The sequence below is a fragment of the Streptomyces sp. NWU339 genome, assembly GCF_003143855.1.
Classification (GTDB): Bacteria; Actinomycetota; Actinomycetes; order Streptomycetales; family Streptomycetaceae; genus Streptomyces.
Window position 1 is genome coordinate 1 of sequence record NZ_QFRK01000036.1, and the last position, 57,671, is coordinate 57,671.

Annotated in this window: 41 protein-coding genes and 2 pseudogenes (1 of these 43 running past the window's edge); 26 read left to right on the forward strand and 17 right to left on the reverse strand. The window is 71.7% G+C overall.

Annotated elements, in window-relative coordinates; translation table 11 throughout:
- A pseudogene (locus DIZ27_RS31310) lies at positions 1-232 on the forward strand (NADPH-dependent F420 reductase); the annotation flags it as partial.
- 56 nt (positions 233-288) lie between these two features.
- Complete coding sequence (locus DIZ27_RS31315; RefSeq protein ID WP_109381799.1) at positions 289-507, forward strand: hypothetical protein; 219 nt, start codon at positions 289-291, stop codon at positions 505-507.
- A gap of 38 nt (positions 508-545) precedes the next feature.
- Here the strand turns inward: DIZ27_RS31315 and DIZ27_RS31320 are convergent, their stop codons facing one another.
- Entirely contained in the window at positions 546-1,346 is an 801-nt protein-coding gene (locus tag DIZ27_RS31320) for a site-2 protease family protein (protein ID WP_109381800.1), read from the reverse strand.
- Between the two features lie 215 nt (positions 1,347-1,561).
- Here DIZ27_RS31320 and DIZ27_RS31325 point away from each other — a divergent pair, with 215 nt between their 5' ends.
- Entirely contained in the window at positions 1,562-4,843 is a 3,282-nt protein-coding gene (locus DIZ27_RS31325) for a BTAD domain-containing putative transcriptional regulator (protein WP_109381801.1), read from the forward strand.
- Between the two features lie 55 nt (positions 4,844-4,898).
- On the opposite strand, the gene DIZ27_RS31330 is transcribed toward DIZ27_RS31325, so the two are convergent.
- From DIZ27_RS31330 to panB, 3 genes are all read right to left on the reverse strand, one after another.
- Positions 4,899-5,783: an ABC transporter permease gene (locus DIZ27_RS31330; protein ID WP_258308623.1), complete on the reverse strand. Its 885-nt coding sequence runs from the start codon at positions 5,781-5,783 to the stop codon at positions 4,899-4,901.
- The gene (locus tag DIZ27_RS31335; RefSeq protein ID WP_181383769.1) at positions 5,780-6,814 is read right to left on the reverse strand and encodes an ATP-binding cassette domain-containing protein; all 1,035 of its coding nucleotides are present in this window, start codon (positions 6,812-6,814) and stop codon (positions 5,780-5,782) included. Before DIZ27_RS31335 ends, DIZ27_RS31330 begins: the two co-directional genes overlap by 4 nt.
- Before the next feature lie 247 nt (positions 6,815-7,061).
- Complete coding sequence (gene panB / locus DIZ27_RS31340) at positions 7,062-7,937, reverse strand: 3-methyl-2-oxobutanoate hydroxymethyltransferase (protein ID WP_109381803.1); 876 nt, start codon at positions 7,935-7,937, stop codon at positions 7,062-7,064.
- Between the two features lie 242 nt (positions 7,938-8,179).
- On the opposite strand from panB, the gene DIZ27_RS31345 reads away from it, so the two are divergent.
- From DIZ27_RS31345 to DIZ27_RS31360, 4 genes are all read left to right on the forward strand, one after another.
- A complete protein-coding gene (locus tag DIZ27_RS31345; RefSeq protein WP_109381804.1) occupies positions 8,180-9,769 on the forward strand; it encodes a DHA2 family efflux MFS transporter permease subunit in 1,590 nt (529 codons plus the stop codon).
- A gap of 90 nt (positions 9,770-9,859) precedes the next feature.
- Entirely contained in the window at positions 9,860-10,501 is a 642-nt protein-coding gene (locus DIZ27_RS31350) for a TetR/AcrR family transcriptional regulator (protein ID WP_109381805.1), read from the forward strand.
- 351 nt (positions 10,502-10,852) lie between these two features.
- The gene (locus DIZ27_RS31355) at positions 10,853-11,815 is read left to right on the forward strand and encodes an endonuclease/exonuclease/phosphatase family protein (protein WP_375232022.1); all 963 of its coding nucleotides are present in this window, start codon (positions 10,853-10,855) and stop codon (positions 11,813-11,815) included.
- Between the two features lie 141 nt (positions 11,816-11,956).
- Positions 11,957-13,231 carry an MFS transporter gene (locus DIZ27_RS31360; protein WP_109381807.1) on the forward strand — a complete coding sequence of 425 codons (1,275 nt, stop codon included), beginning with the start codon at positions 11,957-11,959 and terminating at the stop codon, positions 13,229-13,231.
- Here the strand turns inward: DIZ27_RS31360 and DIZ27_RS31365 are convergent.
- Positions 13,209-14,963 (reverse strand): NAD+ synthase, encoded by a 1,755-nt coding sequence (locus tag DIZ27_RS31365; protein WP_109381808.1) that lies wholly within the window; start codon positions 14,961-14,963, stop codon positions 13,209-13,211. The genes DIZ27_RS31360 and DIZ27_RS31365 overlap by 23 nt on opposite strands.
- 140 nt (positions 14,964-15,103) lie before the next feature.
- On the opposite strand from DIZ27_RS31365, the gene DIZ27_RS31370 reads away from it, so the two are divergent.
- Entirely contained in the window at positions 15,104-15,547 is a 444-nt protein-coding gene (locus tag DIZ27_RS31370; RefSeq protein ID WP_109381809.1) for an Rrf2 family transcriptional regulator, read from the forward strand.
- On the opposite strand, the gene DIZ27_RS31375 is transcribed toward DIZ27_RS31370, so the two are convergent.
- Complete coding sequence (locus DIZ27_RS31375) at positions 15,544-16,734, reverse strand: globin domain-containing protein (RefSeq protein ID WP_109381810.1); 1,191 nt, start codon at positions 16,732-16,734, stop codon at positions 15,544-15,546. The genes DIZ27_RS31370 and DIZ27_RS31375 overlap by 4 nt on opposite strands.
- Before the next feature lie 370 nt (positions 16,735-17,104).
- On the opposite strand from DIZ27_RS31375, the gene DIZ27_RS31380 reads away from it, so the two are divergent.
- Positions 17,105-18,466, forward strand: coding sequence for a glutamine synthetase family protein (locus DIZ27_RS31380; protein WP_109381859.1), 1,362 nt, complete (start codon positions 17,105-17,107; stop codon positions 18,464-18,466).
- A gap of 39 nt (positions 18,467-18,505) precedes the next feature.
- Here DIZ27_RS31380 and DIZ27_RS31385 read toward each other — a convergent pair whose 3' ends face one another.
- Positions 18,506-18,724, reverse strand: coding sequence for a DUF397 domain-containing protein (locus DIZ27_RS31385; protein WP_109381811.1), 219 nt, complete (start codon positions 18,722-18,724; stop codon positions 18,506-18,508).
- The gene (locus tag DIZ27_RS31390) at positions 18,721-19,596 is read right to left on the reverse strand and encodes a helix-turn-helix transcriptional regulator (RefSeq protein WP_109381812.1); all 876 of its coding nucleotides are present in this window, start codon (positions 19,594-19,596) and stop codon (positions 18,721-18,723) included. The genes DIZ27_RS31385 and DIZ27_RS31390 overlap by 4 nt, the downstream gene beginning before the upstream one ends.
- Before the next feature lie 118 nt (positions 19,597-19,714).
- Here DIZ27_RS31390 and DIZ27_RS47595 point away from each other — a divergent pair, with 118 nt between their 5' ends.
- From DIZ27_RS47595 to DIZ27_RS48865, 4 genes and pseudogenes are all read left to right on the forward strand, one after another.
- Positions 19,715-19,837, forward strand: a complete 123-nt coding sequence (locus DIZ27_RS47595; protein WP_258308624.1) for a hypothetical protein — start codon at positions 19,715-19,717, stop codon at positions 19,835-19,837.
- Between the two features lie 75 nt (positions 19,838-19,912).
- Positions 19,913-20,311 carry a type II toxin-antitoxin system RelE/ParE family toxin gene (locus DIZ27_RS31395; protein ID WP_375232021.1) on the forward strand — a complete coding sequence of 133 codons (399 nt, stop codon included), beginning with the start codon at positions 19,913-19,915 and terminating at the stop codon, positions 20,309-20,311.
- Positions 20,308-20,676: a helix-turn-helix domain-containing protein gene (locus tag DIZ27_RS31400; RefSeq protein WP_109381814.1), complete on the forward strand. Its 369-nt coding sequence runs from the start codon at positions 20,308-20,310 to the stop codon at positions 20,674-20,676. Before DIZ27_RS31395 ends, DIZ27_RS31400 begins: the two co-directional genes overlap by 4 nt.
- A gap of 37 nt (positions 20,677-20,713) precedes the next feature.
- A pseudogene (locus tag DIZ27_RS48865) lies at positions 20,714-20,938 on the forward strand (hypothetical protein); the annotation flags it as partial.
- Here the strand turns inward: DIZ27_RS48865 and DIZ27_RS31405 are convergent.
- On the reverse strand, positions 20,878-21,816 hold the full coding sequence (locus DIZ27_RS31405; protein ID WP_109381815.1) for a TauD/TfdA family dioxygenase: 939 nt from the start codon (positions 21,814-21,816) through the stop codon (positions 20,878-20,880). The pseudogene DIZ27_RS48865 and the gene DIZ27_RS31405 sit on opposite strands and share 61 nt — an antisense overlap.
- An 868-nt stretch (positions 21,817-22,684) precedes the next feature.
- Here DIZ27_RS31405 and DIZ27_RS31410 point away from each other — a divergent pair.
- Positions 22,685-23,410, forward strand: a complete 726-nt coding sequence (locus tag DIZ27_RS31410) for a LuxR C-terminal-related transcriptional regulator (protein ID WP_109381816.1) — start codon at positions 22,685-22,687, stop codon at positions 23,408-23,410.
- 4 nt (positions 23,411-23,414) lie between these two features.
- On the opposite strand, the gene DIZ27_RS31415 is transcribed toward DIZ27_RS31410, so the two are convergent.
- The gene (locus DIZ27_RS31415; RefSeq protein ID WP_109381817.1) at positions 23,415-25,997 is read right to left on the reverse strand and encodes a helix-turn-helix transcriptional regulator; all 2,583 of its coding nucleotides are present in this window, start codon (positions 25,995-25,997) and stop codon (positions 23,415-23,417) included.
- Positions 25,994-28,477, reverse strand: coding sequence for a LuxR C-terminal-related transcriptional regulator (locus DIZ27_RS31420; RefSeq protein WP_146229024.1), 2,484 nt, complete (start codon positions 28,475-28,477; stop codon positions 25,994-25,996). The genes DIZ27_RS31415 and DIZ27_RS31420 overlap by 4 nt, the downstream gene beginning before the upstream one ends.
- A 359-nt stretch (positions 28,478-28,836) precedes the next feature.
- Here DIZ27_RS31420 and DIZ27_RS31425 point away from each other — a divergent pair, with 359 nt between their 5' ends.
- The 4 genes from DIZ27_RS31425 (at position 28,837) to DIZ27_RS31440 (ending at position 37,045) form a co-directional block, all read left to right on the forward strand.
- Positions 28,837-31,626 (forward strand): LuxR C-terminal-related transcriptional regulator, encoded by a 2,790-nt coding sequence (locus DIZ27_RS31425; protein ID WP_146229025.1) that lies wholly within the window; start codon positions 28,837-28,839, stop codon positions 31,624-31,626.
- Positions 31,627-31,995: 369 nt separating this feature from the next.
- Positions 31,996-32,844 carry a PAS domain-containing protein gene (locus DIZ27_RS31430; RefSeq protein WP_109381820.1) on the forward strand — a complete coding sequence of 283 codons (849 nt, stop codon included), beginning with the start codon at positions 31,996-31,998 and terminating at the stop codon, positions 32,842-32,844.
- A gap of 48 nt (positions 32,845-32,892) precedes the next feature.
- The gene (locus DIZ27_RS31435; RefSeq protein WP_109381821.1) at positions 32,893-33,645 is read left to right on the forward strand and encodes a response regulator transcription factor; all 753 of its coding nucleotides are present in this window, start codon (positions 32,893-32,895) and stop codon (positions 33,643-33,645) included.
- 388 nt (positions 33,646-34,033) lie between these two features.
- Positions 34,034-37,045 carry a bifunctional [glutamine synthetase] adenylyltransferase/[glutamine synthetase]-adenylyl-L-tyrosine phosphorylase gene (locus DIZ27_RS31440; protein ID WP_109381822.1) on the forward strand — a complete coding sequence of 1,004 codons (3,012 nt, stop codon included), beginning with the start codon at positions 34,034-34,036 and terminating at the stop codon, positions 37,043-37,045.
- On the opposite strand, the gene DIZ27_RS31445 is transcribed toward DIZ27_RS31440, so the two are convergent.
- A complete protein-coding gene (locus DIZ27_RS31445; protein ID WP_109381823.1) occupies positions 37,042-38,058 on the reverse strand; it encodes a phosphatase PAP2 family protein in 1,017 nt (338 codons plus the stop codon). The genes DIZ27_RS31440 and DIZ27_RS31445 overlap by 4 nt on opposite strands.
- Before the next feature lie 129 nt (positions 38,059-38,187).
- Positions 38,188-39,222: a LacI family DNA-binding transcriptional regulator gene (locus DIZ27_RS31450; protein WP_109381824.1), complete on the reverse strand. Its 1,035-nt coding sequence runs from the start codon at positions 39,220-39,222 to the stop codon at positions 38,188-38,190.
- 469 nt (positions 39,223-39,691) lie between these two features.
- Here DIZ27_RS31450 and DIZ27_RS31455 point away from each other — a divergent pair, with 469 nt between their 5' ends.
- The 7 genes from DIZ27_RS31455 (at position 39,692) to DIZ27_RS31485 (ending at position 52,432) form a co-directional block, all read left to right on the forward strand.
- The gene (locus tag DIZ27_RS31455; protein ID WP_109381825.1) at positions 39,692-40,963 is read left to right on the forward strand and encodes an extracellular solute-binding protein; all 1,272 of its coding nucleotides are present in this window, start codon (positions 39,692-39,694) and stop codon (positions 40,961-40,963) included.
- A gap of 96 nt (positions 40,964-41,059) precedes the next feature.
- Entirely contained in the window at positions 41,060-42,064 is a 1,005-nt protein-coding gene (locus DIZ27_RS31460; RefSeq protein WP_109381826.1) for a carbohydrate ABC transporter permease, read from the forward strand.
- 13 nt (positions 42,065-42,077) lie between these two features.
- Positions 42,078-42,989 (forward strand): sugar ABC transporter permease, encoded by a 912-nt coding sequence (locus DIZ27_RS31465; protein ID WP_109381827.1) that lies wholly within the window; start codon positions 42,078-42,080, stop codon positions 42,987-42,989.
- Between the two features lie 148 nt (positions 42,990-43,137).
- The gene (locus DIZ27_RS31470) at positions 43,138-44,844 is read left to right on the forward strand and encodes a glycoside hydrolase family 13 protein (RefSeq protein ID WP_109381828.1); all 1,707 of its coding nucleotides are present in this window, start codon (positions 43,138-43,140) and stop codon (positions 44,842-44,844) included.
- Positions 44,845-45,021: 177 nt separating this feature from the next.
- Positions 45,022-46,395 (forward strand): alpha-amylase family protein, encoded by a 1,374-nt coding sequence (locus tag DIZ27_RS31475; protein ID WP_109381829.1) that lies wholly within the window; start codon positions 45,022-45,024, stop codon positions 46,393-46,395.
- Positions 46,396-46,598: 203 nt separating this feature from the next.
- Positions 46,599-52,016 carry a pullulanase-type alpha-1,6-glucosidase gene (gene pulA, locus DIZ27_RS31480; protein WP_109381830.1) on the forward strand — a complete coding sequence of 1,806 codons (5,418 nt, stop codon included), beginning with the start codon at positions 46,599-46,601 and terminating at the stop codon, positions 52,014-52,016.
- Positions 52,017-52,069: 53 nt separating this feature from the next.
- A complete protein-coding gene (locus DIZ27_RS31485; protein WP_109381831.1) occupies positions 52,070-52,432 on the forward strand; it encodes a 5-carboxymethyl-2-hydroxymuconate Delta-isomerase in 363 nt (120 codons plus the stop codon).
- Positions 52,433-52,471: 39 nt separating this feature from the next.
- On the opposite strand, the gene DIZ27_RS31490 is transcribed toward DIZ27_RS31485, so the two are convergent.
- Together DIZ27_RS31490 and DIZ27_RS31495 are read right to left on the reverse strand one after the other, a co-directional pair.
- Positions 52,472-53,167 (reverse strand): TetR/AcrR family transcriptional regulator, encoded by a 696-nt coding sequence (locus DIZ27_RS31490; protein WP_109381832.1) that lies wholly within the window; start codon positions 53,165-53,167, stop codon positions 52,472-52,474.
- A 64-nt stretch (positions 53,168-53,231) separates the two neighbouring features.
- Positions 53,232-55,181 carry a hypothetical protein gene (locus DIZ27_RS31495; RefSeq protein WP_109381833.1) on the reverse strand — a complete coding sequence of 650 codons (1,950 nt, stop codon included), beginning with the start codon at positions 55,179-55,181 and terminating at the stop codon, positions 53,232-53,234.
- Between the two features lie 169 nt (positions 55,182-55,350).
- On the opposite strand from DIZ27_RS31495, the gene DIZ27_RS31500 reads away from it, so the two are divergent.
- Positions 55,351-55,794 (forward strand): hypothetical protein, encoded by a 444-nt coding sequence (locus tag DIZ27_RS31500; RefSeq protein ID WP_109381860.1) that lies wholly within the window; start codon positions 55,351-55,353, stop codon positions 55,792-55,794.
- A 95-nt stretch (positions 55,795-55,889) separates the two neighbouring features.
- Here DIZ27_RS31500 and DIZ27_RS31505 read toward each other — a convergent pair whose 3' ends face one another.
- A complete protein-coding gene (locus DIZ27_RS31505) occupies positions 55,890-57,440 on the reverse strand; it encodes a DUF1996 domain-containing protein (protein WP_109381834.1) in 1,551 nt (516 codons plus the stop codon).
- Positions 57,441-57,655: 215 nt separating this feature from the next.
- Positions 57,656-57,671 carry the end of an SDR family oxidoreductase gene (locus tag DIZ27_RS31510; RefSeq protein WP_109381835.1) on the reverse strand. 1,001 nt of this gene lie beyond the right edge of the window, so 16 of the gene's 1,017 nt are visible here — the last part of the coding sequence; its start codon lies off the right edge, out of view — the gene reads right to left on this strand; the stop codon is at positions 57,656-57,658.

The following is a 57,671-nucleotide window of genomic DNA, read 5'->3' on the forward strand; positions in this document are numbered from 1 at the left end:
GCTGCTCCAGGACCCGGAGATCGACCGGATCGACACCGATGTGATGGTGCTCGGCGAGGTCCGCGCCGACGTGGAGATCGTGCAGGCGCTGGCCGGGCGCATTCCGGGCATGCGGGGCGTCTATGCCGGGCGGCTGCGCAACGCCCACCAGGTGGAGGCGCTGGTCGCCAACCTGATCTCCGTCAACCGCCGCTACAAGGCACACGCCGGGCTCCGCGTCACGGACGTATGAGGCGATGGGGGACACTGGTCGACGAAGCAGTGTCCCCCGACAGGAGCCCAGCCGCCATGCCCCGCCTCGCTCTCTACGCCCTCACCGTTTGCCTCCTCGCCGTCGCCGCGGCCGCCGTGTCCTTCGCCCGGGGCAGCTGGTTTCTGGGCGTCGTCTGGATCCTGCTCGTGGGCCTGTCGTCCAACATGACCTGGTACTACGTGCGGCGCGCCCGGGCGCAGAAGGAACTGCGGGCGGCACAGGCCGCCCAGGCGGACCACTCCGCCACGTGCTGACGGCCGGCTCCGGCATCAGTTGCTGACGGCCGGTTCCGTCACGCGACGACCGAGCAGCGCCCGTTCGTGTCCTGCCAGAAGCGGAACAGCTCCAGGCCGCAGTACGTCTCGAACTCGTGGATGCCCAGGGCCGACAGGATCGAGTGGACCACGTCGAAGAACACACCGTTCACCGCGGGCAGCCACAGCAGCGCGAACACGATCAGCAGGCCGAACGGCGCGAGCGGCTCCACCTGCCGCCGGAACCCGTGCGACAGCCAGGGCTCGAGCACGCCGTAGCCGTCCAGTCCCGGCACCGGCAGGAAGTTCAGGATCGCGGCCGTCACCTGGAGCAGCGCGAGGAACGCCAGCGCGTACCGGAAGTGGACCGGTACGCCGTCCAGCGCGTCCAGCCAGAACGGTGCCGTGCACACCGCCGCGAACAGGACGTTCGTCAGGGGACCCGCCGCCGAGATCAGACTGTGCCGCCAGCGCCCCCGGATCCGGCCCCGCTCGATGAACACCGCCCCGCCCGGCAGACCGATGCCACCCATGATCACGAACACCACGGGGAGCACGATGCTCAGCAGGGCATGGGTGTACTTCAGCGGGTTCAGCGTGAGGTAGCCCTTCGCGCCGATCGAGATGTCGCCGCTGTGCAGCGCGGTGCGCGCGTGCGCGTACTCGTGCAGGCACAGCGAGACGATCCAGGCGGCGGTCACGAACAGGAACACGGCGAAGCCGGGCTGGTCCGCGAACCCGGTCCAGGTGGCCCATCCCGTGACCGCCGTGACGGCCAGGATCCCCAGGAACACGGGGCTGACCCTCCGGTCGCTGCGGCGGGTGGCGGCGGTGGTCATGGGGCTCCCTGGACTGCTCGGCGGGCGCACGGCGGCACGCGGGGCGGACTGCCCGACCGTACCGGGCGCACCCGGAAAACGTCTCGCGCCGACCACCGGTTCCGGAGAGGGTGGGACGAGGGCGCCCGGACCCCACCGGCCCCGACCCGCCACCGCCCCGGCTCCGATCGGGCCGCCGCCCCCGACCTGTGATCGCCCCCGCACCACCGGAGACAATGGGCCTCGTGCGTTATCGCGTTCTCGGCACCACACAGGCACTCCGCCCCGACGGCACCGCCGTCCCGGTCGGCGGGGCGCGGCTGCGTGCGCTGCTGACCGTGCTCGCGCTGCGGGCGGGCCGTACGGTGCCGGTGCGGCTGCTCGTCGACGAGGTGTGGGACGGAGACCCGCCGGCCGACGCGACGGGGGCGCTGCAAGCACTGGTGGGGCGGCTGCGGCGGGCGCTCGGCGCGGACGCGGTGGCCTCCGACGACGGCGGCTACCGGCTCACGGCCGCGCCCGACGACATCGACCTGCACCGTTTCGAGCGGCTGGCCACAGAGGGCCTGCGCGCGCTGTCCGACGGGGACCCGGCCAAGGCGGGCGCCGTGCTCGACGACGCCCTCGCCCTGTGGCACGGTCCCGCCCTCGCCGACCTGCCCGACCGCACCGCCGAGGCGGCCCGGCTCGACACCCGGCGCCTGGACGCCCTGCGCGCCCGGCACGGCGCGGCCCTCGCCCTCGGCCGGGCCGAGCAGGCGCTGCCCGAGCTGACCGCCCTGTGCGACAGCCATCCGCTCGACGAGCCCTTTCAGGCGCTGCGGCTGCGGGCCCTGCGCGACGCGGGCCGCAGCGCCGAGGCGCTGGCCGCGTACGAGGACGTGCGGCGGCTGCTCGCGGACCGCCTCGGCTCCGATCCCGGCGGCGAACTGCGCGCCCTGCACGCCGAGTTGCTGAGCCCGGACACGCTTGCACCGGAGCCGCCGTCCGGGTCCCCCCGGCCGCCCGGCAACCTGCGGGCCCGGTTGACCTCCTTCGTCGGCCGGGAGGCCGACATCGAGGCGATCCGCCGCGATCTCGCCGCCGCCCGGCTGGTCACCCTGCTCGGGCCGGGCGGGGCCGGCAAGACCAGGCTGTCGCAGGAGGCCGCCGAGGCCGTCCGGCAGCACAGTCCGGACGGAGTGTGGCTGGCCGAACTCGCCCCGGTCGACGACCCCGCCGACGTCCCCGAGGCGGTGGTCACCGCCGTCGGTGCCCGCGAGACCGTGCTGTACGGCGCCGGCGTCGAGAGCATGCGGGCGGCAGGAGCCGACCGCGGTGACGACCCCCTGGACCGGCTCGCCGAACACTGCGGCAGGCGCCGCATGCTGCTCGTCCTGGACAACTGCGAGCACGTCGTGGAGGCCGCCGCCCGGCTGGCCCAGGCACTGCTGGAACGCTGCCCCGGCCTCACCGTGCTCGCCACCAGCCGCGAACCCCTGGGCGTACCGGGGGAGTTGCTGCGTCCGGTGGAGCCGCTGCCGGAGCCGGTCGCGCTGCGACTGCTCGCCGACCGCGGGGCCGCCGCCCACCCCGGCTTCCGCGTCGACGACGATCCGGAAGCGTGCGCGGAGATCTGCCGCCGGCTCGACGGGCTGCCCCTCGCCATCGAACTCGCCGCCGCCCGGCTGCGGATGCTGACCCCGCGCCAGATCGCCGACCGCCTCGACGACCGCTTCCGACTGCTCACCTCCGGCAGCCGCACCGCGCGGCACCGTCAGCAGACCCTGCGGGCCGTCGTCGACTGGTCCTGGGACCTGCTCGACGCGGACGAACGGGACGTGCTGCGGCGGCTGTCCGTCTTCGCCGGCGGCTGTGACCTCGCCGCCGCCGAGGCCGTCTGCGGGCCGGTGGCCCTGGACGCACTCGGGTCGCTCGTGGACAAGTCCCTGGTGGTGGCGGCCCCTTCGGGTGACGCCGGGATGCGCTACCGGCTGCTGGAGACGGTCGCCGAGTACGCGGCCGAACGTCTCGACGAGGCCGGGCAGCGGGCCGGGGCCGAACGTGCGCATCTGACGTACTACCGCGAACTCGCACGCGCCACCGATCCGTTGCTGCGTGGGCCGGAGCAACTCGGAGCCATCCAGCGGCTGGAGCGTGAGTACGAGAATCTGCGCACCGCGCTGCGGCGCGCCGTCGCCGCGCGCGACGAGCACGAGGCGCTATGCTTGACGCTGTCGCTGGTCTGGTACTGGCAGATGCGCGACCAACGGATCGAGCTCCGCAACTGGTGCCGTGAGGTCATGGCGCTCGGCCCGGACCCGTTCACCGAACCGGTGCGCCCCGCAGCCGCGTTGTGGCAGCGCTGCACCGACGCCCCGCCGCCGCTGGCCGGTGAGGTGCTCGCCGAGGCCCGGCGTGGCGTTCATCTGGCCCACATGGCCTGCATGGACACGGAGTTGGACGACTGGCAGACCCCGCAGGCACAGCACAGACTGCGCCTCATCGCCGCGGCCTACGAGCCCGGCCTGCCGCAGACCTGCCGCCCGCCCGGCACGTTCTGGGCGTTCGCCCTGATACTGACCGGCGACATGAGCACGCTGCGCACCGCCGCCGACGCCGGTGTGCGCACCTGCCGGCAAACGCCCGGCTTCGAGTGGGAGCTGGCCTCCACCCTGCAGACGCGGGCCAACCTCCTCGCCAACCGCAGCGACCGGGCGGGTGACGCGCGGCGCGACGCCGACGAGGCCCTGGAGATCTACCGGCGTCTCGGGGACGCCTGGGGCACCGCCGAGGCGCTCTCCGCGCGCGGAGAGGCACGCGAACGCGGCGGGGAGTACCGGCTCGCCGCCGCGGACTACGAGGCGGCGATCGAGTACGCCGAACGCCTCGGGGCCCGCACCCAGGTGGCGGTGCTCACCACCCGGCTGGGCAGCGCGCTGCTGGAGGCAGGTGACGAAGAGGAAGAGGAACGCGGCGAACGGCTGTTGCGCGAGGTCATCGACCTGCCGGGCGACGGGCACAACGAGGCGATGCCCGCCGCCCGGCTCTTCTTGACCGGCTGGCTCGGCATGACCGGCCGGACCGCCGAGGCGCGGGCCCAACTGCGAGCGCTGCGCGAGGAGTTCCGTATCGCGCACTACGTCGTCTTCGACGCGCTCATCCTCGGGGCCGAGGGCTGGCTGGACATCGTCGACGGGCACGACGAACAGGCGCTGGTCACCGTCCGCGCGGCGCTCGCGCGGTCCGGCGATCCGCTGACCGTGGCCATCGCCTCTCACATGCGCGCGGCGTATCTGACCATGGGCGCCACGGTACTGGCCGTGGTGGACGGCGGGCGGCGCGCCCGGGACGCGGCCCGCTGCCTCGGTGCCGCCGACGCCCTGCTGCCCCCCGGCCATGTCGCCGCCCGCATGGAGCGCGAGGTGCGCGTCCTGGCCGAGCGGCGGACCCGGGCGGCCCTCGGCGACCCGGCCTACGAGGCCGCGTACACCGAGGGCACCGCCCTCTCCCCGGAGAAGGCCGCCGCCCTGGTCTGAGCCGGCCCACCGCCCGGCCCGGCGGGGTGCCCGCCGGGCCGGGCGGTGCCGGGTGTCAGCTCTTGGTGCGGAACTTGTGGATCGCGATGGGTGCCATCACCGCGGTGATCCCCACCGACCAGGCAAGCGTCATCCACAGGTCGTGCGCGACCGGACCGCCCACCATCAGCCCGCGCGCGGCGTCCGCCAGTGAGGACAGCGGGTTGTACTCGGTGAAGCTCTGCAGCCAGCCCGGCATCGACCCGGTCGGCGCGAAGATCGACGAACCGAACTGCAGCGGCATCAGCACCAGGAAGCCCATCGCCTGCACCGACTGCGCGTTCTTCATCGTCACGCCCAGCGTGATGAAGATCCACATGAGGGCGGAACCGAACACCACGGACAGCCCCACGGCGGCGAACAGTCCGGGCCAGCGGGTGATGTCGAAGCCGACCAGGACACCGACGACCAGGAGGATCGTGGTGGCGATCAGCATCCGCAGTATCTCGACCGCGATCTTGGCGAAGAGTACCGAGCCGCGGCCGATGGGCAGCGACCGGAAACGGTCCATGACACCCGTGTTGAAGTCCTGGTTGAAGCCGGTACCCACCCCCATGGCCATGTTCATGCCCATCATGGCCATCAGGCCGGGCACGATGTACTGGACGTACGCCTCCTGCCCGCCGCCCAGCGCCTGCCCGATCGAGCCGCCGAAGACGTACACGAACAGCAGCGTGAAGACGATCGGGAACAGCACGGCGTCGAACATGGACTCCGGGTCCTGCCGGATCCACAGCAGGTTGCGGCGGACCAGCGCGCCGGTGTGGCGCAGATGGGAACGGAGCGGGATACGGCCGTCCGCGCTGATCACGGGAGCCGCTTCGGATCCGTCGGTCGATCCGGACCCGCTGGTCGATCCGGGCGCGTCGCCGGAAGTGGTCACGGTCGTCGCGGAGCTCATGCGGCGGCCTCCTCGTGGGTATCGGCGGTCTCGGCGGACACAGTGTCCTGCGGGGCACTGGCGCGGTGGCCGGTGAGGGACAGGAACACCTCGTCCAGGCTGGGCAGTTCGGTGGTGATGGAGGCGAGGGTGAGGCCGCGCGCGGTGACGGCGCCGACCACCGCGGTCAGCTGCTCGTCGCTGAGGACCGGGACCAGTACGGCACCCCGCTCGGTGTCCACGGCCGCGCTCGCGAGCCCGGTGATGCCCAGGCCGTCGAGAGCGTCGGCGAGCGGGCGCAACTGGAGCGGATCGGCCGGACGGATGCGCAGGGTACGGCCGCCGACCCTGGCCTTCAGCTCCTCGATGCCGCCGCTCGCGATGACCTTGCCGCGGTCCACGACGGTCAGTCCGGAGGCGAGCTGCTCGGCCTCCTCCATGTACTGGGTGGTCAGCAGCACCGTCACCCCGTCCCCGACCAGCCGCTTGACCTCGACCCACACCTCGTTGCGGGTGCGCGGGTCCAGTCCGGTGGTCGGCTCGTCCAGGAACAGCACGGTCGGCCGGCCGATCATCGAGGCGGCCAGGTCCAGCCGGCGCCGCATGCCGCCGGAGTAGGTGGCCGCCGGGCGCCGGGCCGCCTCGGCGAGCGAGAACCGCTCCAGCATCCCGTCGGCGCGGGCGCGGGCCTCCTTGCGGGGCAGGTCGAGCAGCCGGCCGATCATGTAGAGGTTCTCCCAGCCGGAGAGCTTCTCGTCCACGGAGGCGTACTGCCCGGTCAGCCCGATCACCCGGCGCAGCTGCCGGGGCTGGCGGACCACGTCGTAACCGGCGACGGTGGCCCGGCCGGCGGTCGGGGCGAGCAGGGTGGACAGGATCCGTACGAGGGTCGTCTTGCCGGCCCCGTTCGGTCCGAGCACCCCCATCACGGTGCCCTCGCGGACATCCAGGTCGACACCGTCCAGCGCCTTGGTCTCGCCGTAGTGCTTGACCAGCCCCCGCACGGTGACGGCACTGCCCGCGCCCCCGGAGTCGTTGTCGTTTCGCGTCATGCCCCCGAGACTGTCACCCCCCACTGACAAACCCCCGACAGACTTCCGACAGGGACGGGAACTTTGTCGGCGAGGCCGGGTCATCAGCCCGTCCGGCGCTTGAGGACGAGGCCGTCCAGGCCGAAGGGGGGTCTGGGGGCGCACCCCCCAGAAGGACATCAGCTCCCTACGGGGCGACGGCCCGCCGACGGGGGAAGATCGGCGGGCCGTCGTGGTGCGGCGTTGGCTCAGCGGCAGCGCCCAGCGCTCAGTGGACGGAGTGCTCCTCCTGCGGGAACGTTCCGCCGACGACGTCCTCGGCGAAGGCCTTCGCCGCGCCGCCCATGACCTCCCGCAGGTTCACGTACTGCTTGACGAACTTCGGCACCCGGCCGCCGGTCAGCCCGAGCATGTCGGTCCACACCAGCACCTGCGCGTCGGTCCCGGCTCCCGCGCCGATCCCGACGGTGGGGATGTGCAGGGTCCGGGTCACCTCGGCGGCCAGCTCCGCAGGCACCAGTTCCAGTACGACGGCGAAGGCGCCCGCGTCCTGCACGGACTTGGCGTCCCGCAGCAGCTGCTGCGCGGCCTCCTCGCCGCGCCCCTGGACGCGGTAGCCCATGGCGTTCACGGACTGCGGGGTCAGGCCGATGTGCGCCATCACCGGGATGCCGGACTCGACCAGCAGCTCGATCTGCCGGTGCGAGCGCTCACCGCCCTCCAGCTTGACGGCGCCGACACCGGCCTCCTTCACCAGCCGGGTCGCCGAGCGCAGCGCCTGCACCGGCCCCTCCTGGTACGAGCCGAAGGGCAGGTCGGCGACGATCAGGGCGCGCTGGGTGCCGCGGACCACGGCGGCGGACAGCATGGTCATCTCGTCGAGGGTGACGGGCACGGTGGTCTCGTACCCGAGGTGGCAGTTGCCCGCCGAGTCGCCGACGAGCATGACCGGGATGCCGGCCTCGTCGAAGACGGAAGCGGTCGTCGCGTCGTAGGCGGTGAGCATGGGCCACTTCTCGCCGCGTTCCTTGGCGAGGGCGATGTCGCGGACGGTGATACGGCGGGTGCCCTTGCCTCCGTACAGCGTCTTGCTGCCGTCGGAGGGGACTGCCTTGCCAGTCTGGGCAGCCGAAAGCTGCGTCATTGCAACGGCTCCTAACAGGTCATCTCGAGGCGCCCTGACGGCGTCCCCGGATCCCCTCCATGGTGGCATTCCGAGCGGGCCGGTGCCTAGGGGAGGTCCGAGGGTTCCGCCCGGCCGCCGTCCCGGCCTCCCGGTCGAACGCGCAAAGCCCCGCGAAAGGCGGCGCAATGCCCCGGCAAGGTCTCGGCAAAAGGGTTTCGATACGAGACGGTCTCGTATCGAAATGGTCCTACGGTGGCCGCATGACTTCTCCCACCGCCCCGGCCCGCCGGATACCGGAACACGTGCACCGGCGCCGCTGGGTGATCCTCGGCGTGCTCATCCTGAGCCTGCTGATCGTCGTCCTGGACAACTCGATCCTGAACGTCGCCATCAAGACGATCTCCACGCCCGCTCCCACCGGCCTGGGCGCCACGCAGAGCGAGCTGGAGTGGGCGATCAACGCCTACACGCTCGTCTTCGCGGGCCTGCTGTTCACGGCGGGCCTGCTCGGCGACCGGATCGGCCGCAAGAAAGTGCTGCTCGGGGGCCTCGCGGTGTTCGGCCTCGGCTCGGCACTCGCCGCGTTCTCCGGCACCCCGGCGGAGCTGATCGGCTTCCGCGCGGTGATGGGACTGGGCGCCGCGTTCGTGATGCCGGCGACGCTGGCCGTGCTGATGAACGTCTTCGAACGCGAGGAGCAGCCGAAGGCCATCGGCATCTGGGCGGGCGGGGTGGGTCTCGCCATCGCGATCGGCCCGGTCACCGGCGGACTGCTCCTGGAGCACTTCTGGTGGGGCTCGGTCTTCCTGGTCAACGTGCCGATCGTGCTGACCGCCCTCGTCCTGATGCTGTGGCTGGTGCCGGACTCCCGCGACCCGGACCCCGGCCGGATCGATCCCGTCGGCGTCTCCCTGTCCGTGGTCGGTCTGGTCCTGCTGGTCTACGGCATCATCAAGGGCGGTCAGCTCGCCGACTTCACCGATGCCACCGTGCTGGCGACCATCGGCGCCGGCCTCGCCGTGCTCGCCGCGTTCGTGGTGTTCGAGAAGCGCAGCACGCACCCGTCCATCGACATGGCGTACTTCAGGAACAAGGTCTTCTCGGCCGCGATCGTCGCGATCGCGCTGGTCTTCTTCGCGCTGTTGGGCGTGATGTTCTTCGCGGTGTTCTACACGCAGAGCGTGCGCGGGTACACGCCACTGGAGACCGGTCTGCTGATGCTGCCGCTGGCCGCCGCGCAGATGATCTTCGCGCCGCGGGCCCGGCTGCTGGTGAACCGCTTCGGCAACAGGGCGACCACCACCGGCGGCATGCTGCTCCTCGCGGCGATGCTGGCCGGGTTCTGCCTGCTGGACGGGGACACGCCGATCTGGGTCCTCGAGGTGATCTTCTTCCTGATGGGTGCCGCCATGGCGAACATCATGACGCCGGTCAGCGTCGTGATCATGCAGACGCTGCCGCGGGAGAAGGCGGGTTCGGCCTCCGCGCTCAGCAACACCTTCCGCCAGCTCGGCGGCGCCCTGGGCATCGCCGTCCTCGGTTCGGTGCTGTCCACCGCGTACCGCTCGCACATCGAGGACAAGCTGGTCCTGCTGCCGCCGGGTCTGCGGGAGTCCGCCGGCGAGTCCATCGAGGCCACCCTGGGCGTCGCGGCCAGGCTCGGCCCGCGCGGTGACGCCCTGATCGGACCGGCGAACGACGCGTTCCTGCACGCCATGCACGTCACGGCGCTGGGGGGAGCGGGTGTCGCGGTGATCGGCGCGATCGTCGTCGGGCTGTTCCTGCCGGGCCGGACGCCGGTGCCCGAAGGGGACGAGAAGGAAGAGGAGTTGGTGTCGACGAGGGACTGACGGCCGAAGGGGTGGTGGGCCGACCCGCCGGACACCGGGGAGAATCGTCCCGGCCGATCGCCCCCGGCCCCACGGAAAGGACGCAGCGACGTGAGCCTCGCCGACACCGACACCGGTGCAGACGCCGATCCCCGGCCGGACGGGCCCGCACGGGGCCGCCCCCGCAGCGAGGCGGTGGAACGCGCCATCATCGAGGGCGCGATGAAGCTCCTGGAGGACGGGGTGCCCCTCGCGGAGCTGTCCATCGAGCGGATCGCCCGCACCGCCGGCGTCGGCAAGGCCACCATCTACCGCCGCTGGAGCGGCAAGGAGGAACTCTTCGTCGACGTCCTGCGGGCAGCCGAACCGGTCGACCCCGAACTTCCCGGCACCTCCATGCGCGACGACCTCGTCGTCCTGCTGGAGTCCCTGCGCCGGCGCGGCCTCGCCAGCAGGGCCTCGGTGATCCTGCACAACGTGCACACCCAGATGAAGAGCAGCCCGAAGATCTGGGCCGCCTACCACAACACCGTCATCCTGCCGCGCCGCCGGCTCGGCCTGGAGGTGCTGCGCCGCGGCCGGGAGAACGGTGAACTCCGCGCCGACGTCGACCTCGAACTGCTGAACGACATCGTCATCGGCCCCCTGCTCGTCCGCACCCTCCTGCGCCCCGACGCCGGACTGCCGGACGGCCTCGCCGAACAGGTCGTCGACACGCTGCTCCAGGGCCTGCGCCCCGTCAACAAGGCTTGACCGCCACCCCGGCCCGCCGCTCCGAGCCGCCCCGGCCCGTCACCACGGCTGTCACGACCGGCACACCCCGCGCGGCCGTCCCGATGTGCGCCTTCCGTCACAGAGGGCGCTTTCCATGATCCCGCCCGGAACTCCCGGAGCGGTCCCGCTCGTCCTCGCCTCCGTACGGCCGTCGACGGGCGGCGGGAAAGGCGCCAATCATCCCCTAGGGTCTTGCACGCGGGGGGCGACGGTGTGCACGGCAAGGTGTGAGGCGACGGTATGGCGCAGCAGGCGTACGTGACGGAGAGGGACAACGGCGGCTCGGGGCCCGAGCGTCGGACCTCCGGGCTTCGGCGCCTGTGGGACCGCATGACCCGGGGCTGGCGCGGGGACCGCCGCATCTGGCGCCGGGGCGTGGTGCTGGCCGTGTTCGCGGTCCTGCTCGCGCTGGTCATGCTGGCCCGCGCCCACATCCCCAACGTGGTCGGCAACCTGGGCAGTCTGATCGAGACGTTCCTGCCCTGGCTGGGGCTGGCCGTCCCGGTCATCCTCCTGCTGGCCCTGGTCCGCAGGTCCGCCACCGCCCTGGTCGCGGTACTGCTGCCCGCGGTCGTCTGGCTGAACCTCTTCGGCGGTCTGCTCATCGACCGGACCGGCCCCGGCGGCGACCTCACGGTGGCCACGCACAACGTCAACGCCGAGAACCCGGACCCGTTCGGCACCGCCCGCGACGTCGCCGCCTCGGGGGCGGACGTCCTGGCCCTCGAGGAGCTGAAGGCGTCCGCGGTTCCGGCGTACGAGAGGGCGCTGGCGCCGACGTACAAGTACCACGCGGTGGTCGGCACGGTCGGGCTGTGGAGCAAGTACCCGCTGAGCGACGTGGCGGCCGTCGACATCCGTCTGGGCTGGGAGCGCGCGATGCGGGCCACGGTGACGGCGCCCGAGGCACAGGTCGCGGTGTACGTCGCCCATCTCCCCTCGGTGCGCGTGAAGTTGGAGGCCGGCTTCACCGCACGCCAGCGTGACAAGAGCGCCGACGCCCTGGGCTCCGCGATCGCCCGGGAACCGTTGGAGAACGTCGTCCTGCTCGGCGACCTGAACGGCACGATGAACGACCGCGCCCTGAACGCCGTCACCTCCCAGATGCGTTCCACCCAGGGGGCGGCGGGCAGCGGGTTCGGCTTCAGCTGGCCGGCGGCGTTCCCGATGGCGCGGATCGACCAGATCATGGTCAAGGGCGCGGAGCCGGAGAGCTCGTGGTCGCTCCCGAGGACGGCGAGCGACCACCTGCCGATCGCGGCCCGCGTGAAGCTCGCCACACCGGACGACTGAAACCCCAGGTCAACCCCGTCCGTACGGCTGTCGGCAACCTGCGCGTCGATCACCGGAACACCGAACCTGAGAGGCTTTGTTCCGCACATGAACATATGAGCGTGCGGAACAGCGCGGAACCCAGCCTCGAAAGGCCCCCTCATGCCCCTGGCCCTGCTCGCCCTCGCCGTGGGCGCCTTCGGCATCGGTACCACCGAGTTCGTGATCATGGGGTTGCTTCCGGACGTCGCGGACGACCTGAACATCTCCATCCCGAGCGCCGGCCACCTGGTCTCCGCCTACGCCCTCGGTGTGGTCGTCGGCGCCCCGCTGCTCGCCGCCGCGACGGCGAGGATCTCCCGGCGCACGGTGCTGATCGCCCTGATGGTCCTCTTCGTCGCGGGCAACGCGCTCTCGGCGTTCGCCCCCGACCACAACTGGCTGCTGGCCGCGCGCTTCCTCAGCGGTCTCCCGCACGGTGCCTTCTTCGGCGTGGGAGCGGTGGTCGCCGCCGACATGGTGACCCCCGACCGCAAGGCCCGCTCGGTCTCCCTGATGTTCCTGGGCCTGACGACGGCCAACGTGGTGGGTGTCCCCGCGGCCACCTTCATGGGACAGCACCTCGGCTGGCGGGTGACCTTCCTCGGCGTCAGCGCGATCGGCCTGGCCGCCATAGCCGCCCTGGCCCTGCTGATCCCGGCGGACCACACCCCGGCCGCCCCCACGGCCGGTCTGCGCGGCGAACTGGCCACCCTGCGCTCCCTGCCCGTCTGGCTGGCGCTCGGCACCACGGTGGCGGGCTTCGGCGGGCTCTTCGCGGCGTACAGCTACATCACGCCGATGCTGACGGACTCCGCCGGTTACGCCGAAGCGAGCGTGACGCTGCTGCTCGCCCTGTTCGGCGTCGGAGCGACGGCCGGCAACCTGCTGGGCGGCCGGCTGGCCGACCACTCCCTGCGCGCCACCCTCTTCGGCGGCCTGGCCGCGCTGACGGCGGTCCTGGTGCTCTTCCCCCTCCTGATGCGCACCGAGGCGGGCGCGGCCGTGGCCGTGACCCTCCTGGGCACGGCCGCCTTCGCCACCGGCTCCCCGCTCCAGCTGATGGTCATGGAGAAGGCGGCGGCGGCTCCCTCCCTGGCCTCGTCCGCCAACCAGGCGGCCTTCAACCTGGGCAACGCCGGAGGCGCCTGGGTCGGCGGCCTGACCCTCGCAGCAGGCTTCGGGACGACGTCCCCGGCCCTCGCGGGCGCCCTGCTGGCCGCCCTCGGCATCGGCGTGGCCGCGGTGGCCCACACGGTGGACCGCAGGACGTCGCCCACCGCGGCCCCGTCCCCGAACCGGGACCGCGTCGTCACCGGCCACGTACCCCAGCAGGCGCAGTCCCCGGTTCCCCAGCAGGCGCAGGCCCCGGCCGCTACTCCCGCCAGCCGCTCGTGATCGGCAGCCGGCGGTCCTTGCCGAACCCCTTCGGGGAGATCTTCGTCCCCGGCGGGTACTGCCGCCGCTTGTACTCGGCCCGGTCGACCATCCGCAGCGTCTTCTTCACCAGCTCAGCGTCGAACCCGCCCGCGACGATCTCGTCCGCCCCGCGGTCCCGGTCGACGTACAGCTCGAGGATCGCGTCGAGCACCGGGTAGTCCGGCAGCGAGTCCGTGTCGACCTGTCCCGGCCGCAGCTCGGCGCTCGGGGGCTTCGTGATCGAGTTGTCCGGGATCGGCGGCGTCTGCCCCCGCTCCCGCGCCGAGCGGTTCCGCCACTCGGCGAGCCGGAACACCGACGTCTTGTACACGTCCTTGATGGGCCCGTACGCCCCCACCGAGTCCCCGTACAGCGTCGAGTAACCGACGGCCAGCTCCGACTTGTTGCCCGGCGCCAGCACGATGTGGCCCTCCTGGTTGGAGATCGCCATGAGCGTCGTCCCGCGCAACCTGGACTGGAGGTTCTCCTCCGCCAGCCCGGACAGCCCCAGCGCCCCCATGTACGCGTCGAACATCGGCCCGATGGGGACCGTCCGGTAGTTCAGCCCGGTCCGCCGCGCCAGCTCCGCCGCGTCGTCCCTGGAGTGGTCGGAGGAGTACTTGGACGGCATCGAGACGCCGTACACGTGCTCCGCGCCCACCGCGTCGCAGGCGATCGCGGCGACGAGCGCCGAGTCGATGCCTCCGGACAGCCCGATCAGCACGGACTCGAACCCGTTCTTCCCGACGTACGCGCGAAGCCCCGTGACCAGCGCGGAGTACACCTCTTCGTCGTCGTCGAGCGGCTTCGCGCGCGTCCCCCTCCGCTCCGCCGGGTAGGCGGGCAGCGGTGCCTCGGACAGGACGACGCGGTCGATCCGCAGTCCGTCGTCGACGACCTCGCCGGCGGCGGGCGCGTCGGCGGCGGCCGCCGGTAGCTCGAGGTCCAGCACCACGCACTCCTCGGTGAACTGCGGTGCGCGCGCCACGACCTCGCCGTCCCGGTCGACGACGATCGAGTCCCCGTCGAAGACGAGGTCGTCCTGCCCGCCCGTCATCGCGAGGTAGGCCGTCGTGCACCCCGCCTCCTGGGCCCGCTTGCGCACGAGCTCGAGCCGGGTGTCGTCCTTGTTCCGCTCATAGGGCGAGGCGTTGACCGACAGGAGCAGCCCGGCCCGCGCCGACCGGGCGGCCGGCACCCGCCCGCCGTCCTGCCACAGGTCCTCACAGATGGCGAAGGCGATGTCCACGCCGTGCAGCCGCAGCACGGGCAGGGTCTCGCCGGGCACGAAGTACCGGAACTCGTCGAAGACGCCGTAGTTGGGCAGGTGGTGCTTGGCGAAGCCCAGCACGACGTCACCGCCGTACAGCACGGCCGCCGCGTTGCGCGGCGCACCGGCGGGCTGGCCGTACTTCGGCTGGGCGGTGGCGCTGCGGTCGAGGTAGCCGACGAGGACGGGCAGTTCCCCGAACCCCTCGTCGGCGAGCCGCGCGGCGAGGGAGCGCAGGGCCGCGCGGGAGGCCGCCACGAAGGACGACCTCAGGGCGAGGTCCTCGACGGGGTACCCGGTCAGCGCCATCTCCGGGAACGCCACGAGGTGGGCTCCCTGTTCGGCGGAGTGCCGGGTCCAGCGGACGATCGCTTCGGCGTTGCCGGCGAGGTCGCCGACGCGCGAGTCGATCTGGTTCAGGGCGAGACGTAGTTGAGGCACGCGGGCCAGTGTAATCGTCAAACCGACGCGATGGGGTGGGAGGCCGTGCGGGGGTGGCTGGTGGACCCTGCCCGAAAACTCCACAAGAGCTTCCGACGGATAATTTGAACGCCGGATGCGCATTGCCTACCCTGCCCGGCATGAGGCTGCTGCGCTCCACCGACCTCGCCCTGCGGGTCCTGATGCGCCTCGTCGTGGCAGGCGACTCCAACCCGACGACGCGTGACGTCGCGGCGGCCGTCGACGTGCCGTACACCCACGCCGCCAAGGTCGTCGCCGAACTCCAGCACATGGAACTGCTCACGGCCCGCCGCGGCCGGGGCGGCGGCCTCGCCCTCACGGAGCGGGGCCGCACCGCCTCGGTGGGCGCCGTGGTCCGTGCCTTCGAGGGGGAGGACGACGTCGTCGACTGCGAGGGCACCTCGGCCCTCGCGCCGTGCCCGCTCCGTTCCGCCTGCCGCCTGCGGGGCGCGCTGCGGCGGGCCCAGGAGGCGTTCTTCGCCTCGCTGGACCCGCTCACGGTGGCGGACCTCGCCACGGATCCCACGGGCCCGCTCCTGCTGGAGATCTCCCGGGCGCCTTAGCCCTGCTTGGCCAGCCACAGGTCCGGGCCGAACACCTCGTAGTGGATGTCGGCCGGGGCGACGCCCTTGCCGATCAGCTGCTCCCGCACCGTCCGCATGAACGGCAGCGGACCGCACAGGTACGCGCGCGTGCCCGGCGCCACCGGCACGTCCGTGAGGTCGACGTAGCCGGTGGAGGTGCCGGCCGGGGCGTCCCGCTCGTACCAGAAGCGCACGGTGGAGTCCGCCAGCTTGGCCGCGTACCCCTCGTGGTCGGCGCGCAGGGCGTGGTCGGCGGGGGAGCGGTCGCCGTGCACGACGGTGACCGGGGCCTGGTGCCCGCCGCCGGCGAGGTGCGCCAGCATCGCGGTCATCGGGGTGACCCCGATCCCGGCCGAGGCCAGCAGGAGGGGGGTGCCGGGCTCGGCGTCGAGGACGAGATCGCCGTACGCCTCGGACAGCTCCAGGACGTCACCGACCCGCACGCGCGCGTGGAGGTGAGCGGAGACCTCGCCCTCGGGCGTCCCGCCCTCCTCGCGCACGCGCTTGACGCTGAACTGCCGCTCGTCCGGGCCGGGCGCCCCCGAGAGGCTGTACTGGCGGATCTGCCGGGCGCCGTCGTCGAGGGCGACGCGGACGGAGACGTACTGGCCCGGACGGAAGTCCCGCACCGGGCCCCCGTCGACCAGGCGCAGCCGGAAGGAGACGACGTCGGCGGTCTCGGTGACCCGCTCGACGACCTCCCACTCCCGCCAGCTCGGTCCGCCCTGCTCCTCGTAGAGCCGCTTCTCGACGGCGACGAGGGCGTTCGCCATCAGCCAGTAGACCTCCTCCCAGGCGGCCGCGACCTCGGGGGTGACGGCCTCGCCCAGGACCTCCACGATGGCGGCGAACAGGTGCTCGTGGACGATGGCGTACTGGTCCGGGGTGATGCCGAGCGAGGCGTGCTTGTGCGCGATGCGCTGGAGCATCGCGTCGGGCCGGTCGTCGGGGTGCTCCAGCAGGTGCGTGGCGAAGGCCGCGATGGAACCGGCGAGGGCTTCGCGCTGGGTGCCCGCGGCCTGGTTGCCGCGGTTGAACAGGTCGCGCAGCAGCTCGGGGCGGGCGGCGAACATCCCGGCGTAGAAGCGCTCGGTGATCTCGCCGAGGGCCGCTCCGACGGCGGGGAGCGTGGCTCGGACGGTGACGGCGGACTGCTCGGACAGCATCAGGTCTCCTCGTTCTCGACTGCCTGCATCACTCATTAAAACTTGCACCTGAAATACCAATTAAGGGGGGTGGGGTTGAGCCGACCGAGGGACCCTGCGGAAAGGCGACGCGCCGGAGAGGCCGCCGCCGACGCGCCGGTGACGCGCCGACGACGTGCCGGAGCGGCGCCCGCCGTTCCGCACACCGGCCCGAACGGGCAAGATGGACAGCGGGTGCGGTGAAGCACGGGGCCGTCGGACGATCATGGTCGGCAACACGCGTGAAACCCGGATGTGGTGGGATGGCCCGACTGCCCGACCGCAGCCCGAGGAGGCCATCCGTCGCGGCAAGGAAAAGGCGGTCCGACCGGCGATGATGGGGAAGCGGAAGATGGACAAGCAGCAGGAGTTCGTGCTCCGGACGTTGGAGGAGCGCGACATCCGTTTCGTACGGCTGTGGTTCACGGATGTGCTGGGCTTCCTGAAGTCCGTGGCCGTGGCCCCGGCCGAGCTGGAGCAGGCCTTCGACGAGGGCATCGGCTTCGACGGCTCGGCGATCGAGGGCTTCGCCCGGGTGTACGAGTCCGACATGATCGCCAAGCCGGACCCGTCGACGTTCCAGATCCTGCCCTGGCGTGCCGAGGCACCCGGCACGGCCCGCATGTTCTGCGACATCCTCATGCCGGACGGCTCCCCGTCCTTCGCCGACCCGCGCTACGTCCTCAAGCGCGCCCTGGCCCGCACCTCCGACATGGGCTTCACCTTCTACACCCACCCCGAGATCGAGTTCTTCCTGCTGAAGGACAAGCCGCTCGACGGCAGTCGCCCGACCCCCGCCGACAACTCCGGCTACTTCGACCACACACCGCAGAACGTCGGCCAGGACTTCCGCCGCCAGGCCATCACGATGCTGGAGTCGATGGGCATCTCGGTGGAGTTCTCCCACCACGAGGGCGCCCCCGGCCAGCAGGAGATCGACCTCCGCTACGCGGACGCGCTGTCCACGGCCGACAACATCATGACGTTCCGCCTGGTCATGAAGCAGGTGGCGCTGGAACAGGGCGTGCAGGCCACGTTCATGCCGAAGCCGTTCTCGGAGTACCCGGGCAGCGGCATGCACACCCACCTCTCCCTCTTCGAGGGCGACCGCAACGCCTTCTACGAGTCGGGCGCGGAGTACCAGCTCTCCAAGATCGGCCGCTCCTTCATCGCGGGCCTGCTGAAGCACGCGGCGGAGGTCTCCGCGGTCACCAACCAGTGGGTCAACTCCTACAAGCGCATCTGGGGCGGCTCCGAGCGCACCGCCGGCGCCGGCGGCGAGGCCCCCTCGTACATCTGCTGGGGCCACAACAACCGCTCGGCCCTGGTGCGCGTCCCCATGTACAAGCCCGGCAAGACCGGTTCGGCCCGCGTCGAGGTCCGCTCGATCGACTCCGGCGCCAACCCGTACCTGACCTACGCGCTCCTCCTGGCCGCCGGTCTGAAGGGCGTGGAGGAGAGCTACGAACTCCCGCCCGGCGCCGAGGACGACGTCTGGGCCCTCTCCGACGCCGAGCGCCGCGCCCTCGGCATCGAACCCCTCCCGCAGAACCTCGGCGAGTCCCTCGCCCTGATGCAACGCAGCGACCTGGTCGCCGAGACCCTCGGCGAACACGTCTTCGACTTCTTCCTGCGCAACAAGAAGCAGGAGTGGGAGGAGTACCGCTCCGAGGTCACCGCCTTCGAGCTGCGGAAGAACCTGCCGGTGCTGTAACGCTCCGCTGCGGCGCGGAGGGGGTGTCCGCTCTGGCGGTCACCCCCGGCTCGCGAACCCTGCCATCCCCAGGAAGTCCGCCCAGGCGGCCGGAGTGAGGGTGAGCCGGGGGGCCCGGGTGTTCTTGGAGTCCCGGACAAGGACGTTGTCGGGGGATATGGCGACCTCGACGCAGTCGTTGCCGTCGCCGCTGCTGCTGTAGCTGCTCTTGAACCAGGCGGGCACGGTGGTGGTCCGGGCGGGAGGGGTGCCGGTCATGACTCTCCAAGCATCTGTTCGATGAAGGCCCGTGACTCTCGGGGCGTGAGAGCCTGGGCGCGGATCACTCCATAGCGGAGTTCGAGGATTCTCAGCTGTTTCGGGTCGGTCACCGGACGCCCGGCGAACGCCCCGTCGGAGCGTCCCACCGCCGTTCCGTCGGAGAACTTCAGCACCTCGATCAGCCCGCCCGTCCCGAAGTGGTCCTCACCGTCCGTCGGCATCACCTGAATCGACACGTGCCGCAACTTGCCGAGTTCCAAAAGGTGTTCGAGCTGCCGACGCCACACCATTGTGCCTCCGACCGGACGGCGGAGCGTCACTTCCTCCTGGACGAAGCTGAGGGCGGGTGCCGGTGACCTGTCGAAGACAGTGCGCCGGGCCAGCCGGGCGGCCACCATGCGTTCAGTCTGCTCTTCGGTGTGAGCCGGAAGCCAGACGTCGAAGAGTGCCCGCATGTGCTCCTCGGTCTGCAACAGGCCGTGGATGTTGTGGTTGCTGTAGAGCCCGATCTCGAGCGCCTGGGACTCCAGCTTCGCCAGTTCCCGCACTTTCTTCGGGTACCTGACCTTCGCCACGTCCTCCGACATCGCGGCGAGGAGTCCGTCCGCGCCCAGGACCTCGTCGGCCTTCTCCAGGTACTCGGGGCGGGGGATGCGGTTGCCGGCCTTGACCTTGTAGGCGAGGTCCTCCCCGTATCCCATCGCTGCCGCGAAGTCGGCGACCCGCATGCCCACGGACTCTCGCCGCAACTTCAACTGACGGCCCACCGTGGTGATGACGGCCGTCCCCCACTCGTCGTCGGGGTCCACCTCCCAGCCTGGTTCGTCCGTCTCGTCCCTGACCTGTACCGCCTCACCGTCCACCGACATCCGCATTCCTCCGTCGTACGCGCCGCGTCGCGAGGCGTCTCACGGTAGGTGTGGCGATGACGGTGGGTGAGGGGAAGAGGAGAGCGGTACACCTACGAGTGATCTGGGGGGTGAGGCCGTGCTCAAGGCCGCGAAGACGGCCGAGACGGCGGCGCTGAAGGCCAGGAAGGCGGCGATCGAGAAGGCGAAAAAGGGTGGTGGCTCCGCACAGTGGCGGGCCGCCGCCGTCTTCGAGGGGTGACTCATCGTTGTTCCAGGAGTGGGGTGGCGGGGGAGTGCCGCAGGTCGCACGGCGCGCCTCCTGCCGACTCCTCATATGGATTTCTGTATAATAGTGGGTGTGGGTGATCGATGGTCGATTGAGATCGAACCAGAGGTTCGGCGGTGGCTGGAACTCCTGTTGGACGCGCATTACGACAAGGCTGAACGTGCTGTCGACATGCTCGCGGACCAGCCGACCACTCTGGGGGAGCCGTACGCTCGTCATCTCGGTGGCAAGGTGCGAGAGCTGCGCTTCACCATGGATGGCAATGCCGTCCGCATCACGTACTGGCTCGCTCTCGACCGACGCATTGTGCTGCTGACGGTGTTCCGCAAGGCCAAGCAACGCGAGAGTGGCGAGGTCGAGCGTGCCCAGCAGGTGCAGAAGGTGTGCGAGGCCGAGCATGGTCCTGCCGAGCACGGCTACGACCGGACGGAGGAAGGGAACCCATGAACCACTCAGAGTGGAAGACCCGCCGGACCAGGAAGCTTCTGGGGGAGAGGGTCGAGGAATCCGCCGCCTACGTCGAAGCCGGGTATGCCTTCGCCCTCGGCCAGGCTGTCCATGACCGGCGTACCGCGCTCGGCCTGTCGCAGGCCGAGCTGGCGCGGCGTGCGGAGATGACTCAGCCGCAGATCTCCAACATCGAGGGCGGAGACTCCGTACCGACTCTGCCGCTGCTCACCCGTCTGGCCAAGGCTCTGGACGCGGCGCTGACCATCGACCTGGATCGTGACACGTCGGCTTTCACCTTCACCCCGCACGGACGCCATCAGCCGGAGGAAGCGCTGCCGGACGGACGCGACTCGGTAGCTTGAGCCACGTCCGCAGGGCGAGATCGGTCTCGGCGGCGATGAACTCACGCCCGCGCTGGAGGACATGTACCGCGCCTGTACGGAACGGGAGGACCGCGCCGAACCCACCGAGACCACCGACCTGCTCCACGCCCTCGCGGTGTCGGCTGCCCGGCCTCCGTCGGCCGTGCGGGGTCAGCGACCCGCACGGCCGTGCGCCGGAGGTCAGAAGGGTCGGTCGCCCGCGATGGCGACGCGTTCGGCGATCCGGCGGTGGGGGCCGTAGTCGTTGACCGCGTAGTGCTGGGTGGCCCGGTTGTCCCAGAACGCCACGTCACCGGGCTGCCAGCGGAAACGGACCTGGTACTCGGGGATGTGCGCCTGCTGGAAGAGGTAGCGCAGCAGTCGGTCGCTCTCCTCGCGGGGCATGCCGGTGATCCGGGTGGTGAAGGAGACGTTCACGAACAGCATGCGCCGCCCGGTGTCGGGATGTGTGCGCACGACGGGGTGCTCCACGGGCGGGAAGTGCTCCTGGTGCGACACGAGCCGTTCGGGCTCGTAGAACCGCGCGAAACCGGGGATGAAGTCGTGCACGGCGCGGGCGCCGTCGATGCGGTCCTTCACGTCCTGCGGGAGGTTGTCGTAGGCGGCGGCCATGTCGGCCCACAGGGTGTCGCCGCCGGCCGGCGGCACCTCGCGCAACTGGAGGACGGCACCGAGCGCCGGCCGCTCGCGGAAGGTGACGTCGGCGTGCCAGACGTTCTCGAACGTCGGGGTGGACCCGCTGCCCTTGTCGAAGCGGACGACGTCCTCGCTGGAACCGGTGGCGAGCAGCGGGTTGGTCTCCAACTCGCCCCAGTGGCGCGCGAAGGCGCGCTGCCGGTCGGGGGCGAGGTGCTGGCCCCGGAAGAACAGCACCTTCCACTCCAGCAGGGCCCGGTGGAGTTCGGCGCGCAGCTCGGGCCCGAGCGGGCGGGAGAGGTCGACCCCTCTGATCTCGGCGCCGATCGTGCGCGCCTGCGGCTCGACCTCGAACAGCTCGTAGGGCCGCTCCTCCCACCCCTCGGGCACCCGGCGCAGGACGCGCCGTCCCTCGTAGAGGCCGTCTCCGGGGATGCGTGCCTCACGCAGGGTGGCGGGCGGTGCGGTGTTCGTGACGGTCATGGGACGTCCTTCCTCTGCACACGGGGTTCGAACGGGTCGGGTCATGGAGATGGGACGGGCCGGCCGTTTCGGGGCACGGAGCACGTGCCGTCCGGGCGTCGCGGACGCCGAGGGGCACACCCGCCGTGAAGCGGGTGTGCGGGACTGCCGGGGCGGCCCGGGAAAGGGGTTCTGTGCGGTGCCGTCGGCCGGGAAGAAGGGGAGCGGGCCCGGGTGGTGAGGGGCCGGGCCGGGATCAGAGGGTGCGGTCGGCTATCGGCCGGAGCGCTCGCAGCCGGTTCGATCCGGGACGCGCGGCGCCACCGACATCCTGACGAACCAGTACGTGGTCATGGCGATGATTGTGTGATCTTGCCCGTGTTCTGTCAACGGATCCCGTCCGGCCGCCGAACGCGTCCACCAGGGGCGGCGCCGCCATCGTCGCCGGCCCTCACCGCCGGCGAACTCGGCGGCCCGCATGCCCGCGGACTCTCTCCGCAGCTTCAACCGCCGCCTCACCGTCCACCGACATCCGCAGCCCTCCGCCGTACACGCCGTATCGCGACGCGGCTCACGCTGAACAGTGACGTAACGCTGGATGAGGGGAAGGGGAAGAGCGGTGAACCTACGGGTGATGGGCCGTGACCAGTACGGCTACCTCGTCGTCACCCTGTTGGTCCTCACCGGGTGCAGCGATTGGCCGAGATCTTGTGGATGGGGGTCGGGGAAGGGGGCGGAATGACCGTATGTCGCGGAGTGGTGACTGGATCGTCGATCTACTGCAATCCTCGAGATGGCGCAAAACCGCACCCCGTCGGGACATAATCGCTGGGATTGTGCGACGGAGGCTCGGTGGGGGAGCCGGTCGGCGGATGGACAGGGGCGCTGGATGAACCAGGGATCGGTCAGGGTCGCGGTCGTGGCGCGAGGTGCTGTCGCGCGCAGTGGGCTCGCAGCCATGCTGGAGGAAGCGGCCCACGTGAAGCAGACCACCGTCTTCCGGCCCGATGAGTTCACGACGGCGTCGCCCGAGGACGCCGTCCAACTGCTCATCCTCTCCTGCGACGTGCTGGTGCTCTGGTGTGTGAACGGCGCCGGGGAGGGCGAGGACGCGTGGGCCGCCGAACTGGCGGAGGTCGTCCGCCGCAACGGGGTCCGGGTCCTGCTGGTGCTGCCCGGTGCCGAGGTGCGGCGCGCCGCGTCCGGCGAGGTCGTGCCCTGTGACGGAATCCTCGACCAGGACGCCCTGACCAGCGAGGGGCTCGACGAGGCACTGAGGAACCCGGCCGAGGGGGTCTGGCCGGCGCCGGTGCCGGCCGGGCAGACGGTGGCGGCGCCCCGGTCCGTCCGGCCCGCCCGGGGCGCCGCCGGGCCGCGGACCCGGTTTCCGAGGAGGCAGCTCACCGAGCGGGAGAGCCGGGTGCTGGAACTGCTGGTCGAGGGGCTCAGCAACCGGCAGATCGGGCAGGCCCTCGAGGTGTCCGAGCATGTCGCCAAGCGCACCGTCGCGCTCGTGCTGGCCAAGCTCGACTGCCCCAACCGCACCCAGGCCGCCGCGGTCGCCCTGCGCGAAGGGCTCGTGGGTACGGGCTTGGGGGAGGCGCTGGGCGCGTAGGGCCTTATGGGTGCCCCAGTACCACCGCGAGGTCGGAGCGGCCGTTGATGCCCAGGGCGCGGTAGGTGTGCGTCAGGTGGAGTTCGACGGTGCGGACGCCGACCGACAGCTCCTCGGAGATCGCCGTGTTCGACCGGCCCTCCGCCGCCAGCAGGGCGACCCGCAGCTGAGCCGGACTCAGCCGTGCCCGGTTCGCGGAGGGCTGAGCGGCGAGCCGGGCGGCGACCTCCTCGGTGAGCGGGAACGGCCGGCCCCGTCTGACCGCCTCGTCGAGCAGCTGCCGCGCCTCCGTCGACCGGCCGGTGTCGAGCAGGGTGGAGGCCAGCGCGACCATCGCCCGCGCGTACAGTCTCCGGGTCGGCATGCCGGCGAGCAGACGTACCGCGGTCCGTAGATGCCCTAGCGCCGTACGGTCGGGGAGGGCCGGCCCGGCCCAGAGGTGGACGGCGCCGACCGCGCCCGGCGCGCCCCAGGCCCGGGCCGCCGTGAGGCTCTCGACCACCAGGCGCTCCGCCGCCTGCGGGGCCGCGCAGGCCGCCTCCGCCATGGCGAGATGCGAACGCCAGGGAATGACGGCGGGGTTCACACAGCCGAGGGGCCGCAGAATCCGGCCGCACTCGCGCAGATGCGCCCTCGCCTCGGAGGTCCGGTCGGTGCGCAGGCACAGGACGCCTCGGGCGAACAGCAGGTGGGCACGGTCCAGGCCGTGCTCGTCGCGGTCCGACGGGGCCTTTGCCCGGGCCGACCGTGCCAGGATCGACTCCGCCAGGTCCGTCCGTCCGGACTCCAGGGCGACGACCATCTCCACCGCGGTCAGTCTCGGCAGTGCCCGCGGATGCCAGTGGTGCCTGGGCACCTCGGTGAACGCCTCTGCCAGCCGCTCCCTGGCCTGCTCCAACTCGCCGGTTCGCAAGGCGAGTTCGGCAAGCCCCAGCAGTGCGTGTCCGGCCACGGGGCTCACCCTGTGCCGTCGTGCCTCGGCCGTGATCCGCTGCAGTCCGGACCGGGCCAGCGCCACGTCCTCGGTGACGGCGAGCACGCGCGCGGCGAACAGCCGGGGAGTGAACAGCCCGTTTCCCGCCCGGACCAGCACGGTCCCGGCCAGCCGCCGGGCCTCGCCGATCTTCTGCCCGGCCAGGCAGTGCCGCCAGGCCCGGACCGCGGCCCGGGTCGCGTCGAACTCCGGCGTCTCCCGGTCGTCCCGAGGGCCGAGGGCCGAGGCGTCCGGCGCCGGCGCCGGTCCGGGCGGGCAGGTTTCCGCGGCCAGCTCGTACAGGCCGCGCAGCGTGCGCCGCTCCGCCTCCGAGGTGGCCCGCGCCGCCGTCGCGCTGAGCGCCTCCGCCGCGTCGTCCCCGGCGCGCAGCGCCAGCATGTCGGCGGCTAACAGCAGGGCCCCGGACCGGTCCGGGACGTCGGCCTCCCTCAGGATCCGCCGGAATCCGCGCTCGGCCGCCGCCGGCCGCCGCGACGACTGCGCCTTCGCCAGTTCCAGCAGTACGTCCGTGCGCAGCCCGCCGGCCGCTCCGTGGTCCAACGACCGTTCGAGGAACACCACCGCCGCGTCGTCGTCGCCGGACCGGCGCGCGGCCACGCCCGCCGCGTGGAGCGCGCCGGGCACCCAGGGCTCGTCCAGCGAGGTCCGTGCGGCCAGCCGGCCGAGCACGTCCTGCGGGAGGCCCTCGCGGTGCGCCAACCGCACGGCACGCTCGTGGAGTTCGCGGCGCCGGTCGCCCTCCAGGAGGCCGAGTGCCCGCTCGGCCACCAGCGGGTCGTACAGTCGGGGCCGCACGGTGGAGTCGAGCAGGCCGGTGACGGCCGGCTCCGTACGCGCCTGCTCGCCGTCCGGCACGGAGATTTCGGCCAGCTCGCAGACCTGGCGGAACGAGAAGTGCCCCGCCGCCACCGCGCTCGCCGCGACGAGCGCGGACGCCCGTGCGGACGCCCGCGCCAGTACGGTCCTCAGATGGTGCCGACCCGTCTGGTCGGCGAGTGCGGCGAATTCGGCGGCGTCGGGGGGCGGGCCGGGCCATCGCCGGAGCGCGGCGCACAGGACCGCCGGATTGCCGCCGGTCGCGGCGGTCGCGGTCGGCAGGAGCGAGTCGGCTGCCTCCTCGCCGTATGCCCGCACGAGCAGCGTCCGTACGGCGTGCTCGGTCAGCGGGCGCGGCGACAGCTCGTATCCGGGACCGGCCTGCGCGCCGAGCGGCGCCGGGTCGGAGTCCTCGGAGCCCTCGACGACCACCCACAACGCGGGTCGCGGTTTCGGTCGGCCCGTGGGCGAGGCCCGTTCCGCCTCCGGTGTGCCCTGGGTGTCGTCGGTGAACAGGGCCGACGGGCCGCTGATCGGGGCGGGTTCGGCCTGCCCGGGTGCCGTGAGGACGTGCAGGCCGGACTGCCGGGCGAGGGCCGCGCCCTCGGCGAGCAAGGCGCTGCGTCCGGTGCCCGGACGCCCGCGCACGACGACGGTCGCCGTCCCGCCGTTCGCGACCTGGCGCACGGCCCGCTCCAACGTGGCCAGTTCCTCGGTCCGTTCCAGGAGCCCGTCGGGTGCGCCGGGTGGACCCGGTGGCCGGAGCAGGTGGTTCACCGTGTCTGGCCGAGCGCTCGTGCCTGGGCAGGCCGCGGTCCGTGCGCCGGGAACCACTTCGCGAGGCCGGCCCGCCCGGGGACGCCGAGCTTCCGGTACACGTTCGTCAGGTGGTACTCGACCGTGCGTACCGTCAGACACAGGGCGTCCGCGATCGCCCGGTTCGACTTCCCGGACGCCGCCATTTCCGCCACGGGACGTTCGGCATGGCTGAGCGCCGCCAGGGTGTTCCGGCCCTCCACCGAGCGGAGCGCGCAGCGTGCCTGTTCGGCGACGGAGGTCAGGCCGCACCGCACGGCGATCGCCAGTGCCGCGCGCAGACGGGAGTGCGCACCCCGGTCCGACCGGAGCAGCAGGGCCTTGCCGAGGCGGAGTTCGGCGAGGGCCTGGGACTGCCGGTCGGAGCTTTGGGCCAGGACCCGGGCGCTCTCGGTGAGCAGTTCGACGCAGCCGGCCGGGTCGGCGGACACGCCCCGGGCCAGCAGACTCAGCCCCGTGCTGCGGGCCGTCGGCCATTGCTCGGCCAACTGCCGACCGAACTCGGCCCGTTGGACGGCGGCGCCCGGTCGGCCCAGTCGCATGAGCAATTCGGTGCTGTGCACCCACCAGAGGGTGAACACCGGGTTGCCCACGCCGGCGGCGGCGAGACTCGCCCCGCACCGCTCGAGCAGACGCAGGGCCTGCTCGGGCCGGCCGCGGTCACGCTCGACCAGGGCCAGGGCCGTCAGATGGTGGTGGTACTCCCAGACGCAGTCGTCGAGCCGGCGGCCGTCGAGCCGGAGCAGTACCTCCTGTGCCCGGTCGAGGTCGCCCCGGGCGACCAGGGCGCGGGCGAGGGCGATCGACGCCAGCCGGCTCCGCCCCGATGCGCCCTCTCCCTCGGAGAGACGGGACGCGGCCGACGCCGCCTCGGCGGCCTCGGCCGCCTGGCCCGATTCGAGCAGCACCAGGGCCCGCGCCGAGGCGGCGTGGCACTCGGCCCACATCTCCTCGCGCTCGGCGCTGTCGGCGACGGTCCGCTGCAACTGGTCGAGCGCGGTCGCGGTGTCGTCGGCCAGCGCGAGGACCTGCGCTGCGGCGACCCTGGCCCAGGCGGTGTGCGGCCGCCCGGACCAGAGGACCTGACGGGCGTCGGCGACCGCCGTCTCCCGCGCCTCCGGCTCGGAGGCGGTCAGCGCGGTGCGCAGCGCGCGGACGGCGAGGGCCATGCGCTCGGTGGGGCGGTCGGTGAAGACCGGGACGGTGGAGGAGGTGGGCGAGGCGGGCGAGGTGAGGGCGGCAGGGATCGCGGGGACCGGAGAAACCGCAGAGGCCGTGGGGACGGCGAGGGCGGGGGCCGGAGCCCGTTGTGCCCGCCCGGTCGGCGGGCCGTCCTGACGGCCGGGGCCCAGCTCGCGCAGCAGCGCGTCGAGCGCGGCGGGAGTGTCGGGGGAGGCGTGCACCATGAGGGAGGTGAGCAGGAGCAGGTCGGCGGCGTGGGCCCGGACCAGTGGATCGTCCGTGCCGGGGGGTGTCCCGGCGAGGTGAACGAGGTGTTCCCGGGCGGCCAGGGGATCGATGTCGACCAGCGCGGTGGCGAGGTCGATGCGGACGGCGGCATCGTCGGCGTCGGCGGCGTGGAGCCGCGTCAGGTAGGACACCGCGGCAGCCGGGCGGTCGTGCCGGGCGGCTGCCGCCGCCTCCTTGAGGACGGCACGCATCCAGGAGCGGTCCAGCGTGCTCTGCTCGAGCAACAGGTCGGCCACCTGCTCGGCCGGTTTGGCCGCGTCGTTGAGGATCTCGGCGGCCTGGGCGCGCATGCGCTCCCGCTCGGCCTCGGGCAGGGTGTCCAGCAGCGAGGGGATGCCGTGGGCCGGTAGGGGCCCGGGGAGCAGGCCGCGGGCCTCGGCCCCCTCCAGGAGCCGGCCCGTCGCTTTGGACGGGAGACCGGCCAGGGCGCCGACGAGGTCCGGGTCGGTGCTGCCGAGTGCCGCCGCCGCCCGGGCGACCTCGAGCAACCGGGGTTCGCGCCGGGCGAGTTCGGCCAGGTCTTCGGCGGCCGGCCGGGCGGTGTCGGCGGGCCGGAGACCCGCGGCGTCGACGACCGTGCAGTAGTCCCGCGTCGCCAGTTCGTGGAACGCCGCCGCGGCGGGCCCCGGCAGTCCGAGGGGCAGGTGCAGCAGGACGGTCAGCGGCTGCCGGTAGGTGGCGCGCATCAGCTGGTCGATGAAGCGGAGCGTGCCCTCGTCGCACCACTGCGCATCGCCGATGGCGAGGACGAGTGGTCCGCGTGCCAGCAGCCCGCAGACCAACGAGTGGGTCGCGTAACAGATTTCGTGACCCGGCGGCGAGGTGCCGAGCAGGCGTCGCAGCACGGCGTGCTCCGTGCCGGCCGCTTCACGCCGGCAGCCCACGCGCCGTACATTCGCCTCGCGTCCGTACGTGACGCTGACATGGCGGGCGATCGCGTCCACCGAGCCACGGGCGGGGGAGCCCAGCATCACCACGCAGCGTGCGCCGCGGTGTTCGCCACGGACCGGGCAGGCGGACGGCCCGCGTGGCGTGGCGGCCGGCACGGCGGCGGTTCCCGTTCTGAGCGGGTGGGAGCGGGAGGCAGAGAACGAGGGAACCGAAGGCACCGAGGGAACCGGATGCTCCGGCTCTGATCGTCTCGCACTCATAATCATTACGATATGACAGTGCTGTGACTTTTTGTTGATGGCGCCGGGCCTTCGTGTCCAGGCGGCTCGCCGGGGTCAACCGGCCCGGAACGGCCCGTGCTTGACCGGCTCCGCTGATGAAGGGAGGCTCCGTGCGGCTCCTGGAGCGGACGAAAAATCTCGACACGGTCCGATGTGCGATGAACGGTGTGCAAACCGGCGACACCGTGCTCATGGCGGTCACCGGAACTCCGGGCATGGGACGTTCGGCCTTCCTCGACGCGGTCGCGGTCCACGCGGAACAGCACGGCTTCGTCGTACGGCGAGCCCGAGGCAGCCGACTGGAACAGGGCCTGCCCCTCGGCCACCCCGGTCCGGCCCGCCCGGAAGCCACCGGCCGCCCGGTCGCACTGCTCGTCGACGACCTGCAGCGGGCGGGGGAGCCGACCCTGACCCGGCTGACCGCGTTGCTCGCCGAGCCGGGGCCGGGCCCGCTGCTCATGGCGGTCTCCGTGTGCGAGGGCGAGTTCGCCACCGAGATGCCGGGAGTGCAGGAGATCCTGTCGGCCGCCGACCGGGTGATCCGGATGGGGCCGCTCGGCACGGAGGGAGTACGTGCCCTGCTCGGGGAACGCGGCATCGTGCTCGCCGACGACCAGGTCCACGCCTGGACCCACGCCACCGGCGGCAACCCGACGCTGATCATCTCCCTGCTGGAGCGGCTAGAGCGGCTGGAGCGTGCGGGCCGCGGTGCCTCCGCATGCCTGCTCGACATCGCCCGTGCCCAGCCCGCGCCCTGGAGCCTGCGGTCCCGCGTGGCCGCGGCCCTGACCGGTCACCCGGAGTCCGTCGGCCGGTTCGCCGCCTGCGCGGCGCTCCTCGGCGGAGAGACCGAGACGCACGTCCTCGCCCGTCTGGCGGATCTGGACCCGGTCGAAGGGGACGCGGCGGCCAGGGCGCTGATCAGACTCGGCTGGGCCGCCGACCGCTGGACACCGCCCGTACTGTGGGACTGCGTACGGGAGGCCGCCGAGGAGGGGATCTCGCTCACCGACCGCGACCGGCTGCACCGCCGGGCGGCCGAACTGCTCCATGCCTCGGGCGCACCGGCCGAGCGGGTCGTCCCCCATTTCATGGAGGTCGGTCCCGGTGACTGGACCGAGGCCGCACAGGTGATGCGGGAGACCGCCCGCGAGGTGTGGCGCGGTGGCGACGACGCGCTCGCGATCCGCTGTCTGCGCCGAGCCCTGCGCGAGTTCCCGTCCTACAGCCCTCAGCGCGGCGACCTGCTGGCCGCCCTCGCCGACGTGGAACGGAACGCCGACACCTCCGCGATGCTGCGCCACGTCGGCCAGGCGCTTCCCCTGCTGGACGCGGTCCCGGAACGCGCCGCGGTCGTGGCCCGTGTGCCGCTCACGCTGTTCCTCTCCGCCCCGCACGCGGCGTCGGAGATGCTGGAACAAGCCGGGGTGGGGCGCACGGAGCCGATGGTGCCGACGGCCGGCCCGATGGCATGGGCCGCCCCGAAGGCGTCGGAGACATCGGAGGCATCAGGGATATCAGAGGCATCGGAGGCGTCGGAGCTCGGGCTGCGGCTGGAGGCCCGCGTACGGCTGTCGCGGCTGGGGGACCCGGCGGCCCAGGCCGCCGCCGTCCAACGGCTGCGAGCCCTCGATCCCGAACGGGTCCTCGACCCCGGACCGGTTCCCGGTCCCGGCACCGCGGCCCGGCGGGAACTCATGGCGGTCCTCGTCTTCGCGGGCGTCCTCGGCGGCCGGCTGCCCGCCACCGAGGTCGCCGCCCGCACGCGGTGGCTGCTGGAGCACGAACCGGCGTCGGCCGCCTCGGAGTACACCGCGTCCGCACTGACGATCGCCTCCGCGGCCGTCGCGGAGGCGAGTGAACCGGCGCGCTGCTGGCTGGACACGGCGCTCGAGACGGCACGGCAGCGCGACGACCGGCGGCTGCGCACGGCCGTGCTGAGCTGGCGCGCGCTCACCGCCGTGCACGCCGGCCGGCCCGCCGACGCCTGGGCGGACGCGCGGGAGGCCTGCGCGACGGCTCCCGACCCGGCGCGGGACCCGGCGGGGGACTCGTTGGGGGACCACGACTGGCTGACGGTGCTCAGCCTGACGTCCGTGGCGGTCGAGACGGGTGACACCTGGCTGGCGGAGCGGCTGCGGGACCGGCTGGCCCAGGGGCAGGGCGCCGGGCAACCGGTGTGCGGGCTCGCCCTGCGGGTGCTGCAGATCCCGCTGACCGCGGAGCGTGAACTGCCCGCCCTCGCAGCCGATGTGCGGGACGCCGCCCGCCGCGCAGAGGCGGCGGGCTGGTGCAACCGGACCCTGTTCCCGGTCGACGTGTGGCGCGCGCCGCTGCTGCTCCGCCTCGGCGACCCGGAGGCCGCGCTCCGACTCCTCGCCCGCGCCTGTGAACGGGCACGGCGCTTCGGCGCACCGGCCGCACTCGGCCGGACCCTGCGCATGTGGGGCACCGTGGTGCGCGGCCGCTACGCCCTGTCCCTGCTCGCCGAGTCCGTCGCCGTGCTCAGGGAGAGCTCCAACCACCTGGAGCTGGGGCGGTCGTTGACGGCGTACGGCAACCGGCTGCGGGCCGCCGGACGGCCGGGCTCCGACGAGATCCTCGCCGAGGCGGACCGGATCGCCGAGGCGACGGGCGAGGCGGTGCTGCGGCGCTGGAACGCCTCGCAGCCGCCGTCCCCGCACGGTGCGCCGCCGTGCGGAGGCGTACCGGTGGCCGGCGGGCTGCTCAGCGACACCGAGCGGCGGGTCGCCTCCCTGGTGGCCCTGGGTCACACCAACCAGGACGCCGCCGAGGCGCTCGGAGTCACCCGGCGGGCCGTGGAGAAGAGCCTCACCAGGCTGTACCACCGGCTGGACGTGGACGGCAGGGCCGGGCTGGTTCCGGTGGTGCGCCGCATGGCCGGAAGGGCGGTATTCGGTTCGGGCGTGCTCGCCGAGCGACTGTGACCTGGTAGCCGGGGTGCCGGCGTGGGTAGGGATGCCGGGGTGAGGGCCGGTGCCGGGACCGGTGACCGGGGGTGGTGCCCGATCGGTGCACCGAACGGGCTACTCACCGGTAAGCCGGATTGGTCCCGTCCGGCAATGGAAAATGTGGGTGAAAATGCCGGTAATTCGTGGATGACCGGAGGTTGCCGAGCGGTGTCGGGGCCGTTTCCCGCTGCTTCCCGGGGCCCGCCGCGACGGTCTCTCCGAACCCGCGGGACGGCGACCACAGTCTTTCGCGGGGGTTCCGGATTCCATTGCACGTCAACACCTGTGCTCCGTAGACTGGCTCGCGGCCAGTGAAAGATTCGAGAGAGGGAGGGAAAGGCTTACATGGCCTACGCAAAGACAAAGATCAGTACGGTGGACGGGCTTCTTCGGGCGGCGGAGGTGCATGCCACCCTGCCCGGGAAAAGTCCGTTTTCTGCCGAAACGCTGCATGAAATAGATTCTTCGCTGTTCGACGCGGAAATCGGGAGCGAGAAGTACCGTGAGGCGTTCCTTTCGCTTTTCGAGCGCTCCGGAATCGCTCTCGCCATTCTCGACCTGAATCTGCGGGTGCGTTCCGTCAACAGCCCCGTGATGCCCCGGTGCGCCCAGCGGGCGGACGAGCTGCGCGGCCGTGAATTCGTGGAGTTCCTGCACCCGAGTGTGCGGCAGTACGTGCTGCGTGAGTTCGGCCGGCTCGTGCAGGGACACCGGACTCGTCTCGTCGGCCACTCCGTCGTCCTGTCCGTCTACGGCAACACCGTCTCCGGCAAGATCACCGCGTTCCCGGTGACCGACGGCGCGGGCCGGGTCGAGATGATCGTGGTGCAGTTCACGCCGGAGGAAACGCTCGTCGACCGCGAGGCGTACGACGGCTCGCAATGGAAGCTGGCCCCGCTCAGCGCGAAGGTCCTGGAGGGCGTGGCGGCGGGTGATCCGACCGTACGTCTGGCGGCCAAGCTGTTCCTCAGCCGGCAGGGCATCGAGTACCACGTCGGCATGCTGCTGCGGCAGTTCCAGGTGCCCAACCGGACGGCACTGGCGGCGAAGGCGTACTCGATGGGCATGTTCAGCATCGGCAGCTGGCCGCCGAGGGTGCTCCCCGACTACATCCGCTCGGACCAGCAGGGAGCGGAGAGCGGATGGGGCGAGACGCGCGCACGATCGCGGCAGCGCCAGACCTCAGGACGCTGAACCCTCAGAACGCCGAGCACGCCAGAACCACGCCAGAACGAGGACGATGTGAAACTACTGGTCGTTGAGGCCAACGAACGGGTGTCGGCGGCTCTCGGGGCAGCTCTGGAGGAACAGGGTCTGGAGGCGGTGTGCGCGTCCACCGGCAGGGCCGCGCTCGAGCTGCTGGACCGGGCCCGCCCGGATGTCGTCCTGCTCGACCTCGCCCTCCCCGACTGCGACGGCTTCGGGCTGTGCGGCGCGATGCGGGCCGCCAGTACGGTCCCGATCCTGGTGACCACCGCGCGCGGGGACCATCTGTCCTGCGTGCGAGCGCTCGACCTGGGCGCGGACGACCACCTCGTCAAGCCCTACAACCTGGCCGAACTGCTGGCCCGGGCCAGGGCGGTGATGCGCCGCGGCCGGCCCGCCGAGCCCGCCACCGCTGACCTCGGAACCGACACCGACACCGCCCCCGCCGCGGCCGTCCCGGACGGGCCCTTCGAGGAGCCGCCGGGAGACCTGCTGCTGGCCGGGCGGGTACGCATCGACCTGCGGGAGCGGGCCGTCCTGGTCGACGGTGCCCCGACCGAACTGCCGGACGACGAGTTCGACATCCTGGCCGCGCTGGCCCGGCGGCCGGGCCGGACACTGCGCGCCGACCAGATCGTCGAGGAGATCCTGCGCGCGCACCGGGCGTCGCTGCGCGCCACCCTGCCGGCCCGGATCGCCTCGCTGAGGGAACGGCTCGGACCGTCCCGGCTGGTCGAGTCCCCCGAGGCCGGGTGCTACCGGCTCCCGGTCCCCGAACCGCACGCCTGACGGCTCGGGACGCCCCGGACGGGCAGGGGGCGGGGGGAGGCCGCCGTGTTCCGGTGGAAGTCCCGGCCCGGTCGATGCCACCGGCGGGCAGCGGAAGCACTTCGAAGGCCCATGCCCATGGGCACAGCCCCCGTGCCGGTCCGGCCGCCTTGTGGGCGTCGGCTTCGGCAGCACGCGAACCGCCGCCCCGTCCGGCTGAACGGCTCCCCTCACCGAAGCCGAAAGCGGTGCGCGGCGCCACCGAGAACACGACGGCGTGTCGCGGGTCGTGGCGGACCCCGCGCGCTTCCGGAACCCGTCGTACGCCGTCCCGGGCCGGGCCCCGAAGGTGCCGATAGGCTCGTCGCCAGTACGACCACCGTGATCCGAGGACCGAGGGAGGCCGGGGATGACGTCGGCGCCGGGGCGCAGGAGCAGTACTTTCACACGGCTGCTGCGGCACGGTTTCACCGACCCGTCCGCCGCCGAGCGGCTGCTGGACGGACCCGAGCTGGTGCCCGTGCGCGACGACCCGGTGCTGCTGGACGCGCTCGGCGCGACCGCCGACCCCGATCTCGCGCTGCACGGGCTGGTCCGGCTGCTGGAGGCGCAGACCACCGCCACCGACCGGCAGGAAGTGCTCGACACGCTGATCGCCGCCAAGCCGCTGCGCGACCGGCTGCTCGGTGTGCTCGGCGCCTCCGAGGCCCTGGCCGACCACCTCGCCCGGCACGCCGGCGACTGGCGGGCGCTCGTCACGTACGAGGCGCGGGACCTGCACCCCGGCCTGACCGAGTTCGAGGACGGCCTCGCCGGCGTCACCGACCCGGTGTCGCTGCGCGTCGCCTACCGGCGCTGCCTGCTGTCCATCGCCGCCCGGGACGTCTGCGGCACCACCGAGGTGTCCGAGACCGCCGCCGAACTCGCCGACCTGGCCACCGCCACCCTGCGGGCCGCCCTCGCGCTCGCCGAGGCCGACGCCCCCGAGGACACCGCCCTGTGCAGGCTCGCGGTGGTCGCGCTGGGCAAGTGCGGCGGACACGAGCTGAACTACGTGTCGGACGTCGACGTCATCTTCGTCGGAGAAGCCGTCGAGAAGGGTGACGGGGCGGACGAGGACAAGGCCCTGCGCGCCGCGACCCGGCTGGCCTCGCACATGATGCGGATCTGCTCCGAGAACACCGTCGAGGGCACCATCTGGCCCGTCGACGCCAACCTGCGGCCCGAGGGACGCAACGGCCCCCTCGTCCGCACCCTCGCCTCGCACCGCGCCTACTACCAGCGCTGGGCCAAGACCTGGGAGTTCCAGGCGCTGCTCAAGGCCCGCCCGGTGGCCGGCGACCTCGCCCTCGGCGAGGAGTACGTCGCCGCCCTCCAGCCGCTGGTGTGGCAGGCCGCCGAGCGGGAGAACTTCGTCGCCGACGTCCAGAAGATGCGACGCCGGGTCGTCGAGAACATCCCCACCGCCCAGGTCGACCGCCAGCTCAAGCTCGGTCCCGGCGGGCTGCGCGACGTCGAGTTCGCCGTGCAGCTGCTCCAGCTGGTGCACGGCCGCACCGACCCCTCCCTGCGCAGCGGCACCACCCTCGACGCGCTGAAGGCCCTCGCCGCCGGCGGCTACGTCGGCCGCGCCGACACCGCCCAGCTCGACGCCGCCTACCGCTTCCTGCGCTCGCTCGAACACCGCATCCAGCTGTACCGGCTGCGCCGCACCCACCTGGTCCCGGAGGACGAGGCCGAGCTGCGCCGCATCGGCCGCTCCCTGGGCATGCGCAACGACCCGGTGACGAGCCTGACCCGCGAGTGGAAACGGCACGCCACCGTCGTACGGCGGCTGCACGAGAAGCTGTTCTACCGGCCGCTGCTCGACGCGGTCGCCCAGCTCGCCCCCGGCGAGGCCCGGCTCAGCGCGGAGGCGGCCCGGGAGCGGCTGGTCGCCCTCGGCTACGCCGACCCCGGCGCCGCCCTGCGGCACCTGGAGGCGCTGGCGTCCGGCGTGACCCGCAAGGCGGCCATCCAGCGGACCCTGCTGCCCGTGCTGCTCGGCTGGTTCGCCGACTCCGCCGACCCGGACGCCGGCCTGCTCAACTTCCGCAAGGTCTCGGACGCGCTCGGCAAGACCCCCTGGTACCTGCGGCTGCTGCGGGACGAGGGCGCCGCCGCCGAGAACCTGGCCCGGGTGCTGTCCGCCGGACGGCTCGCCCCCGACCTGCTGATGCGCGCCCCCGAGGCGGTGGCCCTGCTCGGCGACGGGGAGGCCGGGGGCCTCAGGCCCCGCTCCCGCGCCCACCTGGAGCAGGAGATCCTCGCTGCGGTCCGCCGCGCCGACGGAGCGGCCCAGGCGGTCACGGCCGCCCGCGGGGTGCGCCGCCGCGAGCTGTTCCGTACGGCCGCCACCGACATCGTCGGTTCCTACGGCACCGAGTCCCAGCCCGCCGAGGCCGACCAGGGCGCCCTGGTGGACCTGGTCGGCGGCGCCGTGTCCGACCTGACCGCCGCCACCCTCGCCGGAACCCTGCGCGCGGTCGTCCGGGAGGGCTGGGGGGACACCCTCCCCACCCGCTTCGCGATCATCGGCATGGGCCGCTTCGGCGGCCACGAGCTGGGCTACGGCTCCGACGCGGACGTCCTGTTCGTCCACGAACCGCGTGACGGCGTGGACGAACGGGAGGCGGCCGACGCGGCCGGCAAGGTCGTCGCCGAGATGCGCCGGCTGCTCCAGCTCCCCAGCGCCGACCCGCCCCTGCTCATCGACGCCGACCTGCGTCCGGAGGGCCGGTCCGGGCCGCTGGTGCGCACCCTGAAGTCGTACGAGGCGTACTACCGCCGCTGGTCCCTGGTGTGGGAGCGGCACGCGCTGCTGCGCGCCGAGCACGTCGCCGGCGACGAGGACCTCGGCCGCCGCTTCGTCGAGCTGATCGAACCGCTGCGTTACCCGGCCGCCGGGCTCGACGAGGAGGCGGTGCGCGAGATCCGCCGTCTGAAGGCCCGGATGGAGTCCGAACGGCTGCCGCGCGGCACCGACCCCAAACTGCACGCCAAGCTCGGTCCGGGCGGTCTGTCCGACGTGGAGTGGACCGTGCAGCTGATGCAGCTGCGGCACGGCGCGCGGGAGCCCGGCCTGCGCACGACCAGGACCCGGGAGGCGCTGGCCGCCGCCCACGCGGCGGGGCTCATCTCCGCGGAGGACGCGGTCACCCTCGACGAGGCGTGGGTGCTGGCCACCGGCGTGCGCAACGCGGTCATGCTGGTCCGCGGGCGGGCCGGCGACACCTTCCCCGCCGACCCCCGCGAACTGGCCGCCGTCGGCCGCTACCTGGGCTACGGCCCGGGCCACGCCGGCGACATGCTCGACACCTACCGGCGCACGACCCGCAGGGCGCGGGGCGTGATGGAGGAACTGTTCTACGGCGGGTCCTAGGACCCGTCCGGGGGGCGGGAGCCGCCCGGGGCGAGGGCGGGGTCCGGCGTGCGGGGGGCCACCACGCCCGCCCTCCCGCTGTCCGGGACCCTGCCGTCGGAGCTGTCCGAGCCGGCCGGGCCCTCGCCGCCGGTGTCCTCGGAGCCCCCGCCCCCGCCGCCCGTGCCGGTGAGGCTCCCGCCGCCCTGGTCCGGCACGAGTCTCGGCAGGGCGTACGGGCGGCTGCCGTACCAGACCGTCGCCGGCGCGTAGCCGAAGGCGAGGCAGAGCAGGCCGCCCACCGCGTCCAGCCAGAAGTGGTTGGCGGTGGCGATGATGACCACCAGTGTGCCCGCCGGATACAGCAGCCCCAGGACCCGCGCCCACGGGACGGTCGCCAGCGCGAAGACGGTCAGCCCGCACCACACCGACCAGCCGATGTGCATCGAGGGCATCGCGGCGTACTGGTTGGACATGTTCTTCAGGTCGCCGGAGGCCATCGACCCCCACGTCTCGTGGACCACGACGGTGTCGATGAAACCGCCGCCGTTCATCAGGCGCGGCGGGGCGAGCGGGAACAGGTAGTAGCCGGCCAGGGCGACGACCGTGGTCGAGAACAGCACCAGCCGGGTCGCCGCATAACGGCCGGGATGGCCACGGTAGAGCCACACCAGGACACCCAGCGTGACCACGAAGTGCAACGTGGCGTAGTAGTAGTTCATGCCGACCACGAGCCAGGTCACCGAGTTCACCGCGTGGTTGACCGACTGCTCGAAGGCGAGACCGAGCTGCCGCTCCAGGTCCCAGAGCCAGTCCGCGTTGCGCAGTGCCTTGGACTTCTGCTCCGGCACGGCGTTGCGGACGAGTGAGTACGTCCAGTAACTCACCGCGATCAGCAGGATCTCGAACCACAACCGCGGCCTGCGGGGAGTGCGCAGGCGACGCAGGAGGCCCCGCCCCTCCCCGTTTCCGACGGGGTGCGCTGCGGCCTGGTCCTCCCGGCCTTCCAGCGTGGTCACCGTCGCTTCACCCATGGGCACAGAGTCTGCCAGAAAAGCCCTTCCCGCAGATCATCCCCGGTCGGGACCGGCCCGCATGTCTCCCCCGGGCAGAGGCCCGCGGTCTCCTCCCGGGGCAGTGGACGAAACGTCGTCCCCTCCGCCCTAGGGGCGGTTCCGGTCACCGGGGGCCGAAGCGGTCGAACCGCGCACCACCAGCTCCGGCATGAAAACGAACTCGCTGTGCGGAGCGGGCGTCCCGCCGATCTCCTCCAGCAGGGTGCGCACCGCGGCCTGGCCCATCGCCGGGACCGGCTTGCGGACCGTGGTCAGCGGCGGGTCGGTGAAGGCGATCAGCGGGGAGTCGTCGAAGCCGACCACCGAGATGTCCCTCGGCACGTCCAGACCCCGCTGCCGCGCCGCCCGTATCGCACCCAGCGCCATCATGTCGCTGGCGCACACCACCGCCGTGCACCCGCGGTCCATGAGTGCCGTGGCGGCGGCCTGGCCGCCCTCCAGGGTGTACAGGGAGTGCTGGACCAGCTCCGTCTCCACGGTCCGGGCGTCCAGGCCCACCTGGTCCTGCATGGTGCGGACGAAGCCCTCGATCTTGCGCTGCACGGGCACGAACCGCTTCGGCCCGAGCGCCAGCCCGATGCGGGTGTGGCCGAGGGAGGCGAGATGCGTGACCGCGAGCGCCATCGCCGCCCGGTCGTCGGGGGAGATGAACGGCGCCTGCACCTTCGGGGAGAAGCCGTCGACCAGCACGAACGGCACACCCTGGGCGCGCAGTCGCTCGTAGCGCTGCATGTCGGCGGTGGTGTCCGCGTGCAGCCCGGAGACGTAGATGATGCCGGCCACCCCCCGGTCCACGAGCATCTCCGTCAGCTCGTCCTCCGTCGACCCGCCCGGGGTCTGGGTGGCGAGCACCGGCGTGTAGCCCTGACGGGTCAGCGCCTGCCCGATGACCTGGGCCAGGGCCGGGAAGATCGGGTTCTCCAGCTCCGGGGTGATCAGACCCACCAGACCCTCGCTGCGCTGCCGCAGCCGCACCGGGCGTTCGTAGCCCAGGACGTCGAGGGCGGCGAGCACGGACTGGCGGGTGGTGGCGGCGACGCCCGGCTTGCCGTTGAGCACGCGGCTGACGGTCGCCTCGCTCACCCCGGCCTGAGCGGCGATGTCGGCAAGACGTGTGGTCACAGCACCGGACTGTATCCGCCGGCCCACTCGTTGCACACCGGACGGACGCCTGGTGCGCGCCGTCGGACGGCCCGCTGCGGGCTGCTGGGTCATCGCTGTCCCTCTTGTCATGGCATGTCGTGGTCGGCAGGTCGTGATCGGCGTCCGTACCGCAACGGATGATTCTCCCGGCGGAAACGGATGGCAAGTACTTGCAGAGTCTTGCACAACAGTCCGAACCTCGGCCCTGCGACCGGAAACCCGGGGTCGCGCGGCGGTCGGGGAGCCGCCCGGAGCGGGGCGGGGGGAGGTCACGGCGGCATAACTGTCGAGCCTTCTTGCAAAATTTTTCAGCAAGGTCTTTCGGATCGGTTGCATCGCTGTTACGTTCACGTCGCCCGGCGGCCCCATCGGCGCGGTCGGCAGTCGGCAGGGCGGCAGACGGGGCCGCACCTTGCACACCCGGGCTTCACACCCTCAAGGAGAACTCATGCGGCGTGGCATAGCGGCCACCGCGCTGGTGGCGTCCCTCGCCCTCACGGCGACGGCCTGCGGCGGAGACAGTGACAGCGGCGACAAGGCCGACGGCCCGGTCACCATCACCTGGTGGGACACCTCCAACGCGACCAACGAGGCGCCGACGTACAAGGCCCTGGTCAAGGAGTTCGAGGCGGCCAACAAGGACATCAAGGTCAACTTCGTCAACGTCCCCTTCGACCAGGCGCAGAACAAGTTCGACACCGCCGCCGGCTCCAAGGGCGCCCCCGACGTGCTGCGCTCCGAGGTCGGCTGGACCCCGGCCTTCGCCAAGAAGGGCTTCTTCCTGCCGCTGGACGGCACCGAAGCGCTGAAGGACCAGGCCGCGTTCAAGCCCAACCTGGTCGAGCAGGCCAAGTACGAGGGCAAGACCTACGGCGTGCCGTTCACCACGGACACCCTCGCCTTCGTCTACAACAAGGAACTGTTCGAGAAGGCCGGCGTCGAGGCCCCCAAGACCTGGGACGACCTGAAGAAGGCCGCCGCCACCATCAAGGACAAGACCGGCGTCGACGGCTACTGGGGCTCCACCGCGGGCTACTACGCCCAGCCGTTCCTCTACGGCGAGGGCACCGACATGGTCGACGCCGACGCCAAGAAGATCACCGTGAAGTCGGCCGAGGCCAAGAAGGCCTACGGCACGTGGCTGGACCTCTTCGACGGCAAGGGCCTGCACAAGGCCGACGTCACCGCCGAGGCCTACGCCCACATCCAGGACGCGTTCATCAACGGCAAGGTCGCCTCGATCATCCAGGGCCCGTGGGAGATCACCAACTTCTACAAGGGCTCGGCCTTCAAGGACAAGGAGAACCTGGGCATCACCACCGTCCCGGCCGGCTCCACCGGCAAGGCGGGCGCCCCGACCGGCGGCCACAACCTCTCGGTCTACGCCGGTTCCGAGGAGGCGAAGCAGAAGGCCGCGCTGAAGCTCGTCAACTTCATGACCTCGGCCAAGGCCCAGGAGACCATCGCCCTGAAGAACTCCACGCTGCCCACCCGCGACGACGCCTACACCGACGAGGTCAAGGCCGACCCGGGCATCGCCGGCTACCAGACGGTCCTCGAGGCCGCCCAGCCGCGCCCGGCGCTGCCCGAGTACAGCTCGCTGTGGGGTCCGATGGACGACGAGCTGCCCCAGATCGCGGGCGGCAAGGAGTCCCTGGACAAGGGGCTGAGTGACGCGGAGACCGCCATCACCAAGCTGGTGCCGGACTTCAGCAAGTAACCGCCCGTGTGGCCGCCGGACCCGCTTCCAGGAGGGGAGGGCCCGGCGGCCACCGGCCTGTGCCGAACCCCTTGATCATCCAGAAGGTGCCGAACCATGACAGTCGCCATCGACCGCGCGACCGGCAAACGCCGCGGTGACCGCGCGCCCCGCCCCGGCCCGGTCAGCCGCCTGAAGCACGCCTACCAGAAGCACTGGTACGCCTACGCCATGATCGTGCCCGTGGTCGTCGTGCTCGGCACCATCGTGCTGTACCCCCTGGCCTACGGCTTCTACCTCACCCTCACCGACGCCAACAGCCTCAACTCGGCCCGCACCATCGGCGTCAACGAGATCGAGGCCACCTACAAGTTCATCGGCCTGGACAACTACGCCGACATCCTGTGGGGCGAGACGGCGTACGACCGCTTCTGGTCGCACTTCATCTGGACGATCGTATGGACGGCGGCCTGTGTCGCCCTGCACTACACCATCGGCCTGGGCCTGGCCCTGCTGCTCAACCAGAAGCTGCGCGGCCGCACCCTCTACCGGCTGATCCTGATCCTGCCGTGGGCCGTGCCGACCTTCGTCACCGTCTTCGGCTGGCGGTTCATGCTCGCGGACAGCGGCATCATCAACTCAGGCCTGGAGACTCTGGGCCTGCCGACACCGCCGTGGCTGGAGGACGCCTTCTGGCAGCGGTTCGCCGCGATCATGGTCAACACCTGGTGCGGTGTGCCGTTCATGATGGTCTCCCTGCTCGGCGGGCTCCAGTCCATCGACGGCACCCTCTACGAGGCTGCCGAGATGGACGGCGCGAACGCCTGGCAGCGGTTCCGGCACGTCACCCTGCCCGGCCTCAGGTCGGTCAGCTCCACCGTCGTGCTGCTCGGCGTCATCTGGACCTTCAACCAGTTCGCCATCATCTTCCTGCTGTTCGGCAACACCGCCCCGGACGCCCAGATCCTCGTGACCTGGTCCTACTACCTCGGCTTCGGACAGCAGCCACGCGACTTCGCGCAGTCCGCCGCCTACGGCATGCTGCTGCTGGCCATCCTGATCGTCTTCACCTCCTTCTACCGCCGCTGGCTGAACCGCAATGAGCAGCAGCTCGCGATCTGAGGCAGGAGCCCCCATGAGCACCACCACCGTCAAGACCGCTGCTCCGACGGGCCGTCCGGCCGGCGAGAGGACCCCGCCCGTGAAGGTGCGGGGGCGCGGGGAACACGGTCCGCTCGCCAGTCTCACCTCGCACGGCATCCTGGTCGTGGCGAGCATCGTCGCGCTGTTCCCGGTCGCCTGGCTGGTCTTCCTGTCCCTCGGCCCGGACAAGGACGACTACCTCCGCCCCGGCGGCATCTGGGGCAAGATGACGCTGGACAACTACGCGTTCGTGCTGCAGGACACGAACTTCTTCCACTGGCTGAAGAGCTCGCTGATCGTGTCGCTCGGCACCACGGTCATCGGCGTCCTCGTCGCCGCCACCACCGGGTACGCCGTGTCCCGGATGCGGTTCCCCGGGTACAAGAAGTTCATGTGGGCCCTCCTGGTCACCCAGATGTTCCCGGTGGCCGTCCTGATGGTCCCGATGTACCAGATCCTTTCCGACCTTCAGCTGATCGACACCTATCTCGGCCTCATCCTCGTCTACTGCTCGACCGCGGTGCCGTACTGTGCCTGGCTGATGAAGGGCTATTTCGACACCATTCCGTTCGAGATCGACGAGGCGGGCCGGGTGGACGGGCTGTCCCCGTTCGGCACGTTCGCCCGGCTGATCCTCCCCCTGGCCAAGCCGGGCCTCGCGGTCGCGGCCTTCTACAGCTTCATCACCGCGTTCGGCGAGGTCGCCTTCGCCACGACGTTCATGCTGGACGACACGAAGTACACGCTCGCCGTCGGTCTGCAGAGCTTCGTCAGCGAGCACGACGCCCAGCGCAACCTCATGGCCGCCACGGCGGTCCTGATCGCGATACCCGTCTCCGCGTTCTTCTACCTCGTGCAGAAGAACCTGGTGACCGGCCTCACCGCGGGCGGCACGAAGGGCTGATCGCTCTGCCCCTCGTACGAGGACTCCCGCGCGCCCCGAGCGCGCGGGTGGCGGCCGCGGCGGCCCGAACCGACCCCGCCGGCCACCGCGGCCGCCTCTTCTCCTCGCTCGCCGCACCACCCCACCCCGATGACCCGAACAGGACGACATGAGCCAGCAGCACTCCACCGCCCCGGCACCGACCTCCCCGGCCTCTTCGACCGAATCCGCCGCCGTCGCCACCGTCGCCAGGCGGCGTGACTGGTGGCGCGAGGCGGTGATCTACCAGGTGTACCCGCGCAGCTTCGCCGACAGCAACGGCGACGGGATGGGCGACCTGGAGGGCATCCGCTCCCGCCTGCCGTATCTGCGCGACCTCGGGGTGGACGCCGTGTGGCTCAGCCCCTTCTACGCCTCGCCGCAGGCCGACGCCGGCTACGACGTCGCCGACTACCGTGCCGTCGACCCCATGTTCGGCAACCTGCTCGACGCGGACGCGCTGATCCGGGACGCCCACGGACTGGGCCTGCGGATCATCGTCGACATCGTGCCCAACCACTCCTCCGACCAGCACGAGTGGTTCAAGCGGGCGCTCGCCGAGGGCCCCGGCTCGCCGGCGCGGGACCGCTACCACTTCCGGCCCGGCAAGGGCGCGAACGGCGAACTGCCGCCCAACGACTGGGAGTCGATCTTCGGCGGCCCGGCCTGGACCAGGGTCACCGAGCCCGACGGCACCCTGGGGGAGTGGTACCTGCACCTCTTCGCCCCGGAGCAGCCCGACTTCAACTGGGAGCACCCGGCCGTCGGCGACGAGTTCCGCTCCATCCTGCGGTTCTGGCTGGACATGGGTGTCGACGGCTTCCGCATCGACGTCGCCCACGGCATGGTGAAGGCCGAGGGCCTGCCCGACCTGGGATCGCACGAGCAACTGAAGCTGCTGGGCAACGATGTCATGCCGTTCTTCGACCAGGACGGCGTGCACGACATCTACCGGCAGTGGCGCCTCATCCTCGACGAGTACTCCGGCGAGCGCATCTTCGTCGCCGAGGCCTGGACGCCGACCGTCGAGCGCACCGCCAACTACGTCCGCCCCGACGAGCTGCACCAGGCCTTCAACTTCCAGTACCTGGGCACCCACTGGGACGCGGAGGAGCTGCGCGAGGTCATCGACCGCACCCTGGACTCCATGCGCCCGGTCGGTGCCCCCGCCACCTGGGTGCTGTCCAACCACGACGTCACCCGGCACGCCACCCGCTTCGGCAACCCGCCCGGCCTCGGCACCCAGATCCGGCTGCCCGGCGACCGGGAGCTGGGGCTGCGCCGGGCCCGTGCGGCGACCCTGCTGATGCTGGCGCTGCCCGGATCGGCGTACGTCTACCAGGGCGAGGAACTGGGACTGCCGGACGTCGTGGACCTGCCGGACGAGGTGCGCCAGGACCCGGCGTACTTCCGGGGCGAGGGCCAGGACGGCTTCCGCGACGGGTGCAGGGTGCCGATCCCGTGGACCCGCGCCGGTTCGTCGTACGGCTTCGGGTCCGGCGGCAGCTGGCTGCCGCAGCCGGAGGGCTGGGGCGAACTGAGCGTCGAGGCGCAGACCGGGGTGGCCGGTTCGACCCTGGAGCTGTACCGCGCCGCACTCGCCGTGCGCCGGGAACAGGCCGACCTGGGCGCGGGCGACACGGTGGAGTGGCTGCCGGCCCCGGAGGGCGTACTCGCCTTCCGGCGCGGGGAGTTCGTGTGCGTCGCGAACACCACGGGGGAGCCGGTGACGACTCCGGCGTACGGACGGGTGCTGATCGCCAGCGGCGATGTGGACCCGGCGGACGCGGGGACGGACGTGCCGGGCGACACGACGGTGTGGTTCACCACGGGCTGACCCGGACCGCGGTCCCGACCCGGGGGCTTTTTTCGTTCAAGTTCGTACGGCCCGCTGCCCTTTCGGGTGGCGGGCCTCTAACATCTGCGTTGCCGCAAGGTTTCTGAAGGTTTCAGCAAGAAGCTTCAGTCCTCCTTTCGGGCACTCCCCACACCTTCGATGAAGAAGGAACCCCACATGGCACGCAGAACCCTCGCCGGGGCCGCCGCGCTCGCGGTCGCCTCGGTTGTCATGGCCCCGACTGCCGCGGAGGCCGCGCCGCCCGGGAACAAGGACGTCACCGCCGTCCTCTTCGAGTGGAACTTCAACTCGGTCGCCCGCGAGTGCACCAACACCCTCGGACCCGCCGGGTACGGATACGTCCAGGTCTCCCCGCCCGCCGAGCACATACAGGGCTCGCAGTGGTGGACGTCGTACCAGCCGGTGAGCTACAAGATCGCCGGCCGGCTCGGCGACCGCACCGCGTTCCGGAACATGGTGAACACCTGCCACGCGGCCGGTGTGAAGGTCGTCGCCGACACGGTCATCAACCACATGTCCGCGGGCAACGGCAACGGCACCGGCGGCTCGGCGTACACCAAGTACAACTACCCGGGGCTGTACTCCTCGTACGACTTCGACACCTGCACCTCGGAGATCACCAACTACCGGGACCGCTGGAACGTCCAGAACTGCGAACTGGTCGGCCTCGCCGACCTCGACACCGGCGAGGAGTACGTCCGCAGGACCATCGCCGGGTACATGAACGACCTGCTCTCCCTCGGTGTGGACGGCTTCCGCATCGACGCGGCCAAGCACATGCCGGCCGCAGACCTCGCCAACATCAAGTCCCGGCTCTCCAACCCCGGCGTCTACTGGAAGCAGGAGGCCATCTACGGCGCCGGCGAGGCAGTCCAGCCCACCGAGTACACGGGTAACGGAGACGTCCAGGAGTTCCGCTACGCCTACGACCTCAAGCGGGTCTTCAACAACGAGAACCTCGCCTACCTGAAGAACTACGGCGAGGGCTGGGGCTATATGAACAGCTCCGTCTCCGGCGTCTTCGTCGACAACCACGACACCGAGCGCAACGGCTCCACGCTCAGCTACAAGGACAACGCCAACTACACCCTGGCCAACGTCTTCATGCTGGCCTGGCCCTACGGGGCCCCGGACGTCAACTCCGGCTACGAGTTCTCCTCCACGGACGCCGGGCCGCCGAACGGCGGTCAGGTCAACGCCTGCTGGCAGAACGGCTGGAAGTGCCAGCACGCCTGGCCGGAGATCAAGTCCATGGTCGCCTTCCGCAACGCCACCCGCGGCCAGGCGGTCACCAACTGGTGGGACAACGGCAACGACGCGATCGCCTTCGGCCGGGGCAACAAGGGCTTCGTGGCCGTCAACCACGAGTCCGGCTCCCTGACCCGCACCTACCAGACGTCCCTCCCGGCGGGAACGTACTGCAACGTCCAGAGCAACACGACGGTGACGGTGAACGGTTCGGGACAGCTGACCGCCACCCTGGGCTCCAACACGGCCCTCGCGGTGTACGCGGGCAAGTCGTCCTGCTGAACGCGCGCCGGTCGCGCCGCCGTTCACGGGGGCGGCGCGACCGGCGTCCGCATGCAATTCCTTACCGTTACTTTCAAGACCCTTGCTGTAAAGCTTTCAACGGCGATAACGTCACGCCCGAAGCCCGGTGCCGTGGCCGAAACAGGCCGCGCCGTGGCGTGGGGTCGGACCCGAATGAGCCGTAATCGCAAGGAGTTCACGCCTTGATACCCAGATGGCCCGCGCCCCCGAGGCGCCGCACCGTGCGGGGGAGGCGGATCGCCGCCGTCACCGCGACCGCCCTCGCCGCGGCCCTCGTGCAGCCCCTGGCGGCGAGTGCCGCCGCCGCACCGCCCAAGCCCCCGTCCGACGCCCACCTGGCGAAGGAGCCCGCGCGGCACGACCTGACCCGGGAGCAGTTCTACTTCGTGCTGCCGGACCGGTTCGCCAACGGGGACCCGAAGAACGACCGCGGCGGGCTCACCGGTTCGCGCCTGACCACCGGGTACGACCCCACCGACAAGGGCTTCTACCAGGGCGGCGACCTCAAGGGCCTCACCCAGAGACTCGACTACATCAAGGGGCTCGGCACCACCGCCATCTGGATGGCGCCGATCTTCAAGAACCAGCCCGTCCAGGGCACCGGCAAGGACGCGAGCGCCGGCTACCACGGGTACTGGATCACCGACTTCACCCAGGTCGACCCGCACTTCGGCACCAACAAGGACCTCGAGACCCTCATCGACAAGGCCCACGCCAAGGGCATGAAGGTCTTCTTCGACGTCATCACCAACCACACCGCCGACGTCGTCGACTACGAGGAGAAGTCCTACGACTACCTCTCCAAGGGCGCCTTCCCCTACCTGACCAAGGACGGCAAGCCCTTCGACGACGCCGACTACGCCGACGGCGCGAACAAGTTCCCGCGCGTCGACGCCGGTTCCTTCCCGCGCACCCCGGTCGTCCCCGCCGCGAAGAAGAACGTCAAGGTTCCGGCGTGGCTCAACGACCCGGCGATGTACCACAACCGGGGCGACTCCACCTTCGCCGGGGAGTCCAGCGAGTACGGCGACTTCTCCGGCCTCGACGACCTGTGGACCGAGCGTCCCGAGGTCGTCGACGGCATGGAGAAGATCTACCAGCGGTGGGTGAAGGACTTCGACATCGACGGCTTCCGGATCGACACCGTGAAGCACGTCAACATGGAGTTCTGGACCCAGTGGGCCACCGCCCTGGACGCCTACGCGGCCAAGAAGGGCCGGGACGACTTCTTCATGTTCGGCGAGGTCTACTCCGCCGACACGGACGTCACCGCCCCGTACGTCACCCAGGGCCGCCTCGACGCCACCCTCGACTTCCCGTTCCAGGAGGCGGCCCGCCAGTACGTCTCCCAGGGCGGCAGCGCCGAGAAGCCGGCCGCCGTCTTCGGTGACGACCACAAGTACACGACCGACAAGGCCAACGCCTACGAGCAGGTCACCTTCCTCGGCAACCACGACATGGGCCGCATCGGGACGTTCCTCAAGCAGGACAACCCGAAGGCGTCCGACGCCGAACTGCTGAAGAAGGCCATGCTGGCCAACGAGCTGATGTTCCTCAGCCGCGGCAACCCGGTCGTCTACTACGGCGACGAGCAGGGCTTCACCGGAGCCGGCGGCGACAAGGACGCCCGCCAGACCCTGTTCGCGTCCCGCACCGCCGACTACCTCGACGACGACCTCATCGGCACCGACCGCACCCACGCCGAGGACACCTACGACACGAAGGCCCCGCTCTACCGGCAGATCAGCGCCCTCGCGGAGCTCCGCAAGGCCCACCCGGCCCTCACCGACGGCGTCCAGCAGCAGCGGTACGCGGCCGACGGCCCCGGCGTCCACGCCTTCTCCCGCACCGGCACCGGCAAGGACACCACCGAGTACGTCGTCGCCTTCAACAACGCCGACGAGGCGAAGAAGGCCACCTTCGCGACCGACTCCGCCCGCATGGCGTTCCGCGGCATTCACGGCACCGACGCCTCCGTGACCAGCGGCGCCGACCGGAAGATCACCGTCACCGTCCCGGCCGGCTCGGCGATCGTCCTCAAGGCCGCGGGCGGGCTCGGCCGGCCCGCCACGAAGCCCACGGTCACCCTCAAGGCCCCCGAGGCCGGCGCCACCGGCACCGTCGAGCTCACCGCCGACGTCGAGGGCGGACAGCTCAACCGCGTCGTCTTCGCCGCCCAGACCGGCAACGGGAAGTGGCGGACCCTCGGCTCCGCCGACCACGCCCCCCACAAGGTCACCCACACCATCGGCGCGGACGTCCCCGCCGGCACCGCCCTGCGCTACAAGGCCGTCGTGATCGACTCGGCCGGACGCACCGCGAGCGCGACGGCCGCCTCCACCACCGGCGCCCCGCCCGTCGAGGAGCCGCCCTCCGCCGCCTCCCGCGACCACGCGATCGTCCACTACCAGCGCGCCGACGGCGACTACGACGACTGGGGCCTGTACGCCTGGGGCGACCTCGCCGAGGGCGAGGCCACCGAATGGCCGGACAGCCACCCCTTCACCGGCCGCGACGCCTACGGCGCCTTCGCGTACGTCAAGCTCAAGCCCGGTGCCTCGGACGTCGGCTTCCTCGTCATCGACGAGGACGGCAACAAGGACGTCTCCACCGACCGCACGATCGACGTCACCAGGACCGGTGAGATCTGGATCGAGCAGGGCAAGGAGACCGTCACCACCGAACGCCCCGAGTACCCGGCCCAGGACACGACCAAGGCGATCCTCCACTACCACCGCACGGACGGGAACTACGACGGCTGGGGTCTGCACACCTGGACCGGCGCCGCGGACCCCACCGACTGGTCGAACCCCCTGAAGCCGGTGAGGACCGACGCCTACGGCGCGGTCTTCGAGGTGCCGCTCACCGAGGGTGCCACCAGTCTCAGCTACATCATCCACAAGGGCGACGAGAAGGACCTCCCGTCCGACCAGTCGCTCGACCTCAAGGCCAACGGCCATGAGGTGTGGCTGGTGAGCGGCCAGGAGAGGTACCTGCTGCCGCAGCCCGCCGGTTCCGCGGCCGCCCTCGACCTGACCGCCTCCAAGGCGGTCTGGATCGATCGGGACACCGTCGTCTGGAACGGCTCCGACGCCGCCGCCTCCACCCAGCTCCTCGCCTCCCGGACCGGCTCGATCAAGGCGCAGGACGGCACGCTCACCGGCGGCGACGACATGCGCGTGCTCCGGCTGACGAAGACGTCGCTCACCGACGCGCAGAAGGCGAGGTTCCCGCACCTGAAGGACGACACCGCCTGGACCGTCGACCCGCGCGACCGGGACCGCGTGCGCGAGGCCCTGCGCGGCCAGGTCGTCGCCTCCCAGCGGGCCGCCACCGGCGCCGTGCTCGCCGCGACCGGAGTGCAGACCGCGGGCGTCCTCGACGACCTGTACGCGGCCGGCGCGACCAGGGCGGAGCTCGGCCCCGTCTTCCGCGACGGCCGGCCCACGCTCTCCGTGTGGGCACCGACCGCGCAGGACGTCTCGCTGGAGATCGGCGGCTCCACCGCCCGCATGCGGCGCGACGACGCCACCGGCGTCTGGTCCGTCACCGGTCCGAAGTCCTGGAAGGGCAAGCCCTACCGGTACGTGGTGAAGGTGTGGGCGCCCAGCACCCGCGAGGTCGTCACCAACAAGGTCACCGACCCGTACTCGCTGGCCCTGACCACCGACTCCGCGCGCAGCCTCGTCGTCGACCTCGGCGACCGCGATCTCGCCCCCCGGGGCTGGTCGGACCTGGACAAGCCGAAGGCCGTACCGCTGAAGGACGCCCAGATCCAGGAGCTGCACATCCGCGACTTCTCCGTCGAGGACCGCACGGCGAAGCAGCCCGGCACCTACCTCGCCTTCACCGACAAGGACAGCGACGGTTCGAAGCACCTGCGTGAGCTGGCCGAGGCCGGCACCTCGTACGTGCACCTGCTGCCCGCGTTCGACATCGCCACCATCCCCGAGAAGAAGTCCGACCGGGCCACCGTCGACTGCGACCTGGCCTCCTTCCCGGCCGACTCCGACAAGCAGCAGGAGTGCGTGGCGAAGGCCGCCGCCAAGGACGCCTACAACTGGGGCTACGACCCGTACCACTACACGGTCCCCGAGGGCTCCTACGCCACCGACCCGGAGGGCACGACCCGCACGGTCGAGTTCCGGAAGATGGTCAAGGCGCTCAACGAGGACGGCCTGCGCGTCGTGCTGGACGTCGTCTACAACCACACCGCGGCGAGCGGCCAGGCGGACACCAGCGTCCTGGACCGGATCGTGCCCGGCTACTACCAGCGGCTGCTGGCCGACGGCTCCGTCGCCAACAGCACCTGCTGCGCCAACACGGCCCCCGAGAACGCCATGATGGGCAAGCTCGTCGTCGACTCGGTCGTCACCTGGGCCAAGGAGTACAAGGTCGACGGCTTCCGCTTCGACCTCATGGGCCACCACCCGAAGGCCAACATGCTCGCCGTGCGCAAGGCCCTCGACGCGCTGACCCCGAAGAAGGACGGCGTCGACGGCAAGAAGATCATCCTGTACGGCGAGGGCTGGAACTTCGGCGAGATCGCCGACGACGCCCGCTTCGAGCAGGCCACGCAGCAGAACATGGCCGGCACCGGCATCGCCACCTTCTCCGACCGGGCCCGTGACGCCGTCCGCGGCGGCGGCCCCTTCGACGAGGACCCCGGCGTCCAGGGCTTCGCGTCCGGCCTCCACACCGACCCGAACTCCTCGAAGAGCAACGGTACCGAGGCCGAGCAGAAGGCCCGGCTCCTGCACTACCAGGACCTGATCAAGGTGGGTCTGAGCGGCAACCTCGCCGAGTACCGCTTCACCGACACCGAAGGAAAGGAGGTCAAGGGCTCCCAGGTCGACTACAACGGCTCCCCGGCCGGATACGCCCACGCCCCCGGCGACGCCCTCGCCTACGCCGACGCGCACGACAACGAGTCCCTGTTCGACGCGCTCGCCTTCAAGCTGCCGAGCTCCGTGAGCGCCGACGACCGGGCGCGTGCGCAGGTCCTCGCCATGGCGACGGCCACCCTGTCCCAGGGCCCGGCCCTCTCCCAGGCAGGCACCGACCTGCTGCGCTCCAAGTCCCTGGACCGCAACTCCTACGACAGCGGCGACTGGTTCAACGCCATCCACTGGAACTGCGCCGCCGGCAACGGCTTCGGCCGCGGTCTGCCGCCGGCCGCCGACAACGCGGACAAGTGGCCCTATGCCAAGCCTCTGCTGGGCGCGGTGCAGGTCGGCTGCCCGCAGATCGAGGGCGCCTCGGCCGCGTACCGGGACCTGCTGAAGATCCGTACGACGGAACCGGTCTTCTCCCTCGACACCGCCGGGCAGGTGCAGTCCCGGCTGTCCTTCCCGCTGTCCGGAAAGGGCGAGACGCCCGGCGTGATCACGATGCGGCTCGGTGACCTGGTCGTGGTGTTCAACGCCACGCCGAAGCAGCAGGAGCAGCGCGTCGACGCCCTCGCCGGCACCGGCCACCGCCTGCACCCGGTGCAGGCCGCCGGGGCGGACCCGGTGGTGAAGACCTCGTCCTACGCGGCGAAGACCGGCACCTTCACCGTCCCGGCCCGCACGGTCGCGGTGTTCACCACGACCGGCTGACGGACGGCGCGGGCTAAGGTGGGCCCTCCGACCTGCAACTGGAGGGCCCACCGATGCCGCAGATCACCGTCGACTACTCCGATCAGCTGAAGGCCGGCTTCGACTTCGACCGGCCCGCCTTCGCACGGGACCTGCACACCACCGTGGTGGAGATCGCGGCGGCGAGGCCGGCGGCGTGCAAGACCCGGTTCCGCCGGACCGAGGACGTCGTGGTCGGCCCCGACATCGACGGCCACGCCCTGGTGCACGTCCACATCGGACTGCTCCCCGGGCGGACCGAGGAGACCAAGGCCCGGCTCACGGAGGCCGTCCTGGAGCTGGTGCGGCAGCACGTGAAGTCTCTCGACGGCACGGTCCTGCACGCCTCCGCGGAGGTACGCGAGCTCGACGCTTCGTACCGGAAGTTCGAAGAGTAGAAGAGTAGGGGAGTAGGAGAGTAGGAGCCGGGCGACCGGTCAGGGCGAGGACGCCAGCGCGATCAGCCGGGTGACCAGATCGGCGAACGGCCCGTCACCCGGCTCGTCCTTGAGCAGGCCGCGCAGCAGCCTGCTCAGCTCCTCGTCGTGCGCCGCGGCGACGGCGGCGAGCGCCGCGAAGTCGTGCACCAACTGGGCCTCCAGCTCGGCCCGCGGTATGCGCCGGCCGTCCAGCCAGATCAGCGCCGTCGACTCGGCGAGCGAGATCCAGGAACGCACCACCAGATCCAGCTGCGCGGGCGGGTCCACCGCGCCCATGTGCGACAGGATCTGTTCGTACGCCCGCTGCCGTACGGAGTCGACCAGCGCGTTGGTGGTCGAGGAGCCGACTGCCGGGCCGCCGCGCATCAGGGCGGAGAAACCCGGCCCGTGCTCGTCGACGAAGTCGAAGTACCGGCCCATCACGCGCAGCAGCCGAGCTCCCAGCGGGCCCTCGTGTGGCTCCACGAACCGCGACGCGAGGTCGTCCGAGGCCCGCCTCAACGCGGCCTCGTAGAGGCTGAGTTTGCCGGGGAAGTAGTGGTAGACCAGCGGGCGCGAGATACCGGCCGCCGATGCGATCTCGTCGATGGAGACGTCGTCGGGCGAGCGACGGCTGAACAGTTCGAGGGCGACGCCGATCAACTGCTGCCGGCGCTCCTCGACTCCCATTCTGCGGCGTGCCCCGGTAGTCATGCCCCCAGCCTACCGATCGATTCCGGACTCGAACGGTCCGGACCGGGCGGTGATGATCACCGGGTCAGCCGAGGCCGGTGAGGGAGCCTCCGTCCTTCAGGGTGCCCACGAGGTCGGCCTGGGCGCCCCGTTCGGCCTCGACGGTCAGCAGGTTGCCCTGCGCGGTGCCCTCGACACCGCCCTTCGCGGTGACGGACGTCGTACCGCGACTGCCGGCGGCCAGCAGGTACCAGGTGCCCGCCGGGGACTTCCACAGCACCCCGGCCAGCACCCGCGGCTCACGCGCCCCGCACTGCGGGACGTCCTCGGCCTTGGCCACCACCGTCCCGAACGGCCCGCCCGGCGTGTGGAACTGCGCCAGTACCCGGGTGCCACCGCCCCGCCAGGTCTCGGCCCGCGTGCACACCCAGTCCGCCGGGCCCGCCCCGCCGTCCGGCAGCGGCTGCTCGGCGAACGCCCACGTGTTCACGCTCCGGACGCCCGCCGAACGCACCGAGGCCAGCGAGCACGCGAACGGCGCCCAGGCAGCACGCAGCGCCTTGGCGCCGGATGTCTTGCCGGCGGCCCCGGGCCGTCCCGCGGTCAGCCGGGCCGGGACCAGCTCGGCGAGGTCGGTCATCAGCCGGGTGCCGGTCCCGTCGGTCAGCTCCAGCACGTTCCACGAGGTGCACGAGCCGGCCCGCAGCGCCGGGCTGGCCAGCGGCGAGGTGACACCGTCGGCGAGCGTGAGGTCCGTCGCGCCGGTGTCGGGCTCGCGCAGGTCCCGCCGACGGGCCTCACGCACCCAAGGGGCCGTCAGATAACGGACGTTGCCGTCGACCCGGCTCAGCACCACCGCACTCGCCCCGGCCCTGTCCGCGCCGTCGACCCGGGCGAGGTCGAGGACGGCGCCCCGGGCGCCGCCCTTCGGCTCGGCGTACCTGGCGATGCGCAGGCCGTCGTGGAGGATCACCACGCGCGCGCTGTCGACCGTCCCCGCGTACAGCAGCTGGGGCGGCCCGGCCGGGCCGCCGGACGGGGTGCCCGGCGTCGCCGACGCCTGGACCCGCTCGCCGGGCCGGGCCCACACGGCGAGGGCGCGGCGCAGCAGGTCGGTGTCACCGGTCAGGTCGCCGCGGGCGGGCCACACGGAGAAGTCGGTGCGCGCGGAGGTCTTCCAGGCGGCGGGGGAGACCCGGGTCAGCTTCGCCGGGTCCAGGGCGGCCTGCGCGGCCGGGTTCCGCGCGTACGGCGGCGCGGCGGCACCGTCGGGCCCCCAGCCGTCACCGGGCAGCCCGAGCAGCGCGCCGCAGACGACGAGCGCGCACCCCGCGGTCAGCGCGGCCTTCAGGTGCCGGCGGCGGCGCAGCAGATCGGTGGGCCGGGCCTGGAGGGAGCAGGGGTCGAACTCGGGGGAGTCGAGCAGCCGGTACTCGGCCGGCACCTCGTCGGCCTCGCACAGCGCGGCGGCCGCGTCGGCGACCCCCGCGTCGGTGAGCACCTTGCGCACGTCCTCGTCGGCGAGCCGCTCGAGGCCCCGCAGCACGTAGGCGGCGCGGGCCGGTCCGGACAGGGCGGACAGCCGCTGGTCCAGGGCGAGTTCGTCGGCGCCACCGGACCGCGGGTGCAACCGCAGCCCCCACACCCGGGGCAACGGCGGTGACAGCAGCGCCCGCCTGAGCGGCCCGCCCGCCCGCAGCGCCGTACGCACCACCTGCAGCCGGACCAGCGCGTACCCGGGATCGCCGTCCCGCCCGGGGGACGGGGCGGCCTGCGGGGCCTCGGCGGACTGGACGGTCTGGGCGGGGATCACGGGCGCCGCGGTGCGGCCGCGGGGCAGTGCGCGCTGGGCCAGGGCGTGCGCGGTCAGTACCCGCCTGCTCCGGCCCGTACCCGGCGGCAGCAGCAGGTAGGCGAGCCGGACGAGCCGCGGATAGTGCTCGGCGAGCGCGGCCTCGGCCTGTTCGACATCGACGACCGGGCCGTCGGAGGAGGAGGAGTGCGGGGGGCGCTGGGCGGCATGCTGTGACTGCACGCCCAGCAGAACGAGCCAACCGGCCGGTAGGTCACTGGGCCGTCCGGACGGCGTCGCCCGACTCGGCCGCGTGCGTGTTGAGCACTGCACGCGCCGGAGCCGTATCGAAGGCGGAGAGCCCCGTGCCGGGGCTCCGTGCGGCATGTCGCCGGAAGGACCGGAGGAACTCATGAGGCTGACCCGACAGATGCTCGCGCTGACCGGCGCGGTGGCGGTCCTGGCACTGGCGGGCTGCGGGTCCGGCGGAGCCGAGAGCGAGGTGCCCGCCACGGCCACCGGCAGTCTGGAGCACCTGGCCGCCGAGGCGAAGTGCAAGCCGGACATGCAGACCGACGCCGACACGATCCGTCAGGCCATCTGCAAGGCGGGCAAGGAGAAGTACGTCCTGGCCACCTTCGCCACCGACCGCGGCCAGCGCGAGTGGATCGACATGGCCAAGGACTACGGCGGTCACTACCTCGTCGGGCGCAAGTGGGTCGCCGTCGGCGAGGAGAACGTGCTCGACGACCTGCGCGGCCGGCTCGGCGGCGACGTGGAGGAGGGCATCGACCACAGCAGCATGGACCACGGCGGCGGTGCGCACGCCTCCGGCCACGCCGGGCACGGAGGCTGAACGAGCGGCACCGGGCGCACCGGGCACACGAGAGGAGGGCCGGTGGCGGGATCCCCGCCACCGGCCCTCCTCCTCTCAGTGGGCGACCGAGGGGACTACGTGCAGTTCTTGCCCTTGTTGATGCACTTGACCACCTTGTTCATCAGGCTCTCGTCCATGACGTTGATGAAGTCGTTGTGGTCGGTGATCGGCTTGTGCAGCTGCTCCGGGAAGCTGTCCACTGCGTACGGGTTCTTCACCTGACCGTTCTCGATGGTCGGGGTGGGAACGTCGTACACCAGGCGGACCTGGAGCTGCGGAATGGCCTTGAAGCCGTTCGGGCAGCTGCCGTCCGCCTGGACGAACGCCACGTGGTCACGGTGGTTGGCGCTGTCGGCGTTCTGTCCGTCCCAGCAGCTCTGGAAGTTGGACGTGCGCACGAGCTGGCTGCCCTCGGGGCACAGCACGTACTTGTCCGTGGACTGCCGGTCCTCGAAGCCGGTGCAGCTGTACGAGGTGTTGGCGTTCTTGAGACCGTTGGTGAACGCCTTGGCGTCACCGGTGATGATGCGCATGAGCTTCGGGATCGCGACGACCTTGCTCCGCTTGTTGCCGACGAACCGGAGCTGGGCCTCCTGCGCCTGCAGGATCCTGCCGACGTTGCCCTCGGCGCCGCCGCCCTGGTCGGCCGCGTCGAACTCCTGGGTGCCGTCCTGCACGCGCAGCACCGGCCAGAAGTACGAGGACTTGTCGCCCTGGTTCTGGCAGCTGGTCCCGGCGGCGACCAGGTCGTCGTCGCTGGAGAGCGAGCTGTTGTTCTGGTTGCCGACGTAGTCGTGCATGTGGTGCGCGCCGTTCGCGACACCGGGGGCCACGATGATGTTGTCGCTGTTGTGCAGCTTGTTCTCGTTGACGCCGCACTTCGTGGTGAAGCTGCCCTTGGAACCGGACCTGCCGTTGGCGGCCAGACCGTTCGGCAGGTCGCGCGAGTTCGGCTGGACGTCGTTGATGTCGATGAAGTCATCGGCGAACGGGCCCGCGGCGCCGTTGCCGTTGTCGTTCGGGGTCTGCCCCTCGCCCTGGCCCTGGCCGTTGTCCTGGCCCTGGTCATTGCCCTGGCCGTTGTCCTGACCGCCGCCGTTCTGACCGTCGCCGTTCTGACCGTCGCCGTTCTGACCGTCGGTCGGCTGCGGCTGGTCGGCGGGGCGGCCGGAGCAGGGGGCGAGTTCGTCCAGGTTCCCGGGGGCCTGGCCGCCCGCGCGGTTGATCTCCAGCTTGATCCGGTCGAGGAGCACCTTACGACGGTCCTTGAGCGGACCCAGAATGGCATTCTGGACGTACTGCGAGTCCCCGGCCTGAGCCTGGCGCGTGGTGACCAGGCGCTGGTAGGCGTCGGTGATCTGCTGGTCCATCGAGGCCAGTTCACCGTCGACCTCACCGCGGGCCTGGTCCGGCACGTCGGAGAGCTGCTGGCCGACGTCCGGGCAGTCGATCGTGGCGATCTGCGCCGCGCTCGTCTTCGTCCGGTTCTGCGACGGGCCCGACTCGCCGGCCGAGGCGTAGAAGTTCGCCCAGACCAGCCCGCCCCCACCGAGCGCCAGGGCCGCCGTCCCGGCCACGGCTTTGGCGGCCAACGGCATACGGCGTTTTCTTGTATTGCGTCCCATTGAACTCCTCTGACCTTCCTTGCGGGGCATCCCATTGCGGGGCATCGAGGCGCCCGACAGGAGTGAAGCGGCTCCCTTGAGTACGGGAGCCGCCCCACGGGTGTTCACCCGTCTCGGAAATTGATGAGAAGTTCGTACGGCACTCTGGTTTCAACACCCCCTGCGATACGGGTAGTTGTCGATCGTGGACGTCGAGTGAGGGTGCGGGTCCGGTTTCACCGGCTCTGGCCT

Coding starts and splice junctions, on each gene's coding strand:
- DIZ27_RS31315 (WP_109381799.1), top strand. CDS start 289: ATGCCCCGCCTCGCTCTCTACGCCCTCACCGTTTGCCTCCTCGCCGTC.
- DIZ27_RS31320 (WP_109381800.1), bottom strand. CDS start 1,346: ATGACCACCGCCGCCACCCGCCGCAGCGACCGGAGGGTCAGCCCCGTG.
- DIZ27_RS31325 (WP_109381801.1), top strand. CDS start 1,562: ATGGGCCTCGTGCGTTATCGCGTTCTCGGCACCACACAGGCACTCCGC.
- DIZ27_RS31330 (WP_258308623.1), bottom strand. CDS start 5,783: ATGAGCTCCGCGACGACCGTGACCACTTCCGGCGACGCGCCCGGATCG.
- DIZ27_RS31335 (WP_181383769.1), bottom strand. CDS start 6,814: ATGACGCGAAACGACAACGACTCCGGGGGCGCGGGCAGTGCCGTCACC.
- panB (WP_109381803.1), bottom strand. CDS start 7,937: ATGACGCAGCTTTCGGCTGCCCAGACTGGCAAGGCAGTCCCCTCCGAC.
- DIZ27_RS31345 (WP_109381804.1), top strand. CDS start 8,180: ATGACTTCTCCCACCGCCCCGGCCCGCCGGATACCGGAACACGTGCAC.
- DIZ27_RS31355 (WP_375232022.1), top strand. CDS start 10,853: ATGACCCGGGGCTGGCGCGGGGACCGCCGCATCTGGCGCCGGGGCGTG.
- DIZ27_RS31360 (WP_109381807.1), top strand. CDS start 11,957: ATGCCCCTGGCCCTGCTCGCCCTCGCCGTGGGCGCCTTCGGCATCGGT.
- DIZ27_RS31370 (WP_109381809.1), top strand. CDS start 15,104: ATGAGGCTGCTGCGCTCCACCGACCTCGCCCTGCGGGTCCTGATGCGC.
- DIZ27_RS31375 (WP_109381810.1), bottom strand. CDS start 16,734: ATGCTGTCCGAGCAGTCCGCCGTCACCGTCCGAGCCACGCTCCCCGCC.
- DIZ27_RS31380 (WP_109381859.1), top strand. CDS start 17,105: ATGGACAAGCAGCAGGAGTTCGTGCTCCGGACGTTGGAGGAGCGCGAC.
- DIZ27_RS31385 (WP_109381811.1), bottom strand. CDS start 18,724: ATGACCGGCACCCCTCCCGCCCGGACCACCACCGTGCCCGCCTGGTTC.
- DIZ27_RS31390 (WP_109381812.1), bottom strand. CDS start 19,596: ATGTCGGTGGACGGTGAGGCGGTACAGGTCAGGGACGAGACGGACGAA.
- DIZ27_RS31395 (WP_375232021.1), top strand. CDS start 19,913: ATGGATTTCTGTATAATAGTGGGTGTGGGTGATCGATGGTCGATTGAG.
- DIZ27_RS31400 (WP_109381814.1), top strand. CDS start 20,308: ATGAACCACTCAGAGTGGAAGACCCGCCGGACCAGGAAGCTTCTGGGG.
- DIZ27_RS31405 (WP_109381815.1), bottom strand. CDS start 21,816: ATGACCGTCACGAACACCGCACCGCCCGCCACCCTGCGTGAGGCACGC.
- DIZ27_RS31410 (WP_109381816.1), top strand. CDS start 22,685: ATGAACCAGGGATCGGTCAGGGTCGCGGTCGTGGCGCGAGGTGCTGTC.
- DIZ27_RS31420 (WP_146229024.1), bottom strand. CDS start 28,477: ATGCTGGGCTCCCCCGCCCGTGGCTCGGTGGACGCGATCGCCCGCCAT.
- DIZ27_RS31425 (WP_146229025.1), top strand. CDS start 28,837: ATGAACGGTGTGCAAACCGGCGACACCGTGCTCATGGCGGTCACCGGA.
- DIZ27_RS31430 (WP_109381820.1), top strand. CDS start 31,996: ATGGCCTACGCAAAGACAAAGATCAGTACGGTGGACGGGCTTCTTCGG.
- DIZ27_RS31440 (WP_109381822.1), top strand. CDS start 34,034: ATGACGTCGGCGCCGGGGCGCAGGAGCAGTACTTTCACACGGCTGCTG.
- DIZ27_RS31445 (WP_109381823.1), bottom strand. CDS start 38,058: ATGGGTGAAGCGACGGTGACCACGCTGGAAGGCCGGGAGGACCAGGCC.
- DIZ27_RS31455 (WP_109381825.1), top strand. CDS start 39,692: ATGCGGCGTGGCATAGCGGCCACCGCGCTGGTGGCGTCCCTCGCCCTC.
- DIZ27_RS31460 (WP_109381826.1), top strand. CDS start 41,060: ATGACAGTCGCCATCGACCGCGCGACCGGCAAACGCCGCGGTGACCGC.
- DIZ27_RS31465 (WP_109381827.1), top strand. CDS start 42,078: ATGAGCACCACCACCGTCAAGACCGCTGCTCCGACGGGCCGTCCGGCC.
- DIZ27_RS31470 (WP_109381828.1), top strand. CDS start 43,138: ATGAGCCAGCAGCACTCCACCGCCCCGGCACCGACCTCCCCGGCCTCT.
- DIZ27_RS31475 (WP_109381829.1), top strand. CDS start 45,022: ATGGCACGCAGAACCCTCGCCGGGGCCGCCGCGCTCGCGGTCGCCTCG.
- DIZ27_RS31485 (WP_109381831.1), top strand. CDS start 52,070: ATGCCGCAGATCACCGTCGACTACTCCGATCAGCTGAAGGCCGGCTTC.
- DIZ27_RS31490 (WP_109381832.1), bottom strand. CDS start 53,167: ATGACTACCGGGGCACGCCGCAGAATGGGAGTCGAGGAGCGCCGGCAG.
- DIZ27_RS31500 (WP_109381860.1), top strand. CDS start 55,351: ATGAGGCTGACCCGACAGATGCTCGCGCTGACCGGCGCGGTGGCGGTC.
- DIZ27_RS31505 (WP_109381834.1), bottom strand. CDS start 57,440: ATGGGACGCAATACAAGAAAACGCCGTATGCCGTTGGCCGCCAAAGCC.